At 35.5% G+C, this 51132-nt stretch carries 45 protein-coding genes (1 of these 45 running past the window's edge); 21 read left to right on the forward strand and 24 right to left on the reverse strand.

Going from position 1 to position 51132, the window contains the following annotated elements; genetic code table 11:
- Positions 1-471, reverse strand: the 5' end (the start) of a protein-coding gene (locus ACI6PB_RS12745) for an aminopeptidase C (protein WP_025085427.1). 852 nt of this gene lie to the left of the window's left edge; the window shows 471 of its 1323 coding nt (coding positions 1-471); the start codon lies at positions 469-471; the stop codon falls past the left edge of the window.
- Between the two features lie 77 nt (positions 472-548).
- Between ACI6PB_RS12745 and ACI6PB_RS12750 the strand changes: the two genes are divergently transcribed.
- Positions 549-1226, forward strand: a complete 678-nt coding sequence (locus ACI6PB_RS12750; protein ID WP_056955666.1) for a type 1 glutamine amidotransferase — start codon at positions 549-551, stop codon at positions 1224-1226.
- A 69-nt stretch (positions 1227-1295) separates the two neighbouring features.
- On the opposite strand, the gene ACI6PB_RS12755 is transcribed toward ACI6PB_RS12750, so the two are convergent.
- Positions 1296-1889 (reverse strand): ECF transporter S component, encoded by a 594-nt coding sequence (locus ACI6PB_RS12755; RefSeq protein ID WP_025085426.1) that lies wholly within the window; start codon positions 1887-1889, stop codon positions 1296-1298.
- 160 nt (positions 1890-2049) lie between these two features.
- On the reverse strand, positions 2050-2814 hold the full coding sequence (gene proC / locus ACI6PB_RS12760; protein ID WP_025085534.1) for a pyrroline-5-carboxylate reductase: 765 nt from the start codon (positions 2812-2814) through the stop codon (positions 2050-2052).
- Between the two features lie 139 nt (positions 2815-2953).
- Here proC and ACI6PB_RS12765 point away from each other — a divergent pair, with 139 nt between their 5' ends.
- Entirely contained in the window at positions 2954-3667 is a 714-nt protein-coding gene (locus ACI6PB_RS12765; RefSeq protein ID WP_025085533.1) for a DUF975 family protein, read from the forward strand.
- A gap of 53 nt (positions 3668-3720) precedes the next feature.
- Here the strand turns inward: ACI6PB_RS12765 and ACI6PB_RS12770 are convergent, their stop codons facing one another.
- Positions 3721-4479, reverse strand: a complete 759-nt coding sequence (locus tag ACI6PB_RS12770; RefSeq protein ID WP_025085532.1) for a MerR family transcriptional regulator — start codon at positions 4477-4479, stop codon at positions 3721-3723.
- A gap of 135 nt (positions 4480-4614) precedes the next feature.
- Between ACI6PB_RS12770 and thiD the strand changes: the two genes are divergently transcribed.
- Together thiD and ACI6PB_RS12780 are read left to right on the forward strand one after the other, a co-directional pair.
- The gene (gene thiD / locus ACI6PB_RS12775; RefSeq protein WP_025085531.1) at positions 4615-5424 is read left to right on the forward strand and encodes a bifunctional hydroxymethylpyrimidine kinase/phosphomethylpyrimidine kinase; all 810 of its coding nucleotides are present in this window, start codon (positions 4615-4617) and stop codon (positions 5422-5424) included.
- Positions 5425-5453: 29 nt separating this feature from the next.
- Positions 5454-6500 (forward strand): hypothetical protein, encoded by a 1047-nt coding sequence (locus ACI6PB_RS12780; RefSeq protein WP_025085530.1) that lies wholly within the window; start codon positions 5454-5456, stop codon positions 6498-6500.
- 42 nt (positions 6501-6542) lie between these two features.
- Here the strand turns inward: ACI6PB_RS12780 and ACI6PB_RS12785 are convergent, their stop codons facing one another.
- The gene (locus ACI6PB_RS12785; protein ID WP_404278820.1) at positions 6543-7271 is read right to left on the reverse strand and encodes a DUF554 domain-containing protein; all 729 of its coding nucleotides are present in this window, start codon (positions 7269-7271) and stop codon (positions 6543-6545) included.
- A 122-nt stretch (positions 7272-7393) separates the two neighbouring features.
- Here ACI6PB_RS12785 and ACI6PB_RS12790 point away from each other — a divergent pair, with 122 nt between their 5' ends.
- Positions 7394-8293: a LysR family transcriptional regulator gene (locus ACI6PB_RS12790; RefSeq protein WP_309510610.1), complete on the forward strand. Its 900-nt coding sequence runs from the start codon at positions 7394-7396 to the stop codon at positions 8291-8293.
- A 38-nt stretch (positions 8294-8331) separates the two neighbouring features.
- Here the strand turns inward: ACI6PB_RS12790 and ACI6PB_RS12795 are convergent, their stop codons facing one another.
- Positions 8332-8856, reverse strand: coding sequence for a helix-turn-helix domain-containing protein (locus tag ACI6PB_RS12795; RefSeq protein WP_404280800.1), 525 nt, complete (start codon positions 8854-8856; stop codon positions 8332-8334).
- 376 nt (positions 8857-9232) lie between these two features.
- On the opposite strand from ACI6PB_RS12795, the gene ACI6PB_RS12800 reads away from it, so the two are divergent.
- Genes ACI6PB_RS12800 through cydC form a run of 4 tightly spaced genes read left to right on the forward strand, consistent with a single transcriptional unit; the run spans position 9233 to position 15154 of the window.
- Positions 9233-10675, forward strand: coding sequence for a cytochrome ubiquinol oxidase subunit I (locus ACI6PB_RS12800; RefSeq protein ID WP_404327543.1), 1443 nt, complete (start codon positions 9233-9235; stop codon positions 10673-10675).
- A complete protein-coding gene (gene cydB / locus ACI6PB_RS12805) occupies positions 10672-11685 on the forward strand; it encodes a cytochrome d ubiquinol oxidase subunit II (RefSeq protein ID WP_056955858.1) in 1014 nt (337 codons plus the stop codon). The genes ACI6PB_RS12800 and cydB overlap by 4 nt, the downstream gene beginning before the upstream one ends.
- Positions 11685-13418, forward strand: a complete 1734-nt coding sequence (gene cydD, locus ACI6PB_RS12810; protein WP_404327544.1) for a thiol reductant ABC exporter subunit CydD — start codon at positions 11685-11687, stop codon at positions 13416-13418. Before cydB ends, cydD begins: the two co-directional genes overlap by 1 nt.
- The gene (cydC, locus tag ACI6PB_RS12815; protein ID WP_404327545.1) at positions 13415-15154 is read left to right on the forward strand and encodes a thiol reductant ABC exporter subunit CydC; all 1740 of its coding nucleotides are present in this window, start codon (positions 13415-13417) and stop codon (positions 15152-15154) included. The genes cydD and cydC overlap by 4 nt, the downstream gene beginning before the upstream one ends.
- Positions 15155-15334: 180 nt before the next feature.
- Here the strand turns inward: cydC and ACI6PB_RS12820 are convergent, their stop codons facing one another.
- The gene (locus ACI6PB_RS12820; protein WP_025085523.1) at positions 15335-15661 is read right to left on the reverse strand and encodes a bacteriocin immunity protein; all 327 of its coding nucleotides are present in this window, start codon (positions 15659-15661) and stop codon (positions 15335-15337) included.
- Between the two features lie 15 nt (positions 15662-15676).
- Entirely contained in the window at positions 15677-16648 is a 972-nt protein-coding gene (locus tag ACI6PB_RS12825) for a polyprenyl synthetase family protein (protein ID WP_025085522.1), read from the reverse strand.
- An 85-nt stretch (positions 16649-16733) separates the two neighbouring features.
- Here ACI6PB_RS12825 and ACI6PB_RS12830 point away from each other — a divergent pair, with 85 nt between their 5' ends.
- Complete coding sequence (locus ACI6PB_RS12830) at positions 16734-17648, forward strand: 1,4-dihydroxy-2-naphthoate polyprenyltransferase (RefSeq protein WP_025085521.1); 915 nt, start codon at positions 16734-16736, stop codon at positions 17646-17648.
- Here the strand turns inward: ACI6PB_RS12830 and ACI6PB_RS12835 are convergent.
- The gene (locus ACI6PB_RS12835) at positions 17645-18838 is read right to left on the reverse strand and encodes an acetate/propionate family kinase (RefSeq protein ID WP_056955857.1); all 1194 of its coding nucleotides are present in this window, start codon (positions 18836-18838) and stop codon (positions 17645-17647) included. The genes ACI6PB_RS12830 and ACI6PB_RS12835 overlap by 4 nt on opposite strands.
- A 125-nt stretch (positions 18839-18963) precedes the next feature.
- Between ACI6PB_RS12835 and ACI6PB_RS12840 the strand changes: the two genes are divergently transcribed.
- Positions 18964-20883, forward strand: coding sequence for a hypothetical protein (locus ACI6PB_RS12840; protein ID WP_025085520.1), 1920 nt, complete (start codon positions 18964-18966; stop codon positions 20881-20883).
- A gap of 172 nt (positions 20884-21055) precedes the next feature.
- Here ACI6PB_RS12840 and ACI6PB_RS12845 read toward each other — a convergent pair whose 3' ends face one another.
- A complete protein-coding gene (locus tag ACI6PB_RS12845; protein ID WP_309511209.1) occupies positions 21056-21946 on the reverse strand; it encodes an IS3 family transposase in 891 nt (296 codons plus the stop codon).
- A 5-nt stretch (positions 21947-21951) separates the two neighbouring features.
- Positions 21952-22203 carry an IS3 family transposase gene (locus ACI6PB_RS12850; RefSeq protein WP_002816285.1) on the reverse strand — a complete coding sequence of 84 codons (252 nt, stop codon included), beginning with the start codon at positions 22201-22203 and terminating at the stop codon, positions 21952-21954.
- A gap of 188 nt (positions 22204-22391) precedes the next feature.
- Here ACI6PB_RS12850 and ACI6PB_RS12855 point away from each other — a divergent pair, with 188 nt between their 5' ends.
- The 5 genes from ACI6PB_RS12855 (at position 22392) to ACI6PB_RS12875 (ending at position 27445) form a co-directional block, all read left to right on the forward strand.
- A complete protein-coding gene (locus ACI6PB_RS12855) occupies positions 22392-23324 on the forward strand; it encodes a glycosyltransferase family 2 protein (RefSeq protein ID WP_025085519.1) in 933 nt (310 codons plus the stop codon).
- A gap of 132 nt (positions 23325-23456) precedes the next feature.
- Positions 23457-24044 carry a TetR/AcrR family transcriptional regulator gene (locus tag ACI6PB_RS12860; RefSeq protein WP_056955856.1) on the forward strand — a complete coding sequence of 196 codons (588 nt, stop codon included), beginning with the start codon at positions 23457-23459 and terminating at the stop codon, positions 24042-24044.
- Between the two features lie 8 nt (positions 24045-24052).
- Positions 24053-25201 (forward strand): cation:proton antiporter, encoded by a 1149-nt coding sequence (locus ACI6PB_RS12865; protein ID WP_025086262.1) that lies wholly within the window; start codon positions 24053-24055, stop codon positions 25199-25201.
- Between the two features lie 83 nt (positions 25202-25284).
- A complete protein-coding gene (locus ACI6PB_RS12870; protein WP_025086263.1) occupies positions 25285-26472 on the forward strand; it encodes an NAD(P)/FAD-dependent oxidoreductase in 1188 nt (395 codons plus the stop codon).
- Positions 26473-26686: 214 nt separating this feature from the next.
- Entirely contained in the window at positions 26687-27445 is a 759-nt protein-coding gene (locus ACI6PB_RS12875) for a DUF1003 domain-containing protein (RefSeq protein WP_025086264.1), read from the forward strand.
- Between the two features lie 54 nt (positions 27446-27499).
- On the opposite strand, the gene ACI6PB_RS12880 is transcribed toward ACI6PB_RS12875, so the two are convergent.
- Positions 27500-28675 carry an ammonium transporter gene (locus tag ACI6PB_RS12880; protein ID WP_025086265.1) on the reverse strand — a complete coding sequence of 392 codons (1176 nt, stop codon included), beginning with the start codon at positions 28673-28675 and terminating at the stop codon, positions 27500-27502.
- A gap of 226 nt (positions 28676-28901) precedes the next feature.
- Between ACI6PB_RS12880 and ACI6PB_RS12885 the strand changes: the two genes are divergently transcribed.
- Positions 28902-30923 (forward strand): KUP/HAK/KT family potassium transporter, encoded by a 2022-nt coding sequence (locus ACI6PB_RS12885; RefSeq protein ID WP_025086037.1) that lies wholly within the window; start codon positions 28902-28904, stop codon positions 30921-30923.
- An 89-nt stretch (positions 30924-31012) separates the two neighbouring features.
- Here ACI6PB_RS12885 and ACI6PB_RS12890 read toward each other — a convergent pair whose 3' ends face one another.
- Positions 31013-31570 carry a cysteine hydrolase family protein gene (locus ACI6PB_RS12890; protein ID WP_025086038.1) on the reverse strand — a complete coding sequence of 186 codons (558 nt, stop codon included), beginning with the start codon at positions 31568-31570 and terminating at the stop codon, positions 31013-31015.
- Positions 31571-31720: 150 nt separating this feature from the next.
- Between ACI6PB_RS12890 and ACI6PB_RS12895 the strand changes: the two genes are divergently transcribed.
- A complete protein-coding gene (locus tag ACI6PB_RS12895) occupies positions 31721-32233 on the forward strand; it encodes a hypothetical protein (RefSeq protein ID WP_025086039.1) in 513 nt (170 codons plus the stop codon).
- 62 nt (positions 32234-32295) lie between these two features.
- Here ACI6PB_RS12895 and ACI6PB_RS12900 read toward each other — a convergent pair whose 3' ends face one another.
- Positions 32296-33147 (reverse strand): alpha/beta fold hydrolase, encoded by an 852-nt coding sequence (locus tag ACI6PB_RS12900; protein ID WP_025086040.1) that lies wholly within the window; start codon positions 33145-33147, stop codon positions 32296-32298.
- Between the two features lie 180 nt (positions 33148-33327).
- Between ACI6PB_RS12900 and ACI6PB_RS12905 the strand changes: the two genes are divergently transcribed.
- Positions 33328-34032: a glucosamine-6-phosphate deaminase gene (locus tag ACI6PB_RS12905; RefSeq protein WP_309510605.1), complete on the forward strand. Its 705-nt coding sequence runs from the start codon at positions 33328-33330 to the stop codon at positions 34030-34032.
- 300 nt (positions 34033-34332) lie between these two features.
- Here the strand turns inward: ACI6PB_RS12905 and ACI6PB_RS12910 are convergent, their stop codons facing one another.
- Positions 34333-36078: a 1-deoxy-D-xylulose-5-phosphate synthase gene (locus ACI6PB_RS12910; protein WP_309510604.1), complete on the reverse strand. Its 1746-nt coding sequence runs from the start codon at positions 36076-36078 to the stop codon at positions 34333-34335.
- A 196-nt stretch (positions 36079-36274) separates the two neighbouring features.
- On the opposite strand from ACI6PB_RS12910, the gene ACI6PB_RS12915 reads away from it, so the two are divergent.
- Together ACI6PB_RS12915 and ACI6PB_RS12920 are read left to right on the forward strand one after the other, a co-directional pair.
- Complete coding sequence (locus ACI6PB_RS12915) at positions 36275-37648, forward strand: amino acid permease (RefSeq protein WP_404327546.1); 1374 nt, start codon at positions 36275-36277, stop codon at positions 37646-37648.
- Between the two features lie 156 nt (positions 37649-37804).
- Positions 37805-39409, forward strand: a complete 1605-nt coding sequence (locus ACI6PB_RS12920; RefSeq protein WP_025086411.1) for an IS1182 family transposase — start codon at positions 37805-37807, stop codon at positions 39407-39409.
- Positions 39410-39446: 37 nt separating this feature from the next.
- Here the strand turns inward: ACI6PB_RS12920 and ACI6PB_RS12925 are convergent, their stop codons facing one another.
- From ACI6PB_RS12925 to rpmH, 9 genes are all read right to left on the reverse strand, one after another.
- Positions 39447-40523, reverse strand: coding sequence for a S66 peptidase family protein (locus ACI6PB_RS12925; RefSeq protein ID WP_025085425.1), 1077 nt, complete (start codon positions 40521-40523; stop codon positions 39447-39449).
- Positions 40523-41722, reverse strand: coding sequence for a chloride channel protein (locus tag ACI6PB_RS12930; RefSeq protein WP_309510602.1), 1200 nt, complete (start codon positions 41720-41722; stop codon positions 40523-40525). Before ACI6PB_RS12930 ends, ACI6PB_RS12925 begins: the two co-directional genes overlap by 1 nt.
- A gap of 334 nt (positions 41723-42056) precedes the next feature.
- Positions 42057-42965 carry a Gfo/Idh/MocA family protein gene (locus ACI6PB_RS12935; protein WP_404327548.1) on the reverse strand — a complete coding sequence of 303 codons (909 nt, stop codon included), beginning with the start codon at positions 42963-42965 and terminating at the stop codon, positions 42057-42059.
- Between the two features lie 12 nt (positions 42966-42977).
- Positions 42978-45512 carry an excinuclease ABC subunit UvrA gene (locus tag ACI6PB_RS12940; protein WP_404327549.1) on the reverse strand — a complete coding sequence of 845 codons (2535 nt, stop codon included), beginning with the start codon at positions 45510-45512 and terminating at the stop codon, positions 42978-42980.
- A gap of 219 nt (positions 45513-45731) precedes the next feature.
- The gene (mnmG, locus tag ACI6PB_RS12945; protein WP_404327550.1) at positions 45732-47639 is read right to left on the reverse strand and encodes a tRNA uridine-5-carboxymethylaminomethyl(34) synthesis enzyme MnmG; all 1908 of its coding nucleotides are present in this window, start codon (positions 47637-47639) and stop codon (positions 45732-45734) included.
- A gap of 25 nt (positions 47640-47664) precedes the next feature.
- Positions 47665-49053: a tRNA uridine-5-carboxymethylaminomethyl(34) synthesis GTPase MnmE gene (gene mnmE / locus ACI6PB_RS12950; protein WP_025085422.1), complete on the reverse strand. Its 1389-nt coding sequence runs from the start codon at positions 49051-49053 to the stop codon at positions 47665-47667.
- A gap of 140 nt (positions 49054-49193) precedes the next feature.
- The gene (gene yidC, locus ACI6PB_RS12955) at positions 49194-50048 is read right to left on the reverse strand and encodes a membrane protein insertase YidC (protein ID WP_025085421.1); all 855 of its coding nucleotides are present in this window, start codon (positions 50046-50048) and stop codon (positions 49194-49196) included.
- A gap of 28 nt (positions 50049-50076) precedes the next feature.
- Positions 50077-50418, reverse strand: coding sequence for a ribonuclease P protein component (rnpA, locus tag ACI6PB_RS12960; RefSeq protein ID WP_025085420.1), 342 nt, complete (start codon positions 50416-50418; stop codon positions 50077-50079).
- A 67-nt stretch (positions 50419-50485) separates the two neighbouring features.
- A complete protein-coding gene (rpmH, locus tag ACI6PB_RS12965) occupies positions 50486-50626 on the reverse strand; it encodes a 50S ribosomal protein L34 (RefSeq protein ID WP_025085419.1) in 141 nt (46 codons plus the stop codon).
- Positions 50627-51132 lie beyond the last annotated feature (506 nt).

Below are 51132 nucleotides of genomic sequence, written 5' to 3' on the forward strand. Positions count from 1 at the left end.
ATTAGGAACTACACCATACTTACTGATTAAATTAGCAGCAGAGCTCCAAAAACCACCATCTCCGTTAGGACCACTGAAGACATCATTGACTTGACGATCTTCAATTGGTAAATCAGCTGATTCCAAAACTTCTTGATAAAAGGCATTAGATTTTTCTAGTCGATCCCAAAATGATAAATAATTTTGAGATAGTTCAAAATCTTTCATATTGTTGCGCAAAGCAAATTCTGTTCTTAAAGTATTAAGAGCAGCAAAAAGCCAACAACGTCCAGATTGCTTTTGATTAGAGACCTTTCCTGAGTTGACCATAATGTTAAACGAAGGATTCAACTTCGTTTTTACTTCTGGATCTTCTGAAGCTTTGAAAATTCCAACCTGTGCTACAGAGTTCTTCAAAACATTATTACTTGCATCTTGATTTAAGTTCTTGTTAAAATCTGCTAAAATCTCTTTATTGATTTCTTTTGTCAATTTCATCACCTCGTTACTAAACTATATTACAATTATTTAACTAAATTACAATGTTTCTAATCTAAATTGGAGAAATTATGTCTGAAATTATTAAAATTGCTTACTTATACGAAGATTTAATGAATACATATGGAGACAGTGGAGATGTTAAAATTCTCAGTTTCCTCTTAAAAGAACAAGGTTATGATACCCAAGTTGATAACATCAGTTTGGATATGGACTTCAACGCCTTTGATTATGATTTTCTCTTCTTTGGCGGTGGTCAAGATTTTGAACAATCTGTTGTTGCAACTGACTTACAAAGACATCGTCAAACTATTAAGGATTATATTGAAGCCGACAAACCGATGCTCTGCATCTGTGGTGGTTATCAATTCCTTGGCAAGTACTATCAAACAAGTGGTGGCGAGACTATTCAATGCCTTGATATTCTTCCCTTACATACCGTTTTTAAGGCCGATAGCCGTATGATCGGTGATACTGAGTACAAGACTGAATGGGGCACTGTAAAAGCCTTTGAGAACCATAGTGGCCGTACATACTTTGATGACAAGAAAATGCTCAAGCCCTTCGGAACAATGATTCAAGGCTACGGTAATAACCCTGATGAAAAACAAGAAGGCATGCGTTACAAGAACGTTATCGGCAGTTACTCTCACGGACCAATTTTAAAAAATGAAAATGTTGCCCGTGCTATTGCAGATAAAATCGTTCAAGCTCATAAAGAACGTCTGGCAACTACAAATAACAAATAATTTGAAAATACAAAACAGCATTCATTTAGAAACGCCTAAATGAATGCTGTTATTTTTATTCTTAAAATTTTAATTGTCTAAAAATTTATTTGTTTTCAATATTGCACTGGAAATAGCTGGAGCAATAATGATAGCTGCAATCATCTCTGGAACACCATTAGTTCCAACGATTACTAGCAATAACTTATTTAAAAGATCAGTTTGAGTGGCGTAAGCTTGTGCCATTGTACTTGCATACATCAAGCGCATCAATCCCAATACCAGACCAGTATTGACCAAGGAACCGACTCCAGAAGCTATAGCCATCCCTAAAACCTTTTTACTCGTATGATGTTTGAACCACAAATAGATCCATCCAGCAACCAATCCTACTGCTACTCTAGGCAAAACGGCTACCACTGGATTTGTGAAAACTGTTGTATCGATAATCGAAGTTGGACTAGTGAAGGCACGAATGATTGTTCCAATTCCCCATACCAGACCTACAATAGCACCATCTTTAGGTCCTAAAACGATGGCTGCTACAATAACAGTAATATGAATAATTGTTATATTAATAAAACCAGTTGGAATAAAGCCTAGAAAGGGTACCATCGATTGCACAAGAATAATCGCCATTAAAATTCCTAAAATTGCGGTGCGATAAGCTTTTCTTTTTTGCAAATGTCTTCACGTCCTAATTTAATTTTCTTAATTTTACCTGATTACTCAACAAAGAACAAAAAAATAACTATTTACACATAATTTTTTCTCTATAAAAAAATCCGACTTAACTAGAGGCCGCGAATACAGCCAAGTCAATCGGATTTTTTATTATTTATAACTATTCTTCAGCTGCATCAACAGCCTTGATCACGGCATTTCTAAAGCCATATTCTTCTAACGCAGCCACACCACGTATTGTTGAACCACCCGGTGAAGTAACTTCATCTTTCAAAGCAGAAACATTTAATTCTGATTGTTTAGCTAGCTTGCTGGCACCAATGGCCATCCCAATAGCAGCATCATAAGCTAACTTACGATTTAAACCGTGCTTTACTCCTGCATCACTCAAAGCTTCGATAAAGACATCTAAGAAAGCTGGTGAACAGCCGGCAACTGTTCCAAGAATTCCTAATTGATTTTCAGGAACTTCAACTAGTTGACCTGTATATCCCATGATCGAAGCAATTTTCTTCTTGTCAGCATCTTCAAAATCACTTGAGTAGGTAATTCCTGTGAATCCAGCTCCAACTTTAACTGGTGTATTAGGAATAGCATGTGCCACCTTGGCATCGCCCAAAACTTGTTTTAAATGAGAAATTGTTGCACTTCCAGTAAAAGCTACAATCAATTTTCCCGCTACGATCTCCTTTAGTTCTTTCAAAACACCGTCCAAAGCATTTGCCCCGACAGCGATGAAAATAACATCTGTATCTTCTAATTGTTTAACCTTTTTGACTACTTGAAATCCTAATTGTTCACCTAAAAGATTGGCATGATTAGAATGGCCACCTTTAACAATTATTTCGTCTGCGTTAAAACCATTTTTAACAAGACCCGTTATAACGGCTCCACCGATACTACCAGCTCCAATAAATCCAATCATAAAATCTTCTCCTTTGTACGGTATATTGATTTCATTATAAACGAAAATGATTTTGAATTAGTAATAATATCCATTCTTAATTAGTTTCGATTTTTTCATAATTAATGTATGATTAATTTTTTAGGAGGGTATAAAAATTATGCAAAGGTATAAAACAAGATATGAATTAAAAACCGAAGTAAAATCTCTTTTACAAGGTAATTGGACCAGAGCTATTCAACTTTATCTAATTCCAGTTATTGTTATGATATTAAATATCAATGTCAACCGTTCTAACTCAACAGATGCCATGAAAGATGCTATTTATAACAATGGTGGTGCTTTTTCAAGTTTACTATCAACCGGCTTAATCTCTTATATCATTAGTTTAGTTGTTCTATTAATTTCATTGTCCAGTGCTTTCAGAGGACTAGATTGGATTGAAGATCCACAACTAGACTTTCAACCTATCAAAAGTAATTTCACCTACTTCAGAAGCCCTGATTGGTGGAAATTAATTTTAATCTATATTCTAGTAGGTATTTTTACATTCTTATGGACTTTATTATTAGTTATTCCCGGCATTATCAAATGGCTTGCTTATTCACAAACTTATTTTATCTATAAAGACCTCAATGATCGTGGTGAAGCCGATGGTCTTACATTAACTGATTACATTACTCGTAGTCGTCAATTAATGGTTGGTAATAAAGGTCGTTACTTCATGATGCAACTTAGTTTCTTAGGTTGGTGGATTCTAGGTAGTATTACATTAGGTATTGGATTTATTTGGATCTATCCATACTACAAATTGACTATGGCTAACTTCTATCGAGATCTAGTCGATAAAAATGCTGTAAATAATATTGGATAAAAAGAAGAGCAAATCATTTAAAGATTTGCTCTTTTTCTATAACGTCGTTATGATCATTCGGTGTATTTATAAATTACATCCCTAAGAAGTTTTACAACCTCAGTATTAGCCTTATCATCGTAATATTTAGTAAATCTTTCATCCTCTACATACAGATTAACTAGGCCTCGATGCATTTTCTCATTGTATTTAGACCACGTGTACTTCAACCATTGCTTATGTTCTTCAAAAATTTTTCTTGCCAAATCTGAATTCAAATTTGGATGTTTTTTTAATTCAACTAAATCCTGAATCAATTCTGCTTCTAAGTTATTCATAGCTTGATATTTTTTCTCACTCAACTTAACAAATTTATCATTAGCTGCATCAACAACCCTTTTGCCATAGTTCTCACGAATCTCTTGTCCAAATCTTTGTTCGTTTTCACTTATCTTGGTCTGTTTAAAGGCTTCAAACTTCTCATCATCGGTCATTTTCTCTTCTCCTTGAAAATCTTTAATAGTCGCATCGATATTAGTTAGGAGACTTTCCAATTCATCGCGCTTACTTTTTAAAAGTAATTGCTGTTCTTTTAATGCCTGCAACCTTGAAAAATTAGGGTCATTAATTAACTTTTGTATTCGATTCAACGGAAAATCTAGAGCACGATAGAATAGAATTTGTTGTAATTTATTTACGTTTTTTTCATCATAAATTCTATAATTATTTTCATTAACTTCACTAGGTTTTAACAAGCCAATCTGATCATAATATCTTAATGTACGCGTACTCACACCAGCTAGTTCAGCTAATTTTTTTATTGTATATTTCATAAATAAATCTCCTAACAATTTTGATTCTAAGGGATTACGTTACGTCAAGGTCAAGGGAAATGTGATAAATCCTCCTCACAAATTCACGCTTTCTGTTAATATAAAGGAAACAATTAATTAGGTGGGTGATTAACTTTGAATAAATTTATTCAAGTACTAACTATTGCTGGTTCTGACTCTGACGGTAGTGCCGGCGCACAAGCTGATTTAAAAACTTTTATGGCTCGCGGCGTTTACGGTATGTCTGTTTTAACTGCTGCTGTTGCTGGTAACTCTTACGGTATTCACGATAGCGTAAATATGCCAGCTAAGTTTATTAATAGCCAAATCAATGACATCAAAGATGATTTTAAAGTTTCTGCTTTCAAGACAGGTATGCTTTCCGATTCTGAAATTATTCATACTGTTGCCGAAGCCATTAAAGATAAACCTTTTGGTGCTTTCATTCTTGACCCAGTTATCATCACAAAGCACGGCGCTATGTTACTAGAAGCTGAGGCTTACCAAACTTTGATCGATGAGTTGTTCCCATTAGCTGATTTGATTACTCCTAATTTTTACGAGGCTAAAAAGCTTTCTGGATTAGAATTAAATAATAAAGAAGAAATTGTTAAGGCTGCGCATAAATTACGCAATTTGGGACCAAAAAATATTATGATAAAGGGTGAACATAGTGACGACTCCATTAGTGAAGTTGAAGACTACGTTCTACTAGAAGATGGTGAATCTTTCTGGATCTCTGAACCCTTTGTTAAAACTGATCACATTAATGGTACTGGTGATACACTATCATCATGTATCGTGGCTGAAATTGCTAAGGGCAAGAGCATGGAAGATGCTATCAGAATTGCTAAAACATTTACTTACAATGCTATTAAAAATGAAATTGATGTCGGACATAAATATGGTCCTATTAACCATTTTATAAAGGATGATATACAATAGTATTTGTTAGTAAAATCGGAGGTTTCTTTATGGTAAGAATAACAAAAATTTCTGCCGGTATTTTATTGCTTATACTATCTATTATCCTAATGGTTAAATCGGGATTTGAAGGCTTTATTGCTGCTTTAGTTGGTACAGGTGCCATTGGTGGCGCTGCTGGTATTCTGATGGCAATAACTTATATTATCTCGGCTGCAATCTACATTTTAACTAATCGTACATATAGTATGGTTCCTGATATCGTAGGCTTCATCATCCTAATTCTTGGTGGACTAATGGGGCTCTTCAATGCCAACATGCCTGGTGCAGGTTTTCTAAAAATTTGGGCTTGGGTTGGTATTATTATTGGTGCAATCGACTTGATCATTGTTATCGTTGATACAATTCTTCACCCAATTCCTGAAGATGAACCTGAGGATACCAATAATCAGTATGGAAATAATCCATACAATCAAAATCCTATGAATCAAATGAACCCTGAGCAATATAATGCGCAACCGAACAATTTTAATCAACAAAATTATGGTTATAATCCTTATCAAGCTCAAAATAATCAAAACTTCAATCAACAAACTAATCCCAATCAACAATATCAGGGACAATATAACCAACAACTGATGAATCAACCAGGATTTGGTCAACGAGTTCCAAATCAAATGAATCAGAATCCTAATGGAAATTTCAACGGTCGTGGCAATAATTTCCAACAGCCAATGAATAATGGTTATAACAATCAACAACAATTTCCAAATCAACCGATGAATAATAATCAAATGGCTAATAGATCAATGAATCAAAACAGTCAAAATAGTCAACAAGTACAAAATAATTTTGGACAACCTCAAAATCAACAACCTATGAATGGCAATGGTCGTCAATTCAATAATCAAAATTATGCACCTCAGAGTAATCAAAACTTTAACCAACCAAGACCTAACTTACAACAGAGATTTGGTAACCAAAATCAAACTCCAAATGCACAACAGCAACTAGGTCAACCACAAAATCCTTATGGTCAAAATCCAGAAAATAATGGTAACGTTGGTACAAGAAGTCGTAGTAATCGCCATAACTAGAAAAAAACACCAATTCATTAGCTGAATTGGTGTTTTTTTAATTTAATGAATCAATGGCAAAATAATATTAGTCCATAACCACGAGACTGGCATAATAACCACCATAATAGGAATCATATCCGCGGTTGGGAACATTTTAATCTTCGTAATTCGAAAACCACTGGCTAACATCAAAACTCCCCCAGTGGCTTTAAAATCAAGAATCATATCCGGTGTAGTTAATGGAACAATGAAGTTAGCAAGAGAAAATATTATCATTAAAATAATGATTTGCGGAACAGCTATTAATGAAACTACCGCTCCTAAGTTGGCACCAAAAATAACAGCAGCAAAAAAATCAAGAATTGATTTCGATATCAAAATAGTTGCATCTCCGTTAATTCCTTCTGTGAGAGTACCGTAGATTCCTGTACCACTTGCACAAAACAGTACAATCACAGTTACTAATGTTGTTTCAAAAGTTTGTTGATCCATTTCAGATGGTGCGTTGATAAATTTCGAAATAAAATGTTGCATTCCTTGAGCACCACGATTAATAGCTTTTCCTAAATGAAAAATAATCCCCAGACTAGTTCCAAGTATGACCGCAAAAACAACGGCTGCTAAATTTTTCATAGGGGCGATTGCGTAAATTCCCATACAAATCGAACAGAGACTGAAAGTCATATTGAGACCTTCTTTAAAGCTATCCGACATTATTTCACCGCCTAAAGCTCCGGCAATTCCACCGAAAAGAATGGCACATACATTTGTTATAATCCCGATTGGCATAGAAAGACTCCTTGCATTTAATAAAATATAATCACAAGTAAAAGTCTAATAACTGGCAAAACAAAGAGCAATTCTGTTTTAGTGTTAAACTATTCAGAATAATAATAGTTAAGGGGCATATGGTGGATACTAAAAAACTAGCAGTTTTTCTTGATCTGGCAAAGACACAGAACTACAGTCTAACTGCTCAAAGAATGTTTTTATCACAATCAACAATTTCAAAATACATTATGATTCTGGAAAAAGAATGGAAAGTTAAATTGTTTGTGCGAGCCCATCGCCAAATCAAATTAACCCGAGTTGGCAAATTGATTTTACCTAAAGTGAAGGATGTTTTGGAAAAAGAAGCCGAATTGAATCAACTAATTGAAAGTGAAGCTTGGTTAGAAGAACGTCCTTTAGTTATCCAAGGGCTACCTTCTTTATCCCAATATCGAGCATTTCACATCATAACTGACTTTGCCAAACGTTATCCCAAAATAAGATTGCAATTTAGTGAAGAAAACGTTGATAAGTTGGAACATTCACTTGATCAGAAGAACGTCGATATAGTATTTACGAGAATTTTTGACAATGATTTCCCTTCTTATGATGTGATAGTGAATGAACTGGATAGATTTGTAGTACTAGTGCCCCAAAATAGTCATTTAGCAAATCAAAATTACGTTACTCCTGATATGCTAAAAAAAGAATCTCTATTACTATTAAGTAATACCATAAGCAAAAATAATCCTCTTTATACTACCCTCCAAAGTATGCACTTACGTCCCCGTGTTACTTATAACGGTCAAAGAATTGATTTAATCCTTGAAATGCTTAATCAAGGTACAGGAATTTCAATAGTAATGAATAAGTCATTCGATCTTACCGGTTTTGATAACATTAAGGTCATACCACTTGTGCCTAAAATCAATAGTCAGCTAGTATTTATGAAACAACACGATAACGATTCCAAAATTGTCGAGTTATTTTGGAAATTTGCAACAAACGCCAGTCAATCTTTTATAGATAAAACTTTATAAAAAACAAGAGAATCATGTCTTAGCATGGTTCTCTTTTGTTAGATTCGATATTTCATGATATAACCAACTATTACTGAAGCAACGAATAAAATCGTGAAAATAATCAAGCCTTTCACTTGCTGTTTATTTTGAAATTCCGGTTTCTCGCCTTTTTCATTACTAAGTTCATTGGAAAAATAAAAAATAATTCCCCCATTCAATGCGATACTAACTAAAATCAAACCAGTCGTTAATCCAGATAATTTTCCTAAAAATTTCTGTTGCGATACCACTAAAATTAAAATTATATTCAAAATACTTGGCATCCAAACATATCTTTTTAAAACTGCTAATCGTGTTTTTTTCTCAATATCTTTCACAACATCAGATCCTTCCACTAATAAATTATCTAAAGAAAGGTTATACAATTTGGCAATTCTAATTAAACTCTCAATATCTGGAAAAGTTCTACCCGTTTCCCAATTAGAAATTGTTTTTGGTGAAACTAACAGTTTCTCCGCCAATTGCTCTTGAGTAAAATGGTGTTCTTTTCTTTTTTTTCTCAATATTTGATTTAAGTCCATTATGTTCTCCTTTCTTTTCTTCAAATTATCAAAATTTACTCTGAAATCACATCCAATGCCTTACTAATTGTTCAATTTATTTTAATTAGTTATCGTTATAACGTTGAGTGGCCAAAGCTGACTTCTTTTCGTAAAAAAATCTTGCCAATAATGATGATAAAAACGATTTCAAAGGACTATATTTTAATTAGGATATTATCTTATATATGAATTTTTATTTGAGCAATAATCGTTTGTTAATTTTATATTTATGTCATTGTTTCCAACGATGGAACCGTTTTTTCACAAGCCAAATTGGTTGCTTATAATATTAATTAATCATATGATAAATCTGTATATTAGGGTTCTTATTCTATGTTCTAAGGAGGTTTTTACCATGCTTACTTTGGGTTTAAGCATTGTCTCTTTGGCTCGTTTTCAATTTGCGATGACAACAGTTTTCCATTTCTTCTTCGTTCCATTTTCAATCGGAATGGGGTTTTTAGTCGCTATCATGGAAACTATTTATGCCGTTAAAAAGGACAAAGTTTATTTAGATATGGCAAAGTTCTGGGGGAAAATTTTTCTTCTAAGTTTTGCCGTTGGTATAGTTACCGGTATTATTCAAGAGTTCCAATTCGGTATGAATTGGTCTGAATACTCACGTTTTATGGGTGATGTGTTCGGTGCCCCACTTGCTATTGAAGCTCTTCTTGCTTTCTTCATTGAATCAGTTTTCATCGGAATTTGGATGTTTACTTGGGATCGTTTCAGACCAGGTGTTCATGCATTTATGATTTGGATGACATCTATTGGTACCATGCTTTCTGCTATTTGGATCTTGGCCGCCAACAGTTTCATGCAACATCCTACAGGTTTCAAAATCAATAACGTAACACATCGAATTCAATTAACAGATTTCGGTGCTGTGGTTAGAAATCCTCAACTTTGGAAGGTCTTCCCACACGTTATTTTAGCTGCCTTCATGACTGCCGCTGTAGTTATCGCTGGTATGAGTGCTTGGGGTCTTCTACATAAGAAGAAAGATGAAAATCACTTCTTCAAGACTTCATTGCGCTTTGGCCTATGGGCTAGTTTAATTTTTGCACTTCTTTCTGCCGGTGCTGGTGATCTTCAAACGCAACAAATTATCAAAGATCAACCAATGAAATTTGCTGCCACTGAAGGTATCTACGAAGATACTAAAGATCCCGCACCTTGGACAATTGTCGAGTTGATCGATGCTAAAGATCATAAGGCAAGTGGCAAGATTGAAGTTCCGGGCGTTTTAAGTATCTTGGCTTATCACAAACTCAGTGGTTCAGTTAAAGGTATGAATTCCATTAACAAAGAACTACATGCTAAATATGACAAGAAATTTGGTAAGGACATGAACTATTTTGTCCCACCTAAGACTTTATTCTGGAGTTTCAGAGTTATGACTGGTATTGATGCCTTGGTTATGCTGATTGCTCTAGTTGGATTGATCTTTTCACGTAAGAAGAAAGACACAATCGAAAATCACAAATGGATGTTAGTTGTTCTTGGTATTGCTATCTGGCTACCATTCATTGGTAACTCTGCCGGTTGGTTTATTACTGAATTTGGTCGTTATCCTTGGATTGTTTATGGACTATTCACAATTGCTCAAGCTGTTTCACCAACTTCAACTGTTGCTAGTCTATTGTTCAGTAATATTGTTTACTTCTTACTATTTACACTCTTGGGTGGCGTTATGGTTTGGTATTGCAGACAAACACTTCATCATGGACCATATTATGAGGAAGTCGATTCCAAGCAAAACGTTGATCCATTTGCAAGGGAGGCTTTTGGAAAATGACTCTAAGTACATTATGGTTCATCATAATCGGACTCCTGTTTTCAATCTTCCTCTTTCTTGAAGGCTTCGACTTTGGTGTTGGAATGTCAACTAGATTCCTAGCTAAAGATGAACAAGAGAGAGCTGCTTTAATGTCAACTATTGGCCCTCATTGGGACGGTAACGAGACTTGGTTAGTAACTGCTGGTGGTGCAATGTTTGCTTCACTACCACTCTGGTACGCAACCTTATTCTCAGGTTATTACATCCTCTTCTTATTAGTCCTAGTAGGTTTAATTCTTCGTGGTGTTTCATTTGAATTCCACAAGCATGCTGAAACTAGAACTGGTAAAAACTTATGGATGTGGGCATTCTTTGCAGGCAGTATCATCCCACCATTCTTCTTATGTATGATTCTTTTAAGTATGGTGCAAGGTGTTCCCATTAATGCTAATGGCGATGCCTTTCCTAAATTCTTCGACGTTGTTAATCTATTATCTGTTGTCGGTGGTGTTGCAGGTGTACTTCTATCACTTGTTCATGGTCTCAACTTCATCAGATTAAGAATCGAAGGACCATTACGTGAACGTGCTCGTAAATTAAATCAAATTTTATATCCTATTCTTTTCTTAGGTGAAGTTGTCTTTGCTGTTCTTGTATTTTTACAAACAGACTTCTTTACCAAGAGATTTGTATCATCTTTTCTTATCACAGCTCTAATTGTTTTGTTCTCACTATTAGGTTACTATGGAGTTCTAAAGGATAGAGAAGGCTGGAGCTTTGTTGGTAGTGGTTTATCACTCAGCATGGTCATCGTCTTATTGTTCAACGGACTATTCCCACGTGTCATGATTGCTACAAATCCAGCACACAGTATATTAATTAAAAATGCCGCTAATTCACAATATACATTAACAATTATGACAATTGTTGCATGTATCTTGGTTCCAATTGTGGCTATATACTTCATCTGGTCGTACTCTCTATTTACAAAGAGAATAAATCCAAGGGAAAATGCGGTGAAATATTAATGATTGATAAGCGTTTATTTCGCTTACCAGGAACAAAAAAGCTTCTATTAATGCTTGCAGGATTAACTTTCTTGCAAGCATTTGTTATTTTATTCCAAGGTAAGTATTTAGCAGAAGCATTAGTTAATTCGTGGGAACAAAAATCTTTACAGACCATCATTAATCCGATGATCTTGTTTGCAATTGCTTTTATTTTAAGACACTTTTTTACACTAATTAATACTAAAATTGTTGAAAGCTACGCTAGTAAAACTTCCGAAAATATCCGTTCTCAGTTATTAGACAAAGTTTACGAAGCTGGACCTGAAATGATTTCTGACGAAGGTACTGGCAATTTAGTTACCTCTTCACTTGATGGGATTGATTTAGTCGAAAATTATTTCAAATTGATTTTTACTAAAATGATGAACATGTCTATCATTCCACCTGTTTTATTAATTTATATTTACATGCAAAATATTGCTTCAGGAATTACTCTAACGATCATTGTTCCTCTAGTAATCCTCTTCATGATTATCCTAGGTTTGGCTGCCCAAGCCAAAGCTGATTCTCAATATAAGCAATATACGATTCTTTCAAATCACTTTTTAGATGCCTTAAGAGGGCTACCAACTCTAAAAATGTTGGGTCTAAGTAAGCGCTATGCTAAAAATATTTACACAGTTAGTGATGAATATCGTCGTCGGACCATGAATACCCTCAGAATTGCCATCTTATCGACTTTTGCTCTCGATTGGTTAACTACATTAGGTATCGCTATTTTGGCCGTTTTCCTTGGTCTAGGACTAATTAATAACAGTTTTCCACTCTTCCCAGCCTTAGTAACTTTGATTTTGGCTCCCGAATATTTTTTACCATTACGGGATTTCTCTGGAGACTATCACGCTACATTGAATGGTAAGAATGCTTTAAATTCTATTTTCGAAATTTTAGAACGTCCAAGCAAATCTGAAAGTACCGAATTGAAGGCTTTTGATTGGAATCAGAATTCACAAGTTGACATTCAAAACTTGCAATTCTCATACAATGGGACCGGTCAAAATGAAGTTAGCCTAGATATTGATAAATTGAGCCTTCATGGTTATCAAAAGGTTGGTGTTATCGGTAAATCTGGTTCTGGTAAAACAACTTTAATTCGTACTATTGGTGGTTTTATTGTACCTGAAAAAGCCGACATTAAAATCAACCAGGAAAAAACCGCTAACTTCAAACAAAGCAACTGGCAGAACAAATTAACCTTCTTGCCACAAGATCCTTATTTATTTGCTGGTTCTATTGCTAAAAACATTTCTTTTTACCGTCCTGACGCTTCCCAAAAAGAAATTGAACAAGCCGCTTCAGCTGCTGGTTTAGATGAATTTATCGCTACTCTTAATGATGGATACCAAACACTCATTGGTGAAGGTGGACGTGGTATCTCTGGTGGTCAACAACAACGTATCATGTTGGCTCGTGCTTTCTTAGCCAATGATCGTCACATTTTAATTTTCGACGAACCAACAGCTCATCTGGATATCGAAACTGAATATGCTCTCAAAAAACCAATGGAAAAGCTATTCCAAAATCATTTAGTGATTTTCGCTACTCACCGTCTGCATTGGATCAAAGAAATGGATTATGTCGTCGTTATGGATAATGGAACGATTGCTGAACAGGGCACTCCTAACGAATTAAGTAGTCATAACGGTGCCTATTCACAACTAATCAAGAATATGCGGGGTGATCAACTATGAATTTTTTTAAAACATTCAAACATGACACTTGGGTCAAACCTTATATCAAACAGTACAAAGGACTTTTGATTACTGCTCTTCTCCTAGGACTACTAACGTCCTTTTGTGCTGCGGCTTTAATGTTCACTTCTGGTTATACAATTGATAAAGCTGCTACTCACCCAGTCAATATTCTTTTAATTTACGTACCAATTCTTTTAACAAGAGCTTTTGGTATCGGACGCCCTGTCTTCAAATATATTGAAAGACTAAAAAGTCACAATTGGGTTTTACGAGTTACCTCAGATTTAAGAACTAGACTTTACAAAACTCTTGAAAGTGATGCTTCCTTCTTCAATGAACACCACAAAACAGGTGATATCATGGGGCTCTTGTCCGAAGATATCAGCCACTTACAAAACTTATACTTAAGAACTATTTTTCCCGCTGTTATCGCTTATTTAGTAACAATCATTGCTTCAATTGCTTTAGGAATCTTCAACCCATCCTTTGGATTTTTCGTTTTCTTATTACTATTTGTTGAAGTTTTTCTAGTTCCGCTATTCTCTGTAACAATTGAAAGCGCCAGAAGAGCTTATCAGAAACAAGTTAAAAGTGACCTCTATGTTCAATTGACTGATAATATTATGGGTGTCGATGACTGGATTATTTCTGGTCGTAAAAAAGATTTTCAAAACTTAACCACTAAAAATATCGATGATTTGGATAAATCAAAAAACAAGTCTAAATCTTTCCGACGCAATCGTGACTTTGCCTTACAGTTATTCTTCGTCGCCTTAGCTGTTTGTTTTTTAATCTTTACTAACTTAACGATGACACATAATCAAGAACAGGCTAACTTCGTTTCAGCCGTTGTTTTAGCTATTTTTCCACTATCAGATGCCATTATTCCCGTCAGTCAAGGATTTGAAGAATGGCCACTCTATAAGGATTCCATTCTTCGTTTAAACACACTCAAACCAATTCAAAATCGCTTACCTGAGCAAGTCGATTTAAAGCCAGAAGATTTTCAAGAATTAAAGTTAGATAACGTTAGTTTTGAGTATGACTCTGACTCACCTATTTTAATTAAGAACTTCTCACAAACGATTACCCGTGGCGAGAAGTTAGCTCTCTTAGGCCCTAGTGGTATTGGTAAAACAACCATCTTACAATTGATTCTTGGTGATCTATTTCCTCAAAAAGGCCAAATCACTATCAATGGTATGGACGTTAATAAGATTCAAAAGAACCGAGAAAAAATCTATTCCGTACTAAATCAGAAACCATTTCTATTCAATACTACTTTGATGAATAACGTTCGTTTGGGTAACGAGAATCGCTCTGATGCTGAAGTTAAAAAAGCTTTGGAACGTGTTGGATTAAAAGATTTAGTTGAATCATTACCCGATAAATACAACACCATCGTTGGTGAGAACGGTTCACATTTCTCTGGCGGTGAGCAAGAAAGAATCGCTTTAGCACGTATCTTATTGCAAGACGCTCCAATCGTTTTACTAGATGAACCTACCGTTGGACTAGATCCAATTACCGAAAATGATTTATTAAAGACTATTTTTGAAGTTCTAAAAGGTAAGACCATTATTTGGGTCACACATCATTTACAGGGCGTTAACCATGTTGATCAAATTGTTTTTATCAATAGTAAAGAAATTGAAATGCAAGGTTCACCAAAAGAGCTTTATCAAAATAATCAGCATTTCCGTGATCTTTATCAGATGGATCAAGGATTATAATCGTTATAACGTTACACTTTTTTAATGAAAATTTCTAATAAAAAACGACCTCTACTAAGTATTCAAGCTATGCGCACTTGAAGCTTTTAGTAGGGGTCGTTCTTATTTATTCTTTAAATTTACAATGACTATATTTAATAAAACTGGCTCAGCCAAGTTTTATTGTTGTGGAGGACTGGTCTACCAAACAGCACCATTAATAGTTCCAATACCCTTTTGAGACATTGGTTCTCGTGAAAGAGTTCTTAGTTTGTTGATAATATCATTTTGTTCCGTACTAAATTGATATTTCTTTTCTAAAGCCAATTCTTGAATAGTTCCATTCATTTCTCTAATGGCATCAGAGATTTCATTATATTTTTGAGTTGTCTTTTCTGGCTTGTTGATACTGTTATAAGCTGTTTGAATAAGAGCTTTAACCTCATTATTGGATTCAACAGTTTTATTCAGATCTCCTAACAGTCCGTTCACTTGTTCAATTAAAGCCAACTTTTTATCTTGATTCATTACTTTCTCCCTATACTACTTGATTCGATTAACTAATTGTTTAACTACTTCTGTCAAAACACGGCGACTAGTGTTTTTAGGTAATTTGCCAATTTCTTCTAAAGCATGTTGTGTAAATTGTCGGGCAATTTCCTTAGCATGATTTAAATAGCCGTCATCAATTACTATATTAGTAGCCTTTTCATCGTCGGAATCAGTTAACTCTTCTTTTGACAAAATTGCAATCAGATCTTTATTACCGGACTCTAAGCCCAAAATATATGGCAATGAATAGACACCATTACGCAGATCCTCATGAACTGGCTTACCAGTCTCTGAAGAGCTACTGAAATCAAGGATATCATCGATTATTTGAAAGGCCATTCCAATATCGTGACCGATCTCCTTACAACGTTTGACCAATTCCTGATCTCCACCACTGACAACGGCTCCCATGGTAGCGCTTAAACTGAATAGTTCCGCGGTTTTACCAGAGATTTCTTTTAAATACATATCAGTAGTTGCTTTGACATTGAAGTTAATACACATTTGATCTAATTCACCAATCAAGATGCGTTTCATACTTAATGCATTACGCAGTATATCAGTGTTTTTTACCAAATTCTGGGATATTAGTTCAAAATAAATCGTAAACAAATAATCGCCAGCATAAATGGCATTTCTACGACCATATTTAGTGTGAATCGTGGGCTGTGATCTGCGCATTGGCGAATCGTCAATCACATCGTCATGAATCAAAGTAGCGACATGTAAAATTTCTAACGATGCCGCTAATGGAATCAAATCTGTCGTTGATTTTTTCTCATTACCAAATTCACTGAATAACAAGAAAAAGGCTGGACGCAACATTTTGCCACCTGAAGTTAAATCTATAATCATTGAACTGATGTCGAGATTATTTATCTTCACCATTTGATGAATGTAATCTGTCGTTAAGTCCAATTTCTCCCCTAGTTGAGGATAGCTTTTCCAAATTGAGTTCGCCATAAAATATTTATTACCCCTGTATCGCTTTGTTGTATTCCAAAATAATTCTATAATAGAACTTATCAAATCCAAAGGAATGATTTCTGTGAAACCTTCAGTATTTTTCGAGCTTGTCGAAATAAAAGCCAAGACCGCTAGTGTCTTCCCCTTTTTGATGGGGACTTTGTATTCATATTATCACTGGCATTCTATTAACGCTCTTGATTTGATTCTATTTTTTATCGCTATGTTTCTTTTCAATATGGCTGTCGATATCAATGATAATTATTGGGATTATAAAAACGCTACTGGTGATGAAAGTTTTCGTCGTCAAACTAACGTTATCGGTGTTAACCATCTCAATATCCATTTAGTTGGCTGGCTAGATTTTTCTTTCAGTGCAATTGCCGCCATCATTGGTCTTTTCATCGTTTATCGGACAGGTTTGCCCTTATTATATCTAGGATTATTCTCATTTGCCGTTGGCTTTTGTTATGCTGGTGGTCCTTGGCCTATTAACCGTGGACCATTAGGAGAGTTCTTCTCTGGTTTTACTATGGGATACGTTATTTATTTAATTGCCATTTACATCAACGTAGTCCACAACCCTGATGTCATTTTGAATTTTAAATTTTACGGTGACGCTTTACTTTCATCACTGTTAACTGTTTTTGCCATTTCAAATCTCTTGTTAGCAAACAATATTGCTGACGAACAAGAGGATATCAATTTGGGTCGTAAAACACTGGTTTACTATCTAGGCAAAACTAATTCAATTTTCATTCTCAAATCACTTTACGTTCTCGGTTACTTAGCTTTAGTTTGTTCAGTTATCTTGGGATTATTACCTAAATTGATGTTATTAACTTTTCTAATAACTCCCGTAGTGTACAAAAATGCCAAAGCGTTCAGTCAGAATCCAATTAAGAAGAAAACCTTCCCCTTAATCATTAAGAATCTGTTACTGATCACTTTGGCAGAGACAGTTACATTTATTTTCGGTGTAATCTTTAATTTCTAATCAAGTAATTTGGCAAATCCATAAGTATCTTGAGCAATCATCAATTCCTCATTAGTTGGAATTGTGTAGGCTGTGACCTTGGAATCATCGGTTGTAATTCTATTTTCGGCACCGTTTTGCTTATTCTTTTCTTTATCGATTTTAAGTCCCATATACTCAAGTCCGCTCATAATATCTCCACGAACTTCAGTTGAATTTTCACCAACTCCGGCTGTAAAGGCAATAACATCAACACCACCCATTTCAGCTGTATAAGAACCAATAAATTTGAGAATACGATTACGATACATTTCCAAAGATAACTTGGCACGTGTATTAGTATCCTCTACAGCCTCAATATCACGCATATCTGGTGAAACACCTGAAATTCCTAATAAACCAGACTTGTGGTTTAAAATATCGATCATCTCTGAAACATCTTTAATTCCTAATTTCTTCATCAAGTAAGGAATGATTGAGAAATCAATATCACCACTTCTGGAACTCATCATGATACCCGCTAATGGAGTGAATCCCATTGAAATATCGAAGGCTTTACCATGTTTGATTGCACTAATTGAAGCACCACTACCCAAATGTAGAATAATAACATTTTTATCATCGATACCACCTTCAACGATTTCATTCAAACGTTGGGCGATATAACGGTGACTCGTACCATGTGCGCCATAACGGCGTACATGGTATTTTTTATAATCTTCCAAATCAACACTGTATAAATAATTTGTTTCGGGAATATCGACGAAGAATGACGTATCAAAAACAGCTACTTGAATAGCTTTAGGAACCAACTTTTTGAAAACATCAATATAATAAGCTTCAACTTTATTATGTAACGGAGCGTATTCAGCCAATTCTTGAATTTTTTTCAAATTTGCGTCAGTAATAATTTCTGACTTTTTGAAATACTCTCCACCAGCAACGACACGATGACCGAAGGCTACAATATCACTAAATTTTTCAATTATTTTCATATCTTTTAAGGCATCCAAGATTGATAGGACGGCAATATCGTTGGATTTAATAGCTTCTTCACGTTGAATCTTTTGACCGTTATACTTTAATTTAAAGATTGACTTAGGTGTTCCCAAACGATCAATCATTCCTGAAGCAATTGTTTTTTTCTCAGGCATTTCAAAAAGTTTCCATTTCAAAGTTGAACTACCTGCGTTTATAGCCATAATCTTCATACAAAAACTCTCCTTTTTTGGTCTAGGTATTCTCTACAAATAGCTTTATATCAAACTTTACACCGATATAAAAAAATGCTACTCTTTAGTAACTATTATAAGTCTTTTTATGGGGGAATTGATTCGTGAAATTTTTAGACATGCTACGCAAGATTGATGAGAAACCAGAGGCCGATAAAACGGTTCCAGATTCTCCTAAAAGCGACCAAAATTCCGCTCAATCTCAAGCATCTACTGACAATCAGTCGACTGAGGTTGCTAAGGAAAATGAACAAAAAGAGGAACAACTTCCTATGTCAGTTCATGACAAGCGCGTAAATATCGAAGAGCAAATGAATGATTTATCACATCAATATGCTCAATTAAGAAATGATTTAAAGACGAACCTTTTCTCTGAAAAAGATGATTTTGAAGCTAAGAAAGAAACCCTAGACAATTATCTTAAAACTTTAAAACGTGATGAAAAAGAATCAACCGAAAAATTGGCTGATACTAAAGCTCAAAACGATGACGCCGCTAAAGAACATTTAGCCGTTGTGAACGCTGACCGTAAAGAACAAGAACAAAAACTCAGTGAATTACAAGAACAGTTAAATGACCTTAACACCGAGATTAACACAAAGACAGCAAGTTTGGAAACGCTTCAAACAAATCTTGCAAAAAATGAACAATCTGAAACTGACATGTCTACTTCCATCAAAGAAGAAAAAGATCTTCAAAAGATGATGGTCCTCATGGAAAAGCAAAAAGAATCAATCGATACTCTTTATGCTGAACGTAAGAAACTCAAGGAACAGATTAATTCTGCCCAAGAAGATATTGCTAACCTAAATAGTAAAGCTGCTGACTTGAATAACCAAATCGGTGACATTAATAAAGAAATCGTCAACTTACAACAAAAGGCTCGTAATATTGATGATCAAATGAAGAACGATCACAATTACCGTATTGAGACTATTGCTGGCTTGGAACGTCATATTCAAAGCCTTGATGAGGAACACAAGAAGATCGATGATGAACTAGCCGATGTTAACGGTAATATCGACTACTTGAGTAAATATATCAAAGATGTTTTCCATTCAGCATATCTAGTACGTGATGTCTATTTGGATAAAGACAAAGAATATTACGTAACGGCTGACGATTTTGATTCTGATACTGCAAAAAATGATTTATTCGGTATGGTCAATTATCTCGAATCTAAATTACAAAAACCCGTTACTGTTGTATCAACTTTCTACAACAATCATGTTCATGAAATTATTGATAAGAAAGCCAAAGATCAACACATTGCCATTCCAAACGTTGTGAACTTATTTGATCAATTACAAAAGAGTGATAATCCTGATGGCAAACGCGTGGCAATCCCCGATAGTAGCGATTGGGTAACTAGAACCGATGTCGAAACTCAAGATGTTTTCATCTATGACAAGAAACAAAATCTATTGATGACTGCGGAATACTTTGACAAGGAAATCATTGATCGTATTAATTACTACAAGAATGATCAAGTTGTAAAAACCAATATTTATAATACTCAAGGCCAATTGTCTTCAACACAAAGTTTTAATAAGAATAAAGAATTGTCAGAACAAAACTTCTACCGCACTGATGGTTCAATTGTTCTTACAGTTATCTTTGAAAAGAACAAGCCTGTTAGTTACCAATTATTTGATAAAAATGGTTTACTAGAACATGATTTCAACGAAAAATCAGAATTGATCACTTGGTGGTTAAAGAGTGTTGAACCAAACACAGAGAATGCTGTTTTCGTCGGTAACCATTCCGATCTCTTATATCAACTAGTTGTTAGTGTTAACGAAATTGACAGTAAAAACACTGTTCCACTTCTTCAAAACGTCGCCAAGAGGATCGACGATGTAATCAAGTTGCTAGACGAACAAAAGGATATCATCGAACTATTCGTTCAAACTGAGGATGATTTACATGCTATCGAAAGTAAGACCAACCGTGATATCAGTGTCAGTGTGATCAACACCGCAAGTAACGGTACTTTATCATTACCTGAATCATTAAAAGTTTAATATTTTTTGGGGGACTGTAACTACAGTATGAATGTGTGATATAGACACAATGGATTGAAGTCAATATTTGAGACAGGTTTTAAGAGACATTCAGAACCGCGTTTACCTTCCAGGGTTCAAATAAATCATTAATCGTGATTAATAACTTATTTGAACCCTGGAAAGCATTAAATCAGGCGGCCATTTGGCTCGCAAGTGTTGCGATTTCAACTTGTAAGGGGGTCTGGTAGCCCAGTGAACTATGAATTCTCTTCCTATTGTAGAAAGCATGCACATATTCAAAAAGGACAGCAGCGGCAGTTTCATAATTCTCAAAGACCGGCACTGGATAAACACATTCCTTTTTGAGGGAAGCATGAAAAGATTCCATTGGTGCATTATCGTATGGACACCCCTTACGGCTGTAAGAGTGGCGGATATGTAGTTCTGTTAACCGTTGGTTGTAATCATCGCTGGTGTACTGTGATCCTAAGTCTGTGTGGATAATCAGGTCCCCAGTAATGGTTCGATTTTTAACCGCGCTTTCCAGGGTCTTTAAGACTAAATCAGTATCCATCTTTTTTGAGAATGAATAGCCGATAATTCGTCTTGAGTGCAGATCCATGATGGTTGATAAGTAACACCAGCCATTACGCTTCGTTTGAATATAGGTCATATCAGCGGTCCATTTTTGATTTAAACCAGTGGTCGAGAAATCCTGCTTAAGCAAGTTGGGACGCTGTTCAACCTTGGTTTTGGAAGCCGAAGCCGCTTTCCATTTATTGACGGTAACGGAGTGGATATCCAGTTCCTTCATGAGCCGGGAAATCCGTCTTGGGCTGCACCGACGCTGCAGTGGTTGAAGTTCCAGATTCAATTCATGGTGGATCTTCATAACACCGTATCGCTGCTTAAATTCCGCAAAGATCCGCAGAATCCGTTGTTTTAAGTCCGCATCTTCGGCCCGGCGTTTTGAAGGCTTTGGGGATCGATAACGATAATACTGAGCTCTGGAAACACCGAGGATTCGGCACATCTTAGTTACCTGGTGGTGATGGCTTTCTTGGTGAATGTAATCAAAAATATTGGTTACTTCTGCGCAAGGAAGCCCAGGGCTTTTTTTAGGATTTCGTTCTCCTCAGACAGGGAAGCCAGCCGCTTTTCCATCGCTTTAATTTCGTCTGGCGATTTACCGGATTGAGTTTTGGCTTGGCCCTGGATCCACTTATGAACGGTTGAATAGCCAATGCCATATTCTCTGGCCAGTTGGGCAGCTGATTCGCCTTGCTTATATAGGTTGATGATGTTTTGTTTGAATTCTTTGTCGTAACGAGTTGGCATGTAAAAATTCCTTCCTTTTGAGAGACGATTTATTCATTATACCCTCTCTTAAAAGTTGTCTCAGGAATCAGCTTACATCCACAATCTCTCCGTTTAATTGTGAAAAGACCAAATTCATACTAAATGGATTTGATCTTTTTGTTATGATCACATATCTTTTATAATCTGGTGAAAGTGGAAAAAACATTATGAAAACTATATCTATTATTGTTCCGTGTTTTAACGAACAAGAATCTATTAATATTTATTATGACGCAATGACAAAAATCAAGGATCAGACTAACAAATTCAAATTCGAATATTGGTTTATCGATGACGGTTCTAAAGATAAAACCTACTCTATTTTGAAAGACCTACAACAGGACCACAGTGACGAAGTTCATTTCATCTCCTTCTCCAGAAACTTCGGTAAGGAAGCTGCCCTTTATGCTGGTCTTAATGAAGTAACTGGTGAATATGTCGCCGTTATGGATGTCGATTTACAGGATCCACCAGAAATGTTACCTGAAATGTTCGATCTCCTAGAAGAGAAAGAATACGATTGCGTTGGTACTGCCAGAATGGATCGTGAAGGAGAAAATAAGATTATCTCCTTCTTCTCCAATAGTTTTTACAAGCTCATCAATAAAATGTCTCAAACTAAAATTATTCCTGGCGCTAGAGATTATCGTTTGATGACTCGGCAAATGGTTGAAGCCATCAAATCAATGACTGAATACAACCGTTTCTCTAAGGGTATTTTCAGTTGGGTTGGTTTTAAAACTAAGTATCTACCTTATAAGAACCGTGAACGTGTAGCCGGTAACACTTCTTGGAATTTTTGGAAACTATTCAAGTACGCTATTACTGGTATTGTTGATTTCTCTGAAGGTCCTTTGATGTTTGCTACTTGGATGGGAACTATCTTTTCAATCACTTCAATTCTAGCCATCATCGCTATTATTATCCGAAAAATCATCAATCCTCTTAGCAGCGTAAATGGTTGGGCCTCAATTGTTTCCATCGTTCTTCTTATCGGTGGAATACAACTGCTAAGTATCGGTATTCTTGGTGAATATATCGGCAAAATTTTTCTCGAAGTCAAAAAGCGCCCTATCTATATTGTTAAAGATAAAAAATAATAACTCAATGTCAGAATCTTGTGTGGTTCTGGCATTTTTTATTACAAAAAATAGTTCAACTGTCATCACATGATAAGCGACAAATATTAAGATATAATGTTAGACGAATAGATTAAGGGATGGGTTATAAAAATGAATGTACGGGATCAACAAGCTGAGAATACTAAGAATGCTATTTTACAAGTCGCTGCCAAAATGTTCCTTTCACAAGGATATCAAGCCACATCTACGCGTAAGATCGCTCAGGAATTAAATATTACTCAACCAAACATGTATCACTATTACAAAAACAAAAAAGTACTCTATATCAAAGCCATTGAGTACTCAGTCAACAATTTTAGTAAGAATTTACTTGAGGAGTATAGTCAACAAAAAGACTTGCCATTTGAAGATTTGTTACTTCATATGTCAAAATATATGATAGAGAATTTTAGAGTCAATTATTTCATTATGCGAAATGATATTGAAAATTTCTTTACCGTTGAGGAACGAACAAGCATCAATAATAACTGGGATGGCGGTTACTATAAGGTGTTATTCAACATTTTCCAATCACATAAAAGCGAACTACGTTCTGACTTAGCCATTCCCGTTCAAGTTGGAACTTTTCTAACAATGTTACTGCCTTACATTGAATATAACGATGCCAAAAGGAAGCGTAATATTGCTAACTTGAATACTGTTATCAATATTTTTATCAATGGCGTCAAAAAAGAATAGAGGTCGATATGGAATTCATAACTCTGCTCGCATTGATGTTATTTCTCACATTAGTTGTTAGCCACATTTTCAATCGTCTGAACTTACCTGCTGTTATCGGGCAATTAATTTTGGGCGTTATTTTAGGTAAGGGTGTTTTAAACGTCGTTAAAGCTGATAACGATGTTAATTTATTTGCCGAAATTGGTGTTATTTTATTAATGTTTTTGGCTGGTTTGGAGAGTAATTTAAAATTACTAAAAAAACATCTTGTACCCAGTATTACGGTAGCCATTTTTGGCGTTATCTTGCCAGTAGCTTTGACTTTAATAACTTCACTAATCTTTGGTATTAACTTTAAGGAAAGTATTTTTATTTCCGTTGTCTTCGCGGCAACATCAGTTTCAATCTCAGTTGAAGTACTCAAGAGTCTCAACTACTTATCTAGTGCTTCGGGAACCGTTATTTTAGGTGCTGCAGTCGTTGATGACATCTTAGCTATTTCTATTCTGAGTGTTATGTCAGGAACTTTAACTGGCGCTTTCTCTATGCAAAAAATCTTAATGCTGCTAGGACTTTGGGTCCTCTTTGGTGTTTTAATTGTTGTTTTGCACAAATGGGTCATACCTCAAATAATTCACTTAGCGGATTACATTGAGGCCACCCAAGCACCAACTATTTTTGCGTTAGTAATTTGTTTTGTAATGGCCTATATTGCTGACAAGGTTCAATTGGATGCTGTTTTAGGAGCTTTCGTGGCCGGAATTGCCGTTTCTAATTCAAAGTACTACAAAGAAAAAATTGGAAGTAATATTGAAGCCATAGGTTACAGTATTTTTATTCCTGTTTTCTTTATTAGTATTGGTCTCAATCTTGAATTTAGTAGTTTCCTTAAAGATTTCTGGTTGATCGTATTCTTCACCATTACAGGTGTCATTGGAAAATTATTCGGAGCCGGCTTTGGTGCCAAATTGTCAGGATTTGATTTGAAAGATTCTTACGTCATTGGTTCTGGGATGATCTCCCGCGGTGAAATGGCTCTAATTATTGGTCAAATAGGATTTAGTGCCAAGTTGCTATCGGAAGAATATTATTCCGCTGTAATCATCAGCGTTATCTTAATCACGATCATCTCACCATTTTTCCTTAAACACTCTATTAGTAAGAATCCTCTCTAACCTTATAGTTACCACTAAATCAATGTACGAGATATAATGATAACGTAAACATTTAATTTCGAAATAGAAGGAGAAGGTTAATTATGGCACACATTTTAGTACTAGGAGCTGGTTACGGTGGCTTAAGAGCTGCACGTGATTTGGCCAAAAGCACTCCAGCAGGAACACAAATTGATTTAATCGATAAAAATGACAAGCATGTAGAAAAAACTGCTTTGCATACTATCGCAGCCGGCACTAATCGTGCTGATGCAATTAGTTTTGATATTCGTTCGGTTCTACCTTCAAATGTTAACTTCATCAAGGCAACTGTTTCTAAGCTTGACTTAGACAATAAGACGGTTGAGTTCTCAGACCACGAGGACATTACTTATGACTATATCGTAGTTTCCTTAGGATTCCGTTCAGAAGACTTCGGACTTGAAGGTGCTAGTGAAAATGCCTTGATCCTTCAAGATTTGGAATCAGCACAAAACATTTATAAGACAATTAATAAAAATATTGCTAATTATAAAGAATCACAAGATCCTAAAGACCTCAGTATCATCGTCTGCGGTGCCGGTTTTACTGGAGTAGAGATTCTTGGTGAATTAGTTGATACAGTAAAAATTCTTAAAGCCAAATATGACGTACCAGAAATCAAAGTAACATGTCTAGAAATGGCAACAAGAATCCTACCAATGTTCGATGAGAATCTTGCTAGTTACGCCGTTGAATATCTAGACAAAAATGGTATCAAACTCTTGACTGGTGCAAAAATCAAGAAGATTGAAAAGCAAGCTGTTATCTATATGGATGGTGACACAGAAAAGAGTGTTGAAGGAAGTACAATTCTTTGGACAGTCGGTGTTAGTGGTAGTGACGTTATCACAAATTCAGGCATTGAGGCTAGAAGAAACCGTGTTATGACAACTGAATTCCTCAACCTAGAAGCACATCCAGAAGCATACTTTATCGGTGACGATTCTGCTATTATCCCTAAAGGTGAAAAACGTCCATATCCAACAACAGGACAATTAGCCACAGCTGAAGGAGCCGGAGCAGCTTTTAATATTGCTGCAGCTTTAAACGGTAAAGATTTGAAACCATTCGTTTACAAATCAATGGGTACCGTAGCTTCATTAGGTCAAAATCATGGTATTGCCGAAATAACAGGCAAGAACTTCAAATTTAAGGGTTCAATTGCATCATTATTGAAACACCTATCAGCAGATAGAGGAATCATGGAAATAGCCGGATTGAAGACAGCAATTAGAAAAGGAACTATCTAGTAAGAGAGTGGAACAAGCCGATTAGATTCTGAGTTTACGAAGTCAGGCAAAACGCAGGAATTTGACCTGTGGAACTCGTTTCCACTATATTGCTAAGGACAATAATTATAGATATAAATAAGCTGATTCTAAAAGGAATCCAGCTTATTTTTTTTGCTTTGCACCTAAGCGAATAATATACTGACCGTGAATAACTCCAAGGGATGTGTAGATTATGGCAATCAAGAAGAATCAAATATGTGCTATCTGTGGCAATCGTTTCACAATTACGGAAGGATTATTTTTGAGAGATTTAAGTGACCTCTTAAAGGAACAAGTAATACAAACTAATAAATACGCGAAGGAATCCTCCTTCATCTGCCTGAAAGATTTGCAAAAATTACGTATTGATAGAATGCAAACCACTATTGATCAAGATCTGAAGATAGATCATCAAATGTCCGATCAACTCCAAAAAGAACTTGAAAAAGATACTTATGTTATCAAGAATATCAACGATACCGTTTACGGAAAAAGGACTCGTGGTCAAAAAATGGCCGATGCAGTTGCTAAATTCGGTGGTAGTTGGCAATTCATTATTACCTTCTCAATAATTATCATCCTTTGGATGACAATCAATATAGTGCATCTCTTTGGCGTTAATTTTGATCCCTATCCATTTATACTACTGAACTTATTTTTAAGCTGTGTGGCTGCTATACAAGCTCCTATCATCATGATGAGTCAGAACAGACAAGCCGATCGTGATCGTTTCGATTCTGAAAATGATTATCGTACTAATACCAAATCAGAAATGGAAATTCGGATACTTCATAAGAAAATGGATCAGCTTAACGAAGTTCAATGGCCCCATATTTTGGATATTCAAAAAATGCAGATTGAAGTTCTAAGCGAAATTGAAAATGAAATTCAATCCCTAAAGGCAGAGAAACAAGCACAAGAAAATCGTTCTACTAGACACCCTCACAAATAAAAATACGTGTTGAATTGAACTTCTTAGTTCTCTTCAACACGTATTTTTTAGTTATTAGTTATTAATAGTTCTTTTAATTCCAATATTATTTTTAAATAATTTCTTCAAAGTCACGATGATGATTATTGCCATAATTGATACGAAGATAATGGTAAAAACGGCGCCTAAAATTTGAATGCTCAATATTTTAATACCACCGCCATAAAATAGGCCATTAGTTATAACGTTATGGTTAACCGATCTAGTAGCAAACAATCCTACTGCGATGGAACCAATAATACCGCTAACACCATGACATCCAAAGATATCTAGATAATCATTTAAATGTAATTTGTATTTTAGATAATTCATAAAGTAAAAACTACCAATTGCGGAAATAATTCCAATGATAAAAGCTCCCCAAATAGTTACGTAACCAGTTCCCGGCGTAACACCAACTAAACCACAAATACTACCAGTACAAATTCCATTAACAGTCACATGAGATTTATATTTATCTTCCAGAATAATCCACATTATTAGTGCTGAACAGGCAGCTATTGTTGTTGTAAAGAAAGCATTGAGTGCTTGATTATTCAATTGCAAAGCACTACCAGCATTGAATCCATACCAACCGATCCATAGTAGAACTGTTCCCATCAAGATCCACATTGTATTACCTTTTGCATGCTCATTGTTATATTTATAAGGCTCACGTAACATAATGGCTAAAATCATTGCTGTAATTCCGGCATCAATATGAATGACTGTTCCACCAGCAAAATCCAAAACCCCTAATTGAGCTAAGAAACCACTAGGTGACCAAACAATATGAGCCAATGGATAGTAAATCAACAGTGACCAACAAATAACGAACAAAACAATGAATTTAATCCGAGCTCTGCTTGCTACAGCACCAAGGAAAAGCGCCGGTGTTAGAATCGCGAACATCATCTGAAAGAGTAAATAAACTGAAGTTGGTAAACCTGTAGTTCCAAAGGTAGACGATAAGTCTATACCTGATAAGAAAAGATGTTTAAAGTTACCAATAATACCTAAGAAATTGCCTTCAAAGGAAGCTGAGAATCCAATTGCCACCCATAATAATCCAGCTATACCAAACATTAAAAAACTGTTAAAAAGAATCCGATTAACATCTTTTTCCGGTACAAAGCCACTGTAAAACACCGCAATTCCGGGAACCATTATCCAAACCAACATGATTGCTAAAACCATAAAATCAAGTGTCATAATTATCACATTCCTTTTATTTAGTAGTTCCCTCTCTATTTTTTGAGTATTATATTACTTTGAGTATTATATTACTATATTTATTTCATGTATACCAATTTACATTTATTAATAAGCGTTAAAATTTATAATTATTATTCTAACAATTATAATTATAATGGGGGTATATTAGCGAATGAATAGTTTATAAATATAAAAATATTCATTTTAAAAAGGAGCAATAACTATGGAGAAGAGAAAGTCATCATTTTCCTTATTGGGCATGTTGATTACCCTTGGTATCGTCTACGGCGATATTGGCACCTCACCTCTTTATGTTATGAACTCAATCATAAACGATGCCGGTACTATGGCAGATGCTAAACCTGAATATATTTTAGGCAGTGTCTCATTAATTTTTTGGACACTTATGCTCATTACCACTATCAAATACGTTTTAATTGCTATGAAGGCTGATAACAATGAAGAAGGTGGGATCTTTGCTCTTTACGCCTTAGTTCGTACTAAGGGAAAATGGTTAATCATACCAGCCCTAATTGGTGGCTCCGCTCTTCTAGCGGACGGAACCTTAACTCCAGCTGTTACCGTAACTTCAGCGATTGAAGGTATCAAAGGTCAACAGTTTGGTAATATCGTATTCTCTAGTAAACAATCATCGGTTTTAATTATTGTTACAGTGATATTATTAACTATCTTTATCATTCAAGAATCCGGAACAGATCGAATTGGACGATCATTTGGCCCCATCATGTTTATTTGGTTTAGTTTTATTGGTATTGCTGGATTTTTAAATTTGACTAATGATCTTTCTGTTTTAAAGGCTTTGTCACCTATTTATGCAATCAAAGTACTCTTTAGTCCGGTCAATAAAGTTGGCATCTTCATTCTCGGCAGCGTCTTCCTGGCAACTACTGGTGCTGAGGCACTATACGCTGACATGGGACAAGTTGGTAAGCATAACGTCTATGCTACTTGGCCTTACGTATATGCAATGTTGATGTTAAATTACTTTGGACAAGCTGCTTGGATTATTAATAATTATCAAAATAAAGCTTATAACCATATTTCTGGTATCAATCCGTTTTACGAAATGTTGCCAGCAGATTTCAAAGTTTTTGCCATTATCATAGCTACAATGGCCGCCATCATTGCCTCGCAAGCTCTAATCACAGGTTCATTTACTCTAGTTCAGGAAGCTATCGGTTTGAAAATTCTGCCTCGTTTAAAAGTAAAATTTCCTGGTAAGTTTGAAAGTCAGCTCTATATTGGTACCATCAATTGGATGTTATGCGCTATAACGATTGGTATTGTTTGGGGATTTGGTTCTTCCGAACATATGGAATCAGCTTACGGACTAGCTATCACCTTGACAATGTTAATGACAACAGTTTTACTACATCAATTTTTAATTATGAAAAATCATCGTCATTTTGCTAATGTTTTCATGGTTTTCTTCATTGCTTTGGAAGGATTATTCCTGCTTTCTAGTTTGATAAAATTCGTTCACGGTGGCTATGTGACAGTCATTATTACTTGTGCTATTTTAGCCATCATGATTATTTGGTACTTTGGAAATAAACGTCGTGATGCTTACCTAGCTGAAAGTGAAAATGTTTCTTTACTCGATTACCTTCCTCAACTGGAGAAATTGAGTAAAGATTCTTCAATCCCAACTTACGCTACTAATCTTGTTTACATGATTAAATTAGGTGAAGATTACACAATCAAACGGTCCGTCATTTACTCAATCTTGGATCAAACACCCAAACGTGCTCGGGTTTATTGGTTCATAACGGTTAACCAAACCAATGCACCGTATGAATGCAATTACACGGTTGATATGATGCATACTCGTAACGTTGTTAACATTCAATTGAACCTTGGTTTCAAAAAGTCACAACACGTTAATATTTACATTCGACAAATCATTAACGCCTTAATCAGGAAACATATTATTGATGATCAAACGCCAAACTATTCAATGGTTCCTAACCGTCATGTTGGTTCTTTCAAATTCATTATTCAGAATCAACAGTTCCAAGACTTAGGCGCTCAGGAACAAATGAATAATCTCGATCGTCTCTTGATTGGTGGAAGATTGTTATTACAAAACATTACAATTTCACCATCCCTTTGGTTCGGTTTGGAATTTAGTGATGTCGTAGAGGAAAAAGTTCCTCTTTTCTTAGGCAGTCAAACAGATGAATATTTAACTGAAAAAGAACTTAAAAATGATGTTAAACCTTAAAACAAATAAGGACAGGTAATCAAAGTATGATTACTTGTCCTTATTTTTCTCAATATTTGAAATCTGAAGATGTTATAGTCCACTCTTTTCTATTTAGCGACTTCTGCACCTAAGCAATTCTTGAAATGATTTAAAGCCCATTCATGACCGGCCTGATTGAATGAGGCCACGCCTTGTTCGTGTACCACAATTTTATAATTTAAATTATAAGCATCGACTGCAGTGTGTAAAACACAAATATCTGTACAGACACCAACTAAATGTAAAGTATCAATCTTTCTCTCCCGTAAACGTAGGTCCAAATCAGTTCCTGCGAAGGCGCTATAACGTGTCTTATCGAATAGCTTTACTTTTTCACCATCGTTATGTGCATCGTACCAATCCTTAATTCCGCCGTACAATTCACGGCCCCAAGTTCCACGTACATTATGAATTGGAAATAATTTAGTTTCTGGATGATAAATATCATTAGGTTTATGAACGTCAGTTGGAAACCAAATCCAATCACCATCCTGATACATTTTTTCAGCCAAATCAAAGATTCTAGGTTCAATCTCCTGACCCGGTTTGCCACAAGTTAAAGCACCCTTGTCAGCAACAAAATCGTTCGTATAATCAATAACTAATAAAGCTTGGTGTGAAGACATAGTATTCTCCTACTTTCTTCTTGTTATTTACTTACATTGCGATTATTCAAAATCTTCCTTGTGAAGTCAATTTATTCGCTTGTATGCATGACATCAGAAACCGATATCATATGTTATAATTTCCCTAATCTAAGGATTAGGGGTCTTAATATGCATAAAAATTATCGTGAACCCATCAAGATCAAATACCTCGTTATCGCTCTTATTGGTGTCGTGATTTTTGCTGCTGCACTTTCCTTTTTCACTCTCAGAACTTCTAACACGACTATCCAAAATAAACCTACGGTTAAATATACTAAGGTCAAAAAAGATTTGAATCAGAAATTCAATGGTAATGGTAAAATTGTTACCATCAAGCAAGAGGACAATATCAACGATAAGAACAGTAAGAATCCTCATACCGTTATTCTAGTGATTTTGACAGATACGCAAACTCAAAAGTATCTCAAGACAACTTATGAAGCTGTTCAAAATGATAAATCTTCTCGTGATCAACAACTCTATATTGCTTCTATTCAAAAAATTATTTCCGATGAGGCTAAAAAATTACATAACAACGATGATGTTATCCAATTCGTCTATAAAGATAACAAGAGTTATGTGCCTGTCGCCAGTTCACAAAAACATCGTAATTTGATCAAACCTGTTAAGGTTTCCAAATAAAAAGAGATACAACCTGTTCAATTGGACAGATTGTATCTCTTTTCTTGTTTGTAATGAGTACTTTATTCTTCAATATCAACTCGTTGTCTTTCGACTTTTTCTTCGTCAAAGGCAATAATCTTATCAACGACTTCTTTAGGTTTTTCTAACATTGCCAAGTGTCCAGCACCTTTAATATCAGCTAATTGTAAACCAGGAACTCGACCAATTGTGGCTTTAGCATCTTTAATACCTTTTTCGCCTAAAATTTGATCGCCATCCGCATACATAGCTAAAGTTGGAATTTTGATCGTACGTAAACGCTTGTTCAAGAATTTCTCACTCAAGTAATCAACTGACATCTTTTGTAATTTCTTAGCTACTTTGTGATCAACCATATTGGCAGCTTCGTCAACGATCTTTGGATTAGACAGACTCTTACGGTCAAAATTTTTATCAAAGTAAAGACTAGCTTTAACTGGTGACTTAGCCAATTTCCCAAGTAATGGAATAGCCGCTACAGAAGACGATGCGTCCATATCGGAATATTTATCAGTTGCAGGGGTATTCAATAGAATTAATTTTGATATAGTAAAACCACGAAGTTCTGCCATATTAACAGCAATCAATCCACCAACACCGTAACCAAATATGATCAATTGTTTAACAATCTTTAAACGGGCAATTGCTTCCAACATGTTCCAAGCTTCAGAATCAATTGTATAGTTATCACTTTTAACCTTGCTAGATTTACCTTGACCAAGCAAATCTAACGCAACAACGGTATATTTATCTTTCAAGTAAGGAATCATTTCATTGAAATAATCGATTGATCCATCGATTCCAGGAACCAAGATAATGATCTTGTCACTGTGAATTGATCCAATCAAATTTGTATTTACACTGCCTTCGGATGTAGATAATATTTTTTCCAAATTATTCTGCCTCTTTAGTTTTTATCTCTTATTAAAAAATATACCTAAAGTGTGAAGATTTTGCATTGATTATCAGGATTTTAACTTATTTTTATTTAATTAACTTATTTTATTGACAATTTACAGAAAATACATTAGATTGGACTAGACCAGATAAATAGAGATGGGAGATTTTTGAAGATGAACATTATTAAAGTTAAAGATACAGATATGGGCGGTAAAGAAGCCTTTAAAATTATGAAGGCCGATATCAAAAATGGTGCTAAGGTTCTTGGTTTGGCAACTGGTAGTAGCCCAATCACACTTTACAATGAAATGACAAGTAGTGACCTTGATTTTTCTAACATGACTTCAGTTAACTTGGATGAATACGTTGGCTTGAAACCTGATAACGAACAAAGTTACCACTATTTCATGAAAGAACATCTATTTAGTAAGAAACCATTCAAGAATTCATATGTTCCCGATGGTTCAAATCCTGATGCTGAAGCTGCTACAAAGGCTTATGATAAGATCATCGAAGAAAATCCTATCGATCTTCAAATCTTAGGTATTGGTAGAAATGGTCACATTGGTTTTAACGAACCAGGTTCACCACTAGACGGTACAACTAGAAAAGTTGGTTTGACAGAGTCAACAATCGAAGCCAACACACGTTTCTTCGATGATGAAAAAGACGTTCCACGTTTTGCTTACTCAATGGGTATCGGTTCAATCATGAAAGCTAAGAAGATCATCCTTCTAGCTTATGGTGAAGCTAAAGCTGATGCTATTGCCGCTACTGTTGACGGTCCTGTTACAGAAGACTGCCCAGCAAGTGCTCTACAAAACCACCCAGATGTAACACTTATCATTGATGAAGCTGCTGCATCAAAGTTAAAATAATTGATTAATTTAACCGATAGTCCTAATTAATTTTAGGACTATTTTTTTATGAAAAATATCGGTTCTCTATTAAGCCAGTAACTTAAAACGGCACCCATTTAGAAAAGTAATGTAATACTCTTGTTCTAAATAGATGCCGTTTATTATTATTCAAAAAGAAATTAATAAGTAGAACCGTTTACCAGTCTGAAGTAAAAATTAAAAATGTGGTCAGCCGTGAAATCATTGTTAGCGGCTCTGCGGTTACAATGAGGCTGATCTTAAAGCTAATTATTTTTGTGGAAGACAGAATTTTTAAGTTTATAAAGCAGCCTTAATTTCAGCTACAATTTGTTCTGGAGTCAATTTAAATTCATGCCATAATTCAGCAGTAGTTTCACGATCATTGAAACGTTTAGCGGCTCCAAAATTAAGAACGTGCATATCGGTATCACCATAGAAACGACTAACTTTTTCACCAAAACCACCGCTTAAACTGGCTTCTTCCAAAGTCACTACTAATTGGTGATCCTTTTCCAAATTACTCAAAGTTGCGCCATCAAGTTCAGAGATGTCACGAGGATCAATAACAGTTACATCAAGATTTTCTTTACTCAATTGTTGTTGTACCTCTTCAGCTAATGGTAATAAACTTCCGAGTCCCAAAATTGCAACTTTCTTACCTGCATGCAAGATATTCATTTTATGTATATCAAAATCATTCAAAGCAGCTGAATGAACATCATTACTTGGCACTCTGATAGCAACTGGTCCAACATTTTGATGAAGAGCCCAGTGCATCATGGCAGTTAGTTCCTCTTTAGTTGTTGGAGCTAAATAAGTTAGGCCAGGAATATTACTCAACATTGCAATATCAAAAATACCTTGATGAGTTGGGTCTCCTGCATTAATACTACCACCGGATACCATAATTGTTACAGGTAATTTATTAATACCCAAATCATGAGACAATTGGTCATACGCTCTTTGTAAAAATGTACCTGAATGGAAAACAATTGGTCTCATACCTTGTTGAGCCTGTCCAGCTGCGAAAGTAATTGACTCTTGTTCAGCGATACCAACATCAAAGTAACGATCAGGATGTTTACGTCCGAATCTCTTCAAATCATAAGATCCTGGAATAGCGGCCGTAATTGCTGTAATTGGTGTTTTATCTTCTGTGATTTCTTTTTCTAATCCAGCGTGTATAACGTCGTTATAAGTTTCACCTGTAACAGGATGTAAAGTCTTACCAGTTTTCAAATCAAAGGGTACATGCCAATGGAAGGCTTCCTTGTGGTCAATTGCTGGTTGATAACCATGACCCTTCTCTGTTTGGACATGTAACACAATTGGATGATCAATATCTTTAACAGCTTTAAAGGCATCCAACATCGCCTGCATATCATTCCCATCAGCCACGTAGCGGTAATCTAGACCCATAGCTTTAAATAAGTTATGTGAACTTTGACCATTAGTTTCTCTCAATTCTTTGAGACCTTGATACAAGCCACCGTGATCTTCGGCGATAGCCATTCCATTATCATTAACTAAAATAATCAAATTGGATTTCAAAGTAGCCGCAATATTCAATCCCTCTAGAGCTAGACCACCTGAAAGTGAACCATCCCCAATAACAGCCATCACATTGCCTGACTTACCTTGTAAATCACGGGCCGAAGCCATACCGGTTGCCAAAGCAATAGAAGTTGAAGTGTGCCCAATATTGAAGTAATCATGAGGACTTTCTTCCGGAGCAGTATAACCACTAACATCATCAAAATGTTTTGGATCAAGCCAAGCTTGTTTACGCCCTGTTAAAATTTTATGGGTGTAAGATTGGTGCGAAACATCCCAAACAACTTTATCAATTGGTGAATTAAAAATTGTGTGAAAAGCAATCGTCAATTCAACTGCGCCCAAATTAGGACCAACGTGACCTCCAGTTTGGCTAACTTTGTTGAGCAATACTTGACGGATTTCAGTTGCTAATTGTGTTAATTGAGCCAAATCCAGCTTCTTTAAATCAGCTGGTTGATCAATTGTATTTAAAATTGGTGTTTCCATATATTCGTTTCCTACTTTCCTCATTTTTTTTATCGATGTTTTCATACTACGACTTAAAGTAACCTTTAGGTCAAGAATATTTATCAAAAAAATTTATTTATTTTTAAAATGATTAATCCCCATCACGAATTTTTGTTGACAAAGGATTAAAAAAACCAGTAACCTAATGAGGTTATATTTTTAATAGGTGGTTAATATGAAAGAAAAATTATTTAAAAAAGCAGATTATAAAAAATTTGTGGCCGGTGACGCCCATTTTGAAAAGGTTCTAACTCGTGGAAATCTAACCTCAATGGGAATTGGAGCCATTATCGGTACAGGAATTTTTATCCTACCCGGAATCGTCGCTTCTGAAACAGCCGGACCCGGTATCACAATTTCCTTTATTCTGTCCGCTATTGTCTGTGTCATGACAGCAATGTGTTTTGCGGAATTATCTTCAACTTTTCCAGTTGCTGGTAGTACTTATTCATACGGAAGTATTATTTTTGGACAATTTCCCGGTTGGTTAATTGGCTGGGCTCTATGTTTGGAATATGTTTTAGGTGTGTCAGCCGTATCGTCAGGCTTTTCAGCTTACTTCGTCAGTCTCTTCAAAGGATTAGGCGTAGCTCTGCCAAAAGCAGTTACAGGCCCATTTGAGCCCTCTAATGGAACTTTTATTAATCTACCCGCTGTTATCGTTCTAGTCTTAATCTACTTATTACTTCGTCGTGGTGTTTTGGCCTCAGCTAGAATGAATACCGTAATGGTTTTTGTAAAAATTGCAGTTGTTCTAGCTTTCATTATTATCGGTCTATTCTATATCAAACCAGCTAATTATCATCCCTACTTCCCAATGGGTGGTATGGGCGTCGTCAAGGGAGCAGCTTTAGTTTTCTTTGCTTATCTTGGCTTTGATGTCATCCCATCCTCGGCACCAGAAGTTAAGAATCCTCAAAAGAATATTCCTATCAGTATCATGAGTTCTTTAGCTGTCTGTGCGATTCTTTATGTCATTTTATCCGCCGTTTTAACTGGAATGGTTAATTATAAAGATTTGAACGTTTCTGATCCTGTCGTCTTTGCTCTACAAAAAGTCGGCTTGAATAAAGTAACCTTTTTGATCAGTATCGGCGCCCTCGCTGGAATGTTTACTATGATGCTCAACACCGTTTATGGCGGTTCTCGTCTAATTTACGCCCTTGGACGTGACGGTATGATTCCCGAAGCATTTGGAAAAATTCATCCCAAGGCTAAAATGCCAATGCTTTCACTCAATGCTATTTCACTCCTAGCTATTCTTTTAGGTGGTTTCGTTTCCTTGAAAGAATTAACTAGCTTGGTGAATATCGGAACCTTGATTTCCTTTGTCTTCGTAGCCTTAGGAATTATTAAATTGAGACATCGTAATGATGTACCTAAAAGCGAATTTAAAGTTCCCCTATATCCTTGGTTACCGATAATTTCCGCCATCTCATGTGTCATTTTAATGACTCAGGTTAGTATCAATTCTTGGATCACTTTCATCTTCTGGATTTTAATCGGTGTAGGAATTTACTTTGCTTACGGTTATAAAAAGAACGACTAAAAAATGAGGCTGTGACATAAGTCTCAAAAAATAAAAGCTGATGAATGAGATTCTTATTTCATTCATCAGCTTTTTCTGTATCATTATATAAAAAAAGAGAAGATACCTCGCACGCATCTTCCCAAAATTTATCACTCCAAAAGGAGATCAAAAACCATGAATAATTATAACATAGACCAAATGACATTAAGTATTCCTTTAGATTACAAACCAAAAGAAAATCATCCAGCTAGATTTATCAACGATCTTGTCGAATCGCTTAATATTGAAAAAGTCTATTCTAGCGGGAGGCCGCGAGAATATGACTTACGTGCAATGCTAAAATTGATACTTTTTGCGTACTCTCGCAGTGTAATGACTAGCAGAAAGATTGAAGAATTTGCTGAAGAAAATATCGTTGCTAGATGGCTTACACAATATCAAGTTCCCTCATATAGAACCATATGTAGATTTAGAATTTCAGATGAGATTGAAACTTTACTTGATGATAGCTTGACGAATTTAACTAGTGTTTTAAAACAAAATGGTCTGATTGATGAAGTGTCCTTTATTGATGGTACGAAAATATTGGCAGATGCCAATAAATTTTCGTTCGTTTGGAAAAAGAATACCATCAGATTCGATGATATGAATAAATCTCAAATTCAAAACTTATTGTCCGAAATAAACGAGGTACGATTAGGTATCGTCGAAAATCCTTCGGATCTTTCTGACGATGCTCTAGAGGAAGTACAAATAAAACTTGAATTACATCTTGAAGATTTAAACGCCAGAATAGAAGCTAATCCTAAAAAATCTCCTAATCCTGATAAACAAGAACGCCGAAAATTAAAATCATATTCCCGAAAACTTGATAACCGTATTGATAAAAAATCTGAACACGAAAAACAGATGAAGAAATTCGATAAAAGAAATAGTTATGCTAAAAGTGATGAAGACGCAACATTTATGAGAGTCAAGGAAGATCCCATGCTGAATGGTCAATTAAAACCTGCATACAATGTTCAGATAGCCACTAGTAATCAATTCATTACAGGTGTTGGAATGTTTCAAAATCCAACTGATACAAGAACATTGATACCATTTATAAAACAGCTTGAAGAGAACCATACGCTTGGCGACGTGATCGTCGCCGATGCGGGATATGGTTCTGAAAGTAACTATCAATTTTTAGATGATAACTATAAGAAATACGTTATTCCGTACTCTACTATGCTCAAAGAGAATTCAAAGAAATGGAAAACAGATGAAAAGAAGGTAATGAATTGGAATTACTACGAAGACGATGATTATTATATAAATCCTCAAGGTGTCCGTTTCAGTTTTAATGCATATCGAATAAGAACTGATAAATATGGATTTAAACGTTACTTTAAAGAATATATTTCCGAGATATTTGATGATGATCACAATAGGATTCCTCAGGCGTTCACGCCTGGTGGGAATCGTAAAAGAATATACATCAATCCTTCATTGGAATATTTTAAAGCTAGCATGAGAAGTAAACTTTCGATTCCCCAATATGCTGATATTTATGCACGTAGAAAAAATGACGTGGAACCAGTCTTCGGAAATATGAAGGCTTGTTTAGGTTTCAAAAGATTCCATGTTAAAGGATTGAATAAAGTTAAAAAAGAAATGATGATCGTAGTAATGGCATTGAATATCAGGAAACTGGTATCAATGTCATTTTTTATTTGTATTTTTAGAGAACAAAAAAGTTCGATGTGGAATTTTTTCAAATTCGCATCGAACTTTTAAGATAAAGAGACTGTTTTGTCACAGCCTCATTTTTTATTTATTCAGCAAAGTAAGGTTCAATGATTTCTAGCTTCTTATTATCCAAATCCAATTTAGCTTTTAAACCATATGGTAAAGCGGTTCTGGGATAAGCATGTCCAAAGTTAAAATTCGTCATCAATGGCGTCTTAGTATCCATTGTCTCCTCTTTTAGAATTTGACAGTAGCCTTCATAGTGAACTTCATTCTGAGGCTTACCAGTGATAATAGCAGCAACTACTTGCAAAATTCCTTTGGCTTTCAAATTCTTCAACATTCCACGATACTCTTCTGGCGTCGGCTTCTCTTCACTAGTTTCCAAGAATAAAATTTTGCCTTCGAATTCTTTGGCATCAGGAAGCAAACGATATTTCTCATTAATTTTGGGTTCATCGTTATAACGCTTATCAGTAAGCAAGCTATTGAGACTATCTATGCAACCACCTAGTAGCTTTCCTTCGACGATTCCTGATCCACGTTGAACCTGATATCCTTTAGTTTCAGGATGACTAATACGAGGTGTATCTAAGGCTACTTCTGAAAAGTCAGTCCGTTCCTCATACCAAACAGGACTACTTGAAATTTCTGTAGTGGCTGGATTTTGAAAATAATGCTCCAAAGTCTTTTTCGTATATGGAAGTAATTCAGTATCTAACTCGGCCAAATCATTGATAACATTGGGGCCATAAAAAGTTATTAATCCTAATTGATACAACATCAAATGATCCACTGTTGTATCTGAAAAGCCGGTAAACAATTTAGGATGTTGTTGTACGTTTTTAACGAATTCTGGATCATCTAACAGATAAGGTGCTAAACGATACGTATCTTCCCCACCAATAGCACAGAAAATACCTTTAATTCGATTATCAGCGAAAGCCTGTTTCAAATCGTCGGCGCGCTTTTCGGGATGATTCTTTATGAATTCAATCCCTTTCAAACTATTAGGCATGAATTCTGGAATCAAACCTAATTCTTCAATCCGTTTTTTGCCTTGATTCAATTCATGTTTGGCAAATTTCTCACCCAATACGCCTGCAGAAAGACTAACAATTGCAACGTGATCTCCCTTTTTCAATGCTTGTGGTTTAATCATTAAACGTTCCCCCTGACCTTTAACAAATACTTATTTTTTAAGAATAATACTCCTGCTACCAAAATAATAATAGGGGTAAGTGTAATTGGGAAAAATAACATAATAAATATTCCTGCAACAATTGGTGACAACAGTTCACTCATCAGAGTCGTCGCTAAAACAGCTACTACCAGTAAAGTATCAAAGTTTGGCAAGAGTGCTGCGGTCGCAAAACCAGCTGTCATTGCGGCAAAGGTGATTGGAAAAATATCTCCTCCACGCCAATTAAAGGTTAAACACCAAACTAAGAAAATTAATTTTAATAGCGCCATCAAAAATAAATAAGTCGCCGATTGATTACTCCAAGCTCCAATCAACAAATGCAAACTATGTTGACCGGAGAATAATAGATTGGGTTCTAAATATGAAATAACGATGATTCCTAAGGCTCCCAAAACAATCCTCACGGCCAAATTCAAATTTAACTGTTGAATAGATTTTTCAAATAAATGATTTAATCCCTTCAGAATCATTCCAATAACAATTCCTACTATCATCAGAACTGGTATGATCCACAACTCATTTAACTGCCAATGTGAATGACCCAATTTCATAATAAAAGAAGGCTGATCAGTTTGTTTAATCAATAGAACGAATGCCAACAAACCGTTAATAGAGAAAACTATATAGAGTAATTTTTTCCATTTCAGAAGTTTTGGTGTCTTGGGAGCAATCTTCTCATCATATTTTTGACGATATTTGAAAGGATTCAAGAGACGTTTTATTGATGTTCCCAAAGATAATCGTTTTAACTCATCATATTGAAAATAAAAATAACGTAAATTATCAGCTTGCCAAATTGATAGTGAAATAATAGCACTCAACAATGCCGCTTCAGGACCGACGCCACTTCCAAAACTCAAAATGACTAGAGTTACCAACAGATTCAAGAAAACATCTTGATAATCAATCGTCTGATTTTGCTTCAACTCCTTCAACGAATCCTTCGAAGTCTTGGGAAGATTTGGCCAACGTTTTAACAAAAAGTACAATATAAAACTGCCGACAATAATTAAGAATGTTTGAAAAGTATGACTATCACTAATCCAAACAACTTTAGTCAGAAAACCCTCAATAATTAAAAAAGCTGCCGCAATAAGGCCAATAATAGCACTCAATAATAATCCATAACTGACAAATAAAACTTTTTTGATAGCCACCACCCACTCTCATAAATTAAGAAAATTATAGCATTGAAATTTGGATAAAAAAAAGAGCCCTGCATGTCTGCAGGACCCTTTATGTGGTAAGGTGCGGTGATTTTCCAAACGCTTGCGCGCCAACCACGTACCCTTACCTCGGTTTGGCACCAAGATGTAGTATCGCACGTTCAAACATCCCCGTCAATCTAAATCGTCTTAAGAATGATTTATTGCTTCAAAAAAGCGGCTGAAATCATAATGATTTCAGCCGTTTGGCATTTATTGTTTCACATGGAACATATTGTATAAATACATATGTTCGCTACTATATATTGTGGTGCATTTCAAACCACTATTTCTTAATTGTTTTGACCAAATCATAACAGAGTTTATGACTAAGAATAGCTGACTCCGGACTAACTGGATTTTCGCTATTATTAGTAACTGCTTTAAGAAAGGCTCTAGTAATTGGATCAAATCCTCTTGTTACCAAAGTATTCTCCCAATCTGGGCGTGAAGTTTGTGTCACTGCTCCGGTTTGATACGTTTGTAAAAGATTTAAGTTAGTAACTACTTGACGTGTTTTTGAGCCTTGAACAGTAGTCATTTCTAAATTACTGCCACCAACCATATTCGTAATAACTTGAACGTGACTCTTTGCCCCAGTCAAAGTGATATAACCTTGCTCCAAATTACCATCATTCGTAACTAAAAAGTTATCTACTTTTTGAATAGGCTCATCCATTAAATAAACTGCTGTATCGACTGAATGAATCATCAAATCAAAAATAGCAAACGCCGTTGGTTGTAGCGCATTCTCACGTATCTTTTCTGAGACGATAGTTCGTTTGTCAGCAATTTGTTTTAACTGCTGATCAAATGGCGCAAATCGACGATTAAAACCACAAGTTAACAATAGTTCTTTCTTTTCCGCTAGTTGGTAAAGTTCTTCTACTTCTGCCAAATTCTCTGAAACTGGTTTATCGACATAAACGTTGATACCAGCCGTCAATAATTGTTTGATGATCTGATAATGAGTTTTAGTAGGCGTATGAACAAAAACTGCCAGTGGTTTCTCAGCTATCAATTGATCCAATGTCTGATGAAAATGTTTGAATCCATACTTCTGTTCCAACATTTTTCCCTTAGCTTCATTTCTAGTTGTTAAATGCCATTCATATTTATCCTGCAAAGTCGCCATAACCGGTAAATAAGCTTTTTGTGCAATATTTCCTAGCCCAATGACACCAATTTTTTCCATATATTTAACCTCTTAATCTTGATTGAACAATTTCAAATGTTCTTTGAGGTACTTTCCAGTTAAACTAGCCGAATTATTTGCAACCGTTTTCAGTGTACCCGTTGCTATAATCTTACCACCATTGACTCCACCTTCGGGACCTAAATCATTGATGTAATCAGCATTGGATATAATATCCAAATCGTGTTCAATTACGATAATTGTGGCGTGACGTTTCAACAATTTATTAAAAACATCCAACAATACGCCAACATCCTTAGGATGCAACCCGACACTAGGTTCATCGAAGACAAAGAGTTGATTCTTTTGACTACGCTTCATATAAGTAACTAACTTCATTCTTTGAGCTTCCCCACCGGACAAAGTTGGTGTACTCTCACCTAATTTAAGATAGCTTAATCCAATATTGATCAAAACATCTAGTGTGTTTTTGATTTGAGGAACATCTTGGAAAAATTTATCAGCTTGTTTAACTGACATATCTAGGATCTCAGCAATGTTCTTACCATGCCACATAATATCAAGAATTTCTTTTTTATAACGATTTCCGTGGCAGACAGGGCAAGTTTGAACCATATCAGGTAAGTACTGAATATCCAAAGTAATTACACCAGTACCACCACAATTTGGACAAGCACCCTGTTTATTGTTGTATGAGAAATAAGTTGGCGTAAATTTCTTAGCTTTAGCCTCTGATGTTTGCGCAAAGATTTTTCTTAGATGATCCAAAATTTTGGTATAGGTTCCAACCGTGGAACGAACATTTTTACCAATTGGAACCGAATCAACTTTAACAATATTCTTAATATCAGCGTTATCAACTGATTTGACAAATTTAGGTAGTTGCTCGCCATCAATCTTGTCTTGTAATGCTGGTAATAGACTTTCAAAAATTAGAGTTGTCTTACCAGAGCCTGACATCCCCGAAACGATATTAAGTGATTCTTTACTAAATTTAGCCGTCATATCGTGAATGTTATAACGGTCTCCAATTTGAATACTGATGGTTCCTTTTTTAAAGACCTCTGTTGGTTGATGTTTGATAATATCAGCTTTACCCGTTAAATAAGGTTGAATCACAGAATCGGGATGATGTTCAATTTCCTCAACTGTCCCTTGTGTAATAACACGACCACCATCAGCACCAGAATCAGGACCTATTTCAATTACGTAATCGGCAGCCGCAATAATACTTGTGTCATGATCTACGACAATCAAGGAATTCCCCAATCTAACTAATTCACGCAAAATTTTAATCAACCCGGCCACATTAGCGGCGTGTAATCCAACACTAGGTTCATCTAAAACATACAGAACCCCAGTCATCTGATTTCTGATCGTCCGAGCTAACTGAATTCTCTGAAGTTCACCAGTTGATAAAGTATTACCCGCACGAGAAATGGATAAATAATTAAGTCCCAAATCAACGATGGGTGACAGCAAATCTAATAATTCATTAGTTAAGTTTTTGCCCAAGGATTTCATATCATCAGGTAACCAATCCATAATCTCCTGACAAAAATCTTGAAGTTGGGAAATCGTGAATTGAGAAACCTCAGCAATATTCTTGCCGACTAATTCATTGGTGAACAATTTAGGATTAAAACGACTACCATGACAATCTGGACAAGTTTTTTCAGTATAGAATCTTTCTAAACGTGTCAAAGTATTCTCATTCTTAGTACTTTTCAAACTATTCTTAACGGCAGTTATCGCATTCTCATAAAGGGCATTCAGCCTAAATGAACGTCCGGTCTTAGTAGGAACCAAAATCTCTTTCTTTTGTTCCTTACCATTAATTACGATATCTTTTTCCTTTGCCGTTAAGTCCTTGAATGGGACATCAGTTCTAACGCCTAATTCTTTAATAATATCTTTTTGTAAAGTTCTTCCAGGCAAATTCCAAGACCTTATAGCTCCCTCATCGATACTTAGAGATTGATCTGGAATAATTTTATCTAATTCAATTTCTTTTAAGAAACCAGTTCCCTGACATGTAGGACAAGCTCCATCGGAGTTGAAAGCAAAGTCTTCAGCACTAAAGGCCATAAACTTAGCCTGACAAACAGGACACGTCATCATTCCCATATCCTCATCGCTAGTTGGCAAATCCATAACTTCAGAAATTTTTAAAGTTGGATCTAAACGATGACCATTGGGACAAACTACTGAAGCTAGTCGTGAGAACATCAATCTTAAAATATTTAGACTCTCAGTCATTGTTCCAACGGTTGAACGCACACTAGGTACAACAGGCCGTTGTCTTAAAGCAATCGTTGAAGGTAAATTCTTGATGTTCTTAACGTCAGAACGGCCCATTTGTGTGATTCTTCTTCTCGTATAGGTTGATAAAGCATTCAGATACTTTCTGGCTCCTTCTGCATAAATCGTATCCATAGCTAAAGAAGATTTTCCTGAACCCGAGACTCCGGTAATCGCCACAAACGAATTCAAGGGAATATCTACATTGATATTTTTGAGATTATTAGCATTGGCCCCGATAACCTCAATATTATCTGGAATATAATTTTTATGTCTAATTGTCATATCTTTCTCCCTCTGATTAACAGGTCGATTATAACATTGCTATTGTTTATTCTTTAATGTAACGCCGAAGCTGAGTTTGTCATTTTATTTATCAATTGATAAATGACGGCGAAACGTTTTATTTTCTTTCTATTTCAAAAAGAAGGACCATGTCGCTTGCGACATGGTCCTTCCGATTTTTCATATATTATTTTTATAGTGAAGCGTTATAACGTCAAACTATTTTGTTTCCGGTAACTTAGCAATCTTTCCTTGTTCAATATAAACACTCAAAATACCAATATCAGCTGGATTTACACCACTGATACGACTTGCTTGAGCAATTGTTTCAGGATTGATCTTACTTAATTTTTGAACAGCTTCAGTAGCTAAACTATCAACCTTTGTATAATCAATACGATCAGGAATTTTCTTTGATTCCATCTTCTTCAAACGATCAATTTGAAGTTGTTCTTTCTTAATATACCCAGCATACTTCGTAGCAATTTCAACTTGTTCAGCCACTCGGTTATCGACTGGAAAATCAGCCGCACCAACCATATCAATAATATCTTGATAGTGAACTTCTGGTCTTCTTAAGAAATGATCAGCTAACACACCATCCTTCAAAGGTTTCAAATCATGTGCCTTTAAGAATGGCAAAGCTTGCTTAGGAGTAATCATCTTACGTGAAAGACGATCTAGTTCCATCTTGATAGTTTGACGCTTTTCTTTGAAGGCGTTATAACGGTCATCATTAATTAGTCCCAAAGCATAACCTTTATCTGTCAAACGAAGATCAGCATTATCGTGACGCAAAATCAAACGATACTCAGCACGACTAGTTAATAGACGATATGGTTCGTTAGTTCCTTTAGTTACAAGGTCATCAATCAAAACACCAATATAAGCTTCATTACGATGTAAGATAAATGGATCCTTACCCTGAGCACGTAAAGCAGCATTGATACCAGCCATAATTCCTTGTCCAGCAGCCTCTTCATAACCTGATGTTCCATTCATCTGTCCAGCTGTAAAGAGATTCTTAACAACCTTAGTTTCAAGATTCAACTTCAATTGCCATGGCTCGATGACGTCATATTCAATGGCATAACCTGGACGCATCAACTTAGCATTTTGAAGTCCAGCAACAGAATGAAGCATCTTCAATTGAATTTCCTCAGGCATAGAAGTTGAGAAATCTCCAACATAATACTCTTGAGTATCTTTACCCTCTGGCTCCAAGAAAATTTGATGTCTTGGCTTATCAGCAAAACGAACAATCTTATCTTCGATTGATGGACAATATCTAGGACCAACACCTTTGATGACACCGGAAAACATTGGGGCACGGTTAAGATTGTCACGAATAATCTTATGTGTATCAGCATTCGTGTAAGTCATCCAACATGAAATTTGATGTTGAAGATAACTTGAATCAGGTGTTTCAAATGAGAAGTGGTTAGGTTCTTTATCACCTGGTTGTTCGATTGTTTGATCAAAATCAATCGTATCCTTGTTAACACGAGGAGGTGTTCCTGTTTTAAATCTTGTTAACTTGAAACCATGCTTTTCAAGATCCTCAGATAATTTGATTGAAGGAATACTGTTATTAGGACCTGATGAATATGTCAATTCACCAATAATGATTTTACCTCTGGACGATGTACCAGCTGTTAAGACAACACTCTTTGCGTGATATTTAGCACCTGTAGCTGTGACGATTCCCTTGCAGACACCATCTTCAACGATCAATTTTTCAGCAATACCTTGACGAAGCGTTAAGTTAGGTTCTTTTTCCAAAGTATTTTTCATTTCACGATGATACATATTTTTATCAGCTTGGGCACGAAGTGCTCTAACAGCAGGTCCCTTACCAGTATTAAGCATTCTCATTTGAATATAAGTCTTATCGATATTGCGGCCCATTTCGCCACCTAAAGCATCAATTTCACGAACCACAATTCCCTTAGCTGGACCACCAACTGAAGGATTACATGGCATGAAAGCTACCATATCCAAATTAATTGTAATTAATAATGTTTTTTCGCCCATTCGAGCGGCAGCCAAAGCAGCTTCTGAGCCCGCATGGCCAGCACCTACGACGATAACGTCATAAGTTTCTGAATCAAATTCTTTAACTTCCATTTTTCCACCTATTAACTTAAATTAACTATTTTCCTAAACAGAATTGCGAGAATAGTTGCGTAATCAATTCATCTGGATAACTTTCGCCGGTAATTTCACCGAGAGTGTTCCAGCAAGCCGTCATATCAATTTGTACAAGGTCAATAGGCATTCCAGCCTCAATCCCTGAAATAACGTCATTCAAGCTATTTTTAGCCTTACGAAGTAATCCTGCTTGTCTAGCACTAGTGATAATGACATTACTACTATTATCTTCAATTCCTGAATTGAAGATTTTACCAATAGTTTGTTTAATTGTTTCAATACCATCATTCTTAATAGCCGAAGTTTGCAAAATAATATCGTCAGCCTTCAATTGAACTACTGAATTAGGCGTTATAACGGGCATCAAATCATTCTTGTTAAAAATAACGATTCGTTTCTTGTCCGTTGTAGCATTTAACAGTTCAATATCGTCATCTTCTAGTTCTCGACTAGAGTCCAAAACTAGAATTACCAAGTCAGCACTCTTTAAAGCACTCTTAGAACGTTCAACACCGATCTTTTCAACTTTATCTTCGGTATCACGAATTCCAGCTGTATCGATCAATTTAAGCGGTACACCATCAATATTGACATATTGTTCAACCACATCACGTGTCGTCCCGGCAACATCAGTTACGATAGCCTTATCTTCGTCCAAAAGACGATTCAAAAGACTAGATTTACCAACATTAGGTTTTCCGACAATTGCAGTAGCTAAACCATGTTGTAAAATTTCGCCACTATCAGCAGTCTTTAACAATTGATCAATACTTGAACTCACAGTACGAGCTTTCTCTAACAACAATTTAGTTGTCATTTGATCAGTATCGTACTCTGGATAATCTATATTAACTTCAACTTGAGCTAAGGAATCCAAAATTTCTTGACGTAGGTTAGCAATCAAATGATGTAAATTTCCATCCAATTGATTGACAGCCACTTGCATAGCCTTATCAGTTTTTGCACGAATCAAATCCATGACAGATTCAGCCTGTGTTAAATCAATTCGGCCATTTAAAAAGGCACGCTTTGTAAATTCACCGGGTTCAGCCATTCTGGCACCAGAACCAATTAAAAGTTGAAGTACTTTATTAGTAGCAACTATACCCCCGTGGGTATTTATTTCTACTACATCTTCACATGTAAAAGTCTTAGGGGCACGCATAACAGAGACCATTACTTCATCAACCAACGAACCATCTGCTGGATCAATAATATGACCGTAATTAATAGTGTGACTTGCAACTTTGGCAAGATCACGTCCCTTAAATATTTTCTTAGCGACTGAAATAGCCTGATCTCCTGACAAACGAACGATGGAGATAGCACCTTCCCCAGGAGGTGTTGAAATGGCTGCAATTGTGTCGTATTCAGTTACTGCACTTGGCATAAAATAGCTCCCTTCTCTATTTTTGAGCATAAAAAAAGTGCATAATCCGCCTGTTTTGACGGAAAAGCACCTTGACTACTTTTCTATATTCGATATTGAAATTTCTAAAACATCTTAACGAGATTTTTAGAGATTGTCAATTATTTACGATTTTTATATACACGTTTCTTAGCTTTTCTAAGACGACGTTGCTTTTCACGTTCTGCTTCCTCAGCCTGTTTTTGTTCACGACGATACTTGAACGGATTTTGGAAAGCCAATGTCTGAAGAACTTGGAACGCATTAGTTACAACCCAATAAATTGTAATAGCTGATGGGAATGTTAACGCTGGAACGAAGATAAAGATTGGCATGACATAAGTCATAATCTTTGTTGTTGCATTTTGTTGTGGTTGTGAATAGCTAGAGATGTATGTACTCAAGAAAGTAAATACACCAGCTAGGATGGCCATGATGTAATATGGATCAGCCTTTCCAAGTTGCATCCATAGGAAGGTACCCTCACGTAATTGTGTTGTCTTGTAAATAGCTTGATACAAGGCAAACATAACTGGCAATTGAATTACCAATGGCAAACAACCAGCCACAGGATTAACTCCTGCCTCACTATATAGCTTTTGTGTTTCTTCCCTTAATTTTTGTTGAGTCTCAACGTCTTTTGATGAATATTTATCCTGAAGAGCCTTCATTTGCGGCTGAATCTTCATTTGCTTATTCATACTTCTTATTTGAAGCCAGTTAAGTGGCAATAGAATAACACGCACAATAACTGTGAAAAGAACGATAGCCCAACCATAACTATTACCAACGATTGATGCTAACCAAAGAATGAATTGAGAGAAACTATATAAAATATAGTGATCCCAAAATCCAGTACTGTGGCTTGTGATTGGTTCATTTAGGTTAGAACAACCAGCCAAAACCAATACGACACTAAGTAATAGCGCAATACCTATGTACTTCTTTAAGCTTTTTTTATTCACTTTTACACCCATTATTTTTTATTCATTAAAATTTAATATCCTACTGTAATATTTTACCCAATTTTAATAAATGCACAATATTCTTTTTTGTTTCAAACATGTCCAAATCAATAGCTGGCTTTCTTGCAATAATCAAGAAATCTAATTCTGCAGGAAGTTCAGGTTTCAATTCTAAAAGTGATTGACGAACGTATCTTTTAATACGATTACGACCAACCGCAGTATGTGAAACCTTTTTTCCTACAGACAATCCAACACGAAAATGTTTTTGGTCCTTTTTCGCAATCTTATATAGTACAAAGTTGCGATTAGCGACTGAATATCCATTTGAATAGACATATTGAAACTCATTTTCTTTTTTTATTCGATAGCTTTTTCTCATATGTCACCAGACTACTCTCGTTTTGTAATAAAAAAAGACCACCAAATTGTTTAGTGATCCTTCAAAACTAAGCTGATAATACTTTGCGACCCTTTTTACGGCGTCTTGCTAGAACTTTGCGACCATTACTTGTACTCATTCTCTTCATGAAACCATGGACGCGTTCACGGTGACGCTTCTTTGGTTGATATGTTCTCTTTGTAGTCATCAGTAAACCTCCTGACTCTTATATTAAAAATTTTTTAAATAACACTTCTTCAGACAATTGCTTAACTATAATATCATGTTCTAGCTCGAATTTAAACAGCTAATTTCCTATAAATGTAAAACTTAACCAAAAATTTTTTCGCATTCTCGACTGTGGATAATTTGTTTAAAAATTTAACAACTATTTTTTTCCACAGATCTGTAAACAGGGTTTTCCAACTGTTAACTTTGCTGTGTTTTAGTTTTCCACAGAATTTGTGGAATTCTTGTTTTTTGTTTGTAACAACCATAAATCAAGCATTCTAGACTCCGATAATTGTGGATAACTATGTTAATAACTGGAATCACTTTATATTTTCCACAAGACTGTGGATTAATAAATTACCCACTGTTATTTCTTCATAATTTAAACAAGTGTTCTGTGGAAAACTTCTTAATAGAATGATAAACTATAGACTGTCATTTTAGGGAAAAAATTATCCACAACTTAAGATTGGGGGGAAATAA

The organism is Companilactobacillus paralimentarius, from assembly GCF_963227125.1.
GTDB classification, from domain to species: Bacteria; Bacillota; Bacilli; order Lactobacillales; family Lactobacillaceae; genus Companilactobacillus; species Companilactobacillus paralimentarius.

Bases quoted from the DNA above. Each gene is read 5' to 3' on its own strand.
- ACI6PB_RS12835 (WP_056955857.1), bottom strand. From the start codon at position 18,838: ATGAAGATTATGGCTATAAACGCAGGTAGTTCAACTTTGAAATGGAAA.
- ACI6PB_RS12915 (WP_404327546.1), top strand. From the start codon at position 36,275: ATGAAAGAAAAATTATTTAAAAAAGCAGATTATAAAAAATTTGTGGCC.
- ACI6PB_RS12885 (WP_025086037.1), top strand. From the start codon at position 28,902: ATGGAGAAGAGAAAGTCATCATTTTCCTTATTGGGCATGTTGATTACC.
- rnpA (WP_025085420.1), bottom strand. From the start codon at position 50,418: ATGAGAAAAAGCTATCGAATAAAAAAAGAAAATGAGTTTCAATATGTC.
- ACI6PB_RS12785 (WP_404278820.1), bottom strand. From the start codon at position 7,271: ATGCCAATCGGGATTATAACAAATGTATGTGCCATTCTTTTCGGTGGA.
- ACI6PB_RS12825 (WP_025085522.1), bottom strand. From the start codon at position 16,648: ATGGCGAACTCAATTTGGAAAAGCTATCCTCAACTAGGGGAGAAATTG.
- cydC (WP_404327545.1), top strand. From the start codon at position 13,415: ATGAATTTTTTTAAAACATTCAAACATGACACTTGGGTCAAACCTTAT.
- yidC (WP_025085421.1), bottom strand. From the start codon at position 50,048: ATGGGTGTAAAAGTGAATAAAAAAAGCTTAAAGAAGTACATAGGTATT.
- proC (WP_025085534.1), bottom strand. From the start codon at position 2,814: ATGATTGGATTTATTGGAGCTGGTAGTATCGGTGGAGCCGTTATAACG.
- ACI6PB_RS12895 (WP_025086039.1), top strand. From the start codon at position 31,721: ATGCATAAAAATTATCGTGAACCCATCAAGATCAAATACCTCGTTATC.
- ACI6PB_RS12780 (WP_025085530.1), top strand. From the start codon at position 5,454: ATGGTAAGAATAACAAAAATTTCTGCCGGTATTTTATTGCTTATACTA.
- ACI6PB_RS12765 (WP_025085533.1), top strand. From the start codon at position 2,954: ATGCAAAGGTATAAAACAAGATATGAATTAAAAACCGAAGTAAAATCT.
- ACI6PB_RS12910 (WP_309510604.1), bottom strand. From the start codon at position 36,078: ATGGAAACACCAATTTTAAATACAATTGATCAACCAGCTGATTTAAAG.
- ACI6PB_RS12750 (WP_056955666.1), top strand. From the start codon at position 549: ATGTCTGAAATTATTAAAATTGCTTACTTATACGAAGATTTAATGAAT.
- ACI6PB_RS12820 (WP_025085523.1), bottom strand. From the start codon at position 15,661: ATGAATCAAGATAAAAAGTTGGCTTTAATTGAACAAGTGAACGGACTG.
- ACI6PB_RS12855 (WP_025085519.1), top strand. From the start codon at position 22,392: ATGAAAACTATATCTATTATTGTTCCGTGTTTTAACGAACAAGAATCT.
- mnmE (WP_025085422.1), bottom strand. From the start codon at position 49,053: ATGCCAAGTGCAGTAACTGAATACGACACAATTGCAGCCATTTCAACA.
- ACI6PB_RS12875 (WP_025086264.1), top strand. From the start codon at position 26,687: ATGGCAATCAAGAAGAATCAAATATGTGCTATCTGTGGCAATCGTTTC.
- ACI6PB_RS12800 (WP_404327543.1), top strand. From the start codon at position 9,233: ATGCTTACTTTGGGTTTAAGCATTGTCTCTTTGGCTCGTTTTCAATTT.
- ACI6PB_RS12870 (WP_025086263.1), top strand. From the start codon at position 25,285: ATGGCACACATTTTAGTACTAGGAGCTGGTTACGGTGGCTTAAGAGCT.
- ACI6PB_RS12940 (WP_404327549.1), bottom strand. From the start codon at position 45,512: ATGACAATTAGACATAAAAATTATATTCCAGATAATATTGAGGTTATC.
- ACI6PB_RS12865 (WP_025086262.1), top strand. From the start codon at position 24,053: ATGGAATTCATAACTCTGCTCGCATTGATGTTATTTCTCACATTAGTT.
- rpmH (WP_025085419.1), bottom strand. From the start codon at position 50,626: ATGACTACAAAGAGAACATATCAACCAAAGAAGCGTCACCGTGAACGC.
- ACI6PB_RS12890 (WP_025086038.1), bottom strand. From the start codon at position 31,570: ATGTCTTCACACCAAGCTTTATTAGTTATTGATTATACGAACGATTTT.
- ACI6PB_RS12925 (WP_025085425.1), bottom strand. From the start codon at position 40,523: ATGATTAAACCACAAGCATTGAAAAAGGGAGATCACGTTGCAATTGTT.
- ACI6PB_RS12860 (WP_056955856.1), top strand. From the start codon at position 23,457: ATGAATGTACGGGATCAACAAGCTGAGAATACTAAGAATGCTATTTTA.
- mnmG (WP_404327550.1), bottom strand. From the start codon at position 47,639: ATGGAAGTTAAAGAATTTGATTCAGAAACTTATGACGTTATCGTCGTA.
- ACI6PB_RS12850 (WP_002816285.1), bottom strand. From the start codon at position 22,203: ATGCCAACTCGTTACGACAAAGAATTCAAACAAAACATCATCAACCTA.
- ACI6PB_RS12880 (WP_025086265.1), bottom strand. From the start codon at position 28,675: ATGACACTTGATTTTATGGTTTTAGCAATCATGTTGGTTTGGATAATG.
- ACI6PB_RS12770 (WP_025085532.1), bottom strand. From the start codon at position 4,479: ATGAAATATACAATAAAAAAATTAGCTGAACTAGCTGGTGTGAGTACG.
- ACI6PB_RS12920 (WP_025086411.1), top strand. From the start codon at position 37,805: ATGAATAATTATAACATAGACCAAATGACATTAAGTATTCCTTTAGAT.
- ACI6PB_RS12905 (WP_309510605.1), top strand. From the start codon at position 33,328: ATGAACATTATTAAAGTTAAAGATACAGATATGGGCGGTAAAGAAGCC.
- ACI6PB_RS12795 (WP_404280800.1), bottom strand. From the start codon at position 8,856: ATGGACTTAAATCAAATATTGAGAAAAAAAAGAAAAGAACACCATTTT.
- ACI6PB_RS12935 (WP_404327548.1), bottom strand. From the start codon at position 42,965: ATGGAAAAAATTGGTGTCATTGGGCTAGGAAATATTGCACAAAAAGCT.
- cydD (WP_404327544.1), top strand. From the start codon at position 11,685: ATGATTGATAAGCGTTTATTTCGCTTACCAGGAACAAAAAAGCTTCTA.
- cydB (WP_056955858.1), top strand. From the start codon at position 10,672: ATGACTCTAAGTACATTATGGTTCATCATAATCGGACTCCTGTTTTCA.